Raw genomic sequence first — 55,960 nt, 5'->3', positions numbered from 1 at the left:
TAGCTTTCGTGCCATGAGCACGCCGCACATCGTTTCTCCTGCCGAGTACCTGCCTCGCGACACCGCGGATGTCGTTCGCACCGTGCGGAATTCCCGGGACTGCTCCAGGCCGCTCACCGTTCACGGGGGCGATCCCGCCACCGACGGCCTCACCCTGCCCGACCAGCAGACCGTGGTGTCGTTGCGCCGGATGAACGCGATCGTCGATCTGAATCTCGGCCGCCGCACGGTGCGGGTCCAGGCGGGGGCGCGCCTGTCCGATATCGACCGGCGGCTCGGCGCGCACGGTCTGGGGCTACCCGTGGTCGGCGATCACCGGGATATCACTGCGGGCGGGTTCGCCTCGGTGGGCGGGGTGAGCACCGCCTCGCACCGGCACGGCCTGTTCATCGATCAGATCGTCGACCTCGAGTACGTGGATACCGACGGCCGGATCGGCACCTGCGGGCGCACCCACCACACCGAACGGTTCCATCGCATCCTGGGAGCCGGCGGCCGGGCGGGCATCATCACCGCGCTCACCCTCGACACCGTGCAGGTCGACAAGGAAAACACCTGGCTGTCCACCGATTCGCACCGTTTCCTGGATTTCGACAGTTTCGTCGACTACGCCTACGCCGAGGTCGCCCGCCCCCGGGATGCCGTGCTGCAGGTGGGCCGCTGGGTGGATACGGCCCCGCTCAAGGTGTCCCGGCCGGTAATCGCGGGTCAGGTGCAGCTGGGCACCGTGCGGTTCGGCCAGTGGTCCAGCCTCTACCCCACCGCGCCCACCCGCTCCCTGCGGGCCCGTCGCGAGGTCGGCAGCCGGGCCCGGAAATCGCTGGGCGCCATCGCTTCGGCGACCCCCGGTAAGGCCGGTATGCCGGTCCGTAACGCCGCCGCCGGCGCGGTGATGTTCACTCCCAAGATCCTCACCCTGCGCGACGCCGAGTATCTCGCCGATACGGTGATCAGTTCCTCCGAGCGCGGCCCGGCCTACCGGGTGGGCGTATTCGCCCCGCTGTCCAACTACACATCGGTGTTCTACCGGCTGCACGATCTGTTCAACGGTCATCGGGAACGCACCGGCTGCTTCACCGTCATCTCGGCCATGACCTATGGGGTGCGCTCGCCGTATCTGCGGGCCGAATCCGCCGCCAACAACCTGCCCGCCGCCGACCACGGGCTGATCACCTTCACCTGCCGGCTCCGCCCACATGCCCTGCCGTCGGAGCAGCTGCGCGATATCGTCACCGGTATCGAGGAGATCTGCCGCTCGGAGAACAGCATCCGCTACGCGCGGGTCGGGGCCCTGTGACCCCGATTCTTCCCTCCTCCGCTCAGTCGCTGCGCTCCTTCGCTCCGTCGGTCCAGAATCGGGGGCGGGCCCCGACCGTGGAGGTGGACCATCCGGGAAAGGCAGAAGGTGCATGCCGTCGTGTACCTCGACCGGGCCGGGTAGGTTCACGACACTGTAAGTGCTCAATGGTCACCGATCCATGGACTGTCGACCGCACACGCTCCAGAAGCGCGGCGGGACGGGTCCTATAGGCCGCTGACCATCCGGAGTAGCGGAAGGTGTTGCGGTCGTGTGCCCGGCCGAGCACGGGCCGGGCGACGCCACCATCATGCTCACCGTTCGTCGCTCTACGAACGGCAGGCGCCCAGCCGCGGACCCCGCCCCTCCGGGTAACACCTGTGGGCGCGCCGACGTACGTCTTGGTCGACATGGGCAGGCTCGCTTCACTGTAAGTGCTCAATGGTCGCCGATCTATGGACGGCCGACCGCGCATCGCGGGAGACCGCCATCCACGGAAAAACCCCGCTGCCCGGAAGGCCAGCGGGGTTTTGCTCATGCGGTGACCGGCGCCGGAAGCGCCGCCACCGGCTCAGTGCTTCTCGGGACCCAGGTAGTACTCGAAGACCAGACCGCCGGCGGCGGTCAGGACCAGGATCACGCCGAACCCGAGCAGCCACGGCTCGAAGAAGGCGAAGCCCAGGGCCGTCACCGAGGCGGCACCCGCCAGCAGGATGGGCCAGAAGCTGCCGGGCGAGAAGAAGCCCAGGTCGCCGGCGCCGTCCACGATCTCGGCGTCCTCGTAATCCTCCGGGCGCAGGTCGAGCCGACGGGCGACGAAGCGGAAGTAGGTGCCGATGATCAGCGACAGACCGGCGGTCAGCACGATCGCCGTGGTGCCGGCCCATTCGATACCGGTCCGCGACTGGGCGGTGAAGAAGCCGTAGATGACGCCCACGAGAATGAAGAACACCGTGAGCAGTTCGAACAGCCGTGCTTCGATCCTCATCTCAGATCAGTCCTCACTTGCTTTCGGTGGTGTCGGTCTTGACCGTGCGATCGGTGTTGAACGGCTGGGTCGAGGTGGCCACCGGCGACTCACCGATGGATTCGAGCGCGGCGGCATTCGTCATACCCGATTCCCGCGCCTGGATGTAGCGCTGGAACTTGTCCGGCGAGACCGCGCGGACCTCGAAGTTCATCATCGAGTGGAACGTGCCGCACATTTCCGCGCAGCGGCCCACGAAGGCGCCTTCCCGGTCGATCTCGCTGATCTGGAAGACGTTGTCGGAGTTGTTTTCCTTCGGGTTCGGCATGACGTCCCGCTTGAAGAGGAACTCCGGAACCCAGAACGCGTGGATGACGTCCGCGGCGGCGAGCTGGAACTCGATCACCTTGCCGGTCGGGAGCACCAGGACGGGGACCTCGGTGCTGCTGCCGATCGTTTCGATCTTGTTGTAGTGCAGGTAGGACAGGATGTCGTTCTCGGGACGGCCGTGCACCGGGCCGGGCTGCGGATGGCCCTCTTCGTTGGTGCGGTCGGCGTACTCCTTCAGCTGCTGCTGGTTCGCGTCCTCACGTACCGTGTCGACACCGTTGTAGGTGAAGCCGTTCTTCAGGTCGACATCGCGGTAGCCGAACTTCCAGTTCCACTGGAACGCGGTCACGTCGACGACCACGTCCGGGTTGTCGACTTTCTCGTGCACGTAGTTCTGCACGACCACGGTGAAATAGAACAGCACCGCGATGATGACGAACGGGATCGCGGTGTAGGTCAGTTCGAGCGGCACGTTGTAGCCGGTCTGCCGGGGGAACTCCGGCGAATTCTTCTTCTTGCGGTGGAAGACCACGGTCCAGAAGGTCAGACCCCAGACCAGCACACCCATGATGAGGGCGGCCACCACCGACCAGGTCCACAGTTCCCGCATCCGGTGGGCCTGCGGGGTGACACCCGAGGGCCAGCCGAACCGCAACCACACATTGTCGATCGAGCAGCCGGATACGAGCATGGTGGTGATCGCCAACGACACGACCAGCCCGCCCCGCCGAAGGACTCGCCCCGACCCGCGCACGGCCGGAGCGGATGCGGAGGTACGCAATACCGCCAGGCCCGCCCGCCGCAGGACACGACCCCGCCGCCGGGCAGGCCGTGCCCCGATCTCGTCGCTCGCCTTGTGCGCCACGCTCAACGCCTTCCTGGTCGCCACACATTCCGACACCGCATCCCCGTGGCGGGACCCGCCGCCGGGGATACTGACAAACAGCTCGTCCGGGCTACCCGGGCGGCTCCGCGCACCGCGCGACACCACCCGGAACAGTCCGAGTACTACGCAGCGTAGACCAAACACGCGCCCGGTACGCCGTCGGGTCGGCTTCGACACTCCGTACAGTGGCGCACGGGGCGGACGGAGGTGTATCGCACGGGGAATCGATACGTGCGGCATACTCGGACACTAGATTTCGCCCGCCGCGCCGGCTCCCCCGGGCGCGGATCCCCGACCAGTGGAAACGAGGTTAGCGCCGCCGTGTGTGGACTGCTCGGATTTCTGACATCCGATACCGCAGCGCCGGAAACGGTGCAGCGGGTATACGACGCGCTGCACTGTGTGCGGCACCGCGGGCCGGACGAGCGCGGCACCTGGCACGACGACCAGCTGATCTTCGGTTTCAACCGGCTGTCGATCATCGATATCGAGCATTCGCACCAGCCGCTGCGCTGGGGTCCGGCCGATGACCGGCAGCGCTACGCGCTGACCTTCAACGGCGAGATCTACAACTATCTGGAACTGCGCGAAGAACTGGCCCGTGAGCACGCGGCCGAATTCGGTGACGAACCCATGTTCGCGACCGAGGGCGACGGCGAGGCCATCGTCGCGGCTTTCCACTATTGGGGCCCGGAGGCGGTCCGGCGGCTGCGCGGCATGTTCGCCTTCGCGATCTGGGACACCCGCACCCGGGAGCTGTTCGTCGCGCGCGACCCGTTCGGTATCAAGCCGCTGTTCCTGGCCACCGGCCCGGGCGGTACGGCGTTCGGCAGCGAGAAGAAGAGCCTGCTGGAACTGCTGCCCGATCTCGGGCTCGACGAATCCCTCGACCACCGGGCGCTCGAGCACTACACGGTGCTGCAGTACGTCCCGGAACCGGAGACGCTGCACGCCGGTATCCGCCGGCTGGAGTCGGGCAGCTACGCGGTGGTCCGGCCGGGGGCGCAGCCGGAGATCACCCGCTATTTCGTTCCCGGATTCGGCGTCCGCCCCTTCGCCGCCGGGTCCGAACAGGCCCGCTACCGGGAGATCGCCGCGGCGCTCGAGGATTCGGTCGCCAAACATATGCGGGCCGATGTCACCGTCGGCTCCTTCCTGTCCGGTGGTATCGACTCCACCGCCATCGCGGCGCTGGCCATGCGGCACAACCCGAAACTGATCACCTTCACCACCGGCTTCGAGCGGGAGGGCTATTCCGAGGTCGATGTGGCCGCGGAGAGCGCGGCCGCGATCGGGGCCCGGCATATCGTCAAGGTGGTCTCCCCGGCGGAGTTCGCCGCCGCCATTCCGGAGATCGTCTGGTACCTCGACGACCCGGTGGCCGATCCGGCGCTGGTGCCGCTGTACTTCGTCGCCAAAGAGGCACGTAAGCACGTCAAGGTGGTGCTGTCCGGCGAGGGCGCCGACGAACTGTTCGGCGGCTACACCATCTACCGGGAGCCGCTGTCGCTGGCACCGTTCGAGAAGCTGCCGCGCGGGTTGCGCCGGCTGGCCGGAAAGGTCTCCGACCTCATCCCGGACGGCACCCGGGGCAAGAGTCTGCTGCACCGGGGGTCTTTGCCCCTCGAGCAGCGGTACTACGGCAATGCGCGCAGTTTCAGCGACGCCCAGCTGCGGTCGGTGCTGCGGGAGTTCCGCCCGGAGTGGACCCATCAGGACGTCACCGCCGCGATCTACGACCGGTCGGCCGGGTGGGACCCGGTCGCGCGGATGCAGCATCTGGATCTGTTCACCTGGTTGCGCGGTGACATCCTGGTCAAGGCCGACAAGATGACCATGGCGAATTCGCTGGAACTGCGGGTGCCGTTCCTGGACTCCGAGGTCTTCCGGGTGGCCGAGCAGATCCCGCTGGAGCAGAAGATCACCAAGAACACCACCAAGTACGCGCTGCGGCAGGCGCTCGAGGGCATCGTCCCGGGGCATGTGCTGCACCGTGCGAAACTCGGGTTCCCGGTGCCGCTGCGGCACTGGCTGCGCGGGACCGAACTCTACGACTGGGCCCGGCAGCAGATCGCCGAATCGCAGACCGATCACCTGCTGGACAAGGCGGCGATCACCGCCATGCTCGACGCGCACCGAGCCGGGGATTCCGATCACAGCCGTCGCCTGTGGACACTGCTGGTGTTCATGATCTGGCACGGGATCTTCGTGGAGGAGCGAATCAAGCCGGAGATCTCCGAACCCACCTATCCGGTCCAGGTCTAGGCGTACCTCCGCCTTCGCTCCGGCCGTGCGCAGGCTGTCGACGGGCTGTGCCCGGCTGTGCCACTAGCCCTACCGACAGCGAGGGCCCCGCTCACCCGGGTGAGCGGGGCCCTCGTTCGTTGTTACCGGAGGTTCAGCGCAGCAGTGACTCGAGTTCGGCGGCCGCCTCCGCGCCGTAGGCCTCGCCGAGCCGTTTGAGCGCGGCATCGGCATCCAGCGTCCATTCCTGGGTGCCGACCGTCTCCAGTACGAGTACCGCGACCAGCGAGCCGAGCTGTGCCGCGCGTTCGAGGGTCAGGCCGGCGGCGTGGGCGGTGAGGAAGCCGGCCCGGAACGCGTCACCGACACCGGTCGGATCCACCTTGGCGTACTCCGGCACGGCCTCCACGCGTACCTGGCTGCCGTCGGTGTCGACCACGAGCACACCGTCCTTGCCGAGGGTGGTGACCCGCACACCCACCCGGGTGGCGATCTCGTCCTCGGTGAGGCCGGTCTTCTGCTTGAGCAGACCCCATTCGTACTCGTTGGTGAACAGGTAGGCGCTGCCCTCGATGAGCTGGACGGCCTGGTCGCCGTCCAACCGTGCCAGCTGCTGGGACGGATCGGCGGCGAAGGGAACGCCCAGTTCCCGGCATTCGGCGGTATGCCGCAACATCGCCTCGGGATCGTTCGCGCCGACCAGGACCAGGTCGAGTTGCCGTTCCTCGGCCAGTGCCGTGAGCGAGATATCGCCCGCTTCGCTCATCGCGCCGGGATAGAACGAGGCGATCTGGGCCATGTCCTCATCGGTGGTGCAGACGAACCGGGCGGTGTGCGCGGACTCGGACACCCGGACCACCGAGCAGTCGACACCGTGGGACTCCAGCCACTGCCGGTATTCGTCGAAATCGCGCCCCACCGAACCGATGAGCAGCGGGGACTGCTTCAGCAGGCCCATGGCGTAGGCGATGTTGCCGGCGACGCCGCCGCGGCGGATCACCAGGTCGTCGACGAGGAAACTCAGCGAGACATGCTCGAGCTGATCGGGCAGCAGCACATCGGCGAATCGGCCGGAGAAACGCATGAGGTGGTCGGTCGCGATGGATGCGGATACAGCTATGGACACGTAGGTCGGCCCCTTCGGAATCAGCGCGAACAAGAAAGTGAACGGGGCCTTGCCCCCAAGGTTCACCGTATCAATTCGCCGGGGCTACGACTACGTGTCGTAACCGGCCTCGTGACAAATAAATGGTCACGTAACCCGGGTGTATCCAGAATGCCGGGCCGGCGCTGTCACCGGCCCGGAAGCACTCAGTTGAAGGAGTCGCCGCAGGCGCAGGAGCCGGTGGCGTTGGGGTTGTCGATGGTGAAGCCCTGCTTCTCGATCGTGTCGACGAAGTCGATCGCGGCGCCCTGGACGTACGGTGCGCTCATCCGGTCGACGGTCAGGGTGACGCCGCCGAATTCGGCGGTCAGATCGCCGTCGAGGGTGCGATCGTCGAAGAAGAGCTGGTAACGCAGACCCGCGCAGCCGCCCGGCTGCACCGCGATCCGCAGCGCGAGGTCGTCCCGGCCCTCCTGATCGAGCAGCGCCTTGGCCTTACCCGCGGCAGCATCGGTCAGCTGCACACCGTGGGTGGTGGTGGCGGTGTCGTTCTGCACACTCATGAACTCTCCTATGGACAGCGTGGTCGGTCCGTGAACAGCGCACGGTTCCGGGTGTCACAACACCCTCGGACGGGCTGCTATTCCCCATCTTGCCATCTCCTGGGCCCGCGGCCACACCACCCGTGCCACAGAGGGCGGCGCAGCCGGGTGAGCCGGGCCACGTCGGCCCGGCGGGGTGATCGGCCGCACCCCGGCCACCGCCCCGTTCACGGGCGGGACGGGTGACCGATTAGCCTGGTTACCGTGAAGTTGTTCCGACGCGGTGAGCCCAGCGGTACCGACGTGCCCGCTGACGGCTCGCGGGCCGCGACCGCCACCGCGAGCGCCACCGAGGCCGAGGCGGCCCCGGCCAAGGCCGCGCCCACGGCAGGCAAGGGCCGGCCCACCCCGAGTCGGCGCGACGCCGAGGGCAGGCGCCGCGGCCCGGTCGCCCCGCCCCCCATGACATCGAAGGAAGCGCGCGCCCGGCGCAAGGAGACGCGCGGTTCCAAGGAGGACCGCAAGGCGGCCTCCGCCGAGCGTCGCGCCGCCGCCCAGGACCGTCGCGCCCGGATGCTGGCGGGTGAGGACAAGTACCTGCTGCCCCGTGATCAGGGCCCGGTGCGCGCCTTCGTCCGCGATATCGTCGACGGCCGCCGCAACCTGGTCGGCCTGTTCATGCCGATGGCGCTGCTGCTGATCCTGTCCATGTTCGCGGCTCCGGCGTGGCAGTCGATCGTCACGCTGGCCATGCTGGTCATGATGGTCTTCATGATGGCCGAGGGTTTCCTGCTCGGCCGGGTCGTGAACCGCCGGGTGCGGGAACGTTTCCCGAAGTCCACCGATACCGGGTTCCGGCTCGGCTGGTACGCGTTCGTACGTGCCTCTCAGATGCGCAAGATGCGCGCGCCGAAGCCGCGGGTCTCCCCCGGCGACGCGATCTGATCCACGGGTGCCCGAATCCGTCTCTGCCCCTGGGCAGCGCACCCTCGTGCTCGGTGGTGCGCGCTCGGGTAAATCCGCGTTCGCCGAATCCCTCGTCACCGGCGGCGCGGTGCGCTATCTGGCCACCGCGATCCCCGATCCCGCGGATACCGATTTCGCCGACCGGATCGCCGCGCACCGGGCCCGCCGTCCCGCGGAGTGGACGGTGATCGATGCCGCCGATCCGGCGGCCGAACTGCGCACCGCCCATCCCGGCGCCACCCTGGTCGACGATATGGGCACCTGGCTGACCGCCCGGCTCGATGCCCGCGCGGGCTGGGATGCCCCGCGCGGCACGATCGGCCCGGATACCGACGTTCTCGTCGACGCCGTCGCCGGCTATCGCGAGCGGCTGGTGCTCGTCACCCCGGAGGTCGGACTGGGTGTGATCCCCGCGACCCGGTCGGGCCGGTTGTTCCGCGACGAGATCGGCACCTTGAATCAGCGACTCGCCCAGGTCTGCGACGAGGCTTTTCTCGTGGTCGCCGGGCTGCCACTGCGCCTGAAATGAGCACCGGCCGGGCGGGCGGCACCCGCCCTCTCCCGGCTCTCCGGCCCGGGTGCCGCGGCCTGTCGGAGTGCGGTGCTTGAATCGTGCGGTGCAGACCATGCCGCGCGCCGATATCTGGGCGGCGATACATCACGAACGGGCCGCCCTGGCCGACGAGCTCGCCGACCTGACCCCACAGCAATGGTCGGCGCCCTCCCTGTGCGGCCGGTGGTCGGTACAGGAGGTCGTCGCCCATCTCACCGCGGCCGCGAGCACCGGGCGGCTGCGCTGGATCCGCAGTATGCTCGGCGCACGCTTCGACGCCGACCTGCACAATCAGCGCCGCATGCGGGAACATCTGGGCACCGGCCCGGCCGAGACCCTCGAGCGGTTCCGCGCGACGGTGACGAAAACCACGGCGCCGTCCGGGCACACTGCGGCGTGGCTCGGTGAGATCGTGGTGCACGGCAGCGATATCCGGTATCCGCTCGGACTGGCCGGTGCCCCCGCGCTGCCCGCGGTGACCGAGGTCGCCCGTTTCTTCGCCGCGCGCGATTTCACGGTCTCCGGCCGCACCGCCACCGCGGGACTGCACCTGCAGGCCACCGACGGGCCGTTCGACACCGGCACCGGACCATCGGTGCGGGGCGGCACGCTCGCGCTGGTCATGGCGATGGCCGGGCGCGCCGAGTACTGCGCCGAACTCAGCGGTCCGGGGGTGGCCACCCTGCGCGAACGGATCGGCGGATGACACCTGGCCGCGTACCCGGACCACCGGCCCCGGCCCCGGGCAGGTGATGGCCGGCCGGGTACCTCCCGACAGGCGCCGCGCACCGGGCAATATTGTCCGGGAGGTGGACACGCCCGCGAGACAGATCCCGGCGCGGTGCCGCCGCGACAGCACCCGATCGGAAGGCTCGAACAGTGACAGAGGGATTCGCACCCGTTGCCCCGCCGGATGCCGGTGCCCGCGCGGCCGCCGAGCAACGGCAGGCGTCGCTGACCAAACCGCCGGGGTCGCTGGGACGGCTGGAAGAGCTGGGCAACTGGGTGGCGGCCTGTCAGGGTGTCTGCCCGCCTAAACAGTTCGAGCAGGCGCGGGTCGTGGTGTTCGCCGGTGACCACGGGGTGGCGCGGCACGGCGTCTCGGCGTATCCCAGCGAGGTCACGGCGCAGATGGTCGCCAACTTCCGGGCAGGTGGAGCCGCGGTGAACGCCTTGGCCGGGATCGCCGGTGCCACCGTGCGGGTGGTGGATATCGCGGTGGACGCCGACACCGATCCCACGGTGAGCACCCACAAGGTGCGCCGGTCCAGCGGCGCGATCGACCGTGCGGACGCGCTCACCGCCGAGGAGGCCGCCGCCGCGCTCGCCGCCGGCGCGGCCATCGCCGACGAGGAGATCGACGCCGGGGCCGACCTGCTGATCGCCGGGGATATGGGCATCGGTAACACCACCCCCGCCACCGCGCTCATCGCCACCCTCACCGGGATCGAACCGGTGCGGGCGGTAGGCCGGGGCACGGGTGTCGACGACTACGGGTGGATGCGCAAGGTGGCCGCCGTCCGCGACGCCATGTGGCGGGCCCGGCCCGTCGCCCGGGACAGTGTCGAATTGCTGCGCGTGGCCGGTGGCGCCGATATCGCCGCCATGACCGGCTTCCTGGCCCGGGCCGCCGCCCGGCGGACCCCGGTGCTGCTCGACGGGCTCATCGTCACCGCGGCCGCGCTGATCGCCGAGGATCTGGCGGCGGGCGCGGCGCACTGGTGGGTGGCCGCCCACCGGTCCACCGAGCCCGCGCACGCCGAAGCGCTGAGCAAACTGAAACTCACCCCGGTACTGGATCTGGATATGCGGCTGGGTGAGGGGTCCGGCGCGCTCACCGCGCTCCCCGTCCTGCGGGCCGCTGTCGCCGTACTCGCGGAGATGGCGACCTTCGCCGACGCCGGAGTCAGTACCGCGGACGCCGAACCGGCCACCGTCGACCTGCAGAAATGACCGCCGCGACGAGCCGCGCCCGATGCTGACCCCGCTGCGTCTCACCTTCTCCTGGCTCACGGTGCTGCCGGTGCGCGGGCCGAGCGAGGTGGACCGCCGGGCGGCGGGCCGGGCCATCGCGCTGGCACCGCTCGCCGGGATCGGGCTCGGGCTGGTCGCGGCCGCGCTGCTGTGGGTGCTGGCGCCCGCGGGGATCGCCGCCGGATTCGTCGCGGTCGCGGCCCTGGCACTGCTGACCCGGGGTATGCATCTGGACGGGCTGGCCGACACGTTCGACGGTCTCGGGGTCTACGGATCGCCCGAACGCGCGCGGGAGGTGATGAAGAGTGGGGGCGCCGGGCCGTTCGGGGTGGCCGCGATCGTGCTGGCCGCCGGCGTCCAGGCGGGCGCGTTCACCACACTGGCGGCCACCGGTCATTGGGCGGCGGTCGTGGCGGCGGTGGGTCTGGGCCGCGTCGCGGTGGTCGCCGCTTGCCGTCGCGGGATCGACCCGGCGCCCGGCGCCTGGTTCGGCGCGATGGTCGCCGGAACCCAGTCCCGTTCCGCGGTTATCGGCTGGGCCGCCGCGGGCACGGCGGCGGCCGTCGTCGCGGTGCCCGAACTGCCATGGACCGGGCCGCTGGTCGCGCTGGTGGCACTCGCCGCCGCGACCCACCTGGTCGGCCACGCGGTCCGCCGGATCGGTGGGCTCTCGGGTGATCTCCTCGGCACGGCGGTGGAACTCACCACCGCGCTGGCGGCCCTGGGTTTCGCGCTGGCCGCGAACTCTGTCTGAGCCACCGGAACTCCGTCCGGTCCACAAAGCCCGGCCCCCTCCGATGTCGCCAGGCCTCAATAGTGCGAACGCAGCGTCTCACCGCTCCACCGCGCCCCATAAGGTGGGGGTATGTCAGCCGAGCGCTTCTACTTCCGTCAACTCCTGGCCGGCCGTGATTTCGCCGTCGGGGACCCGATCGCCACGCAGATGCGCAACTTCGCCTATCTGGTCGGTGACCGGGACACCGGTGACTGTGTCGTCGTCGATCCCGCCTACGCGGCGGGCGATCTGGCCGATATCGCCGAGAACGACGGACTGAAACTGTCCGGGGTACTGGTCACCCACCACCACCCGGACCATATCGGCGGCAGCATGATGGGGTTCACCCTGCGCGGGGTGCGGGAACTGCTCGAGCAGGCCACGGTACCGGTGCACGTGAACGATCAGGAGAAGACCTGGGTCGCCGATGTCACCGGTATCGCCCCCAGCGAACTCACCGGCCACGGACACGGCGACAAGCTGAGTGTCGGCGCCTTCGATATCGAGTTCTTACACACCCCGGGCCACACCCCCGGCAGCCAGTGCTTCCTGGTCGACGGCAAACTCATCGCCGGCGACACCCTGTTCATCGACGGTTGCGGGCGTACCGATTTCCCGGGCGGTGACTCCGACACCATGTTCCGCAGCCTGCGCTACCTGGCGGATATGCCGATCAATCCGGAGGTCTACCCGGGGCACTGGTACTCGCAGGACCCGCACGCCTCCCTGAACAGCATCCGCGACAACAACTACGTGCTGCGGCCACGGTCGCTCGGCGAATGGCACGCTCTCATGCCGGGCTGATCGACGGGTCCCCGGGCACCGGGCACCGCGCTCGGTACCCGGGTGAGCGGTGGCTCCGGCGTCCGGTCAGAGCACCCGCATCCACTGGTGCACATCGGCGAAGGTACCGCGCTGGATACCGGTGAGCGTGTCGCGTAGCGCCATGGTCACCTCACCCGGCTCGCCGCCGCCGATGGTGAATTCACCGTCGGGCCCGAACACGGAACCGACCGGGGTGATCACGGCCGCGGTCCCGCAGGCGAAAACCTCGGTGATCTCACCGGATTCCGCACCGGCCCGCCAGTCGTCGACGGAGATCTTGCGCTCGGTCACCGGATAGCCGGAATCCGCCGCCAGGGTCAGTAGTGAATCCCGGGTGATACCCGGCAGCAGCGACCCGGACAGTTCCGGAGTGACCAGCCGCGCGTCCGATCCGGAGCCGTAGACGAAGAACAGGTTGTTGGTGCCCATCTCCTCGACATAGCGGCGTTCGACCGCGTCCAGCCACACCACCTGATCGCAGCCCTTGGCGGTGGCCTCGGCCTGCGCCAGCAGCGAGGCCGCGTAGTTACCGGCCACCTTGGCCTCACCGGTACCGCCGGGCGCGGCCCGGACGTACTCGGTAGACAGCCACACGCGCACCGGTTTCACACCGCGCGGGAAGTAGGCGCCGGCCGGGGAACCGAGCAGCAGGTACTTGTAGGCGGAGGCGGGCTTCACACCCAGTCCGGCCTCGGTGGCGAACATGAACGGCCGCAGGTAGAGCGACTCCTCGCCGCCCGCGGCGGGCACCCACTCCGCGTCGACATCGAGTAGCTGGCGCACCGATTCGATGAACAGCTCTTCGGGGAGTTCGGCCATCGCCAACCGGCGCGCGGACCGGCGGAACCGGGCCGCGTTGGCGTCGATCCGGAAACAGGCCACCTGCCCGTCCGGCTGACGGTAGGCCTTGAGCCCTTCGAAGATCGCCTGGCCGTAGTGGAACACCATGGTGGCCGGATCCAGGGTCAGCGCGCCGTAGGGTTCCACGACCGCGTTGGTCCAGCCGTCGGCCTCGGTGTAATCGATGGTGACCATATGGTCGGTGAAAAAGCGGCCGAAACCGGGGGCCGACAGAATCTCCTGTACCCGCTGCGCCGGGGTGGGCGCAGGATGAGGGATACGGGCGAACTGTGCAGCAGCGGTCATGACCAGCAGTCTATGTCCTGGGTCCGCACCGAATCCGCGGTGGTCCGTCTCGCGCGCCGGACGGGTCCGGACCGGCCGCGCCACAGCCGGTCACGGCGCCCCGGCCCGACCGTCTCAGCTGGTGTGCGCTTCGACGAACGGCGGCCGTACCACCGTGCAGCGCAGCGACCGGCCGCGGACGTCCACCGCGACCTCGGTGCCGACCTGCACCGCCGGGTCCAGCAGCGCCAGTGCGATCCCGGCCTGCTTGGTCGGCGAGAAGGTGCCGGAGGTGGTCACCCCGACCTTCGCGCCGTCCAGCAGCACGTCCTGGTTCTCCCGCGGGATCCCGCGGTCGAGCGCTTCCAGGCCGAGCAGGGTACGGCGCGGGCCGGCCGCCCGTTCCGCTTCCAGCGCGGCCTTGCCCCAGAAATCCGCTTTGGCCCAGCCCACCGCCCACGACGCGCGCGCCTGCACCGGCGTGATCTCGGGGGACAGTTCGTGCCCGTGCAGCGGATAGCCCATCTCGGTACGCAGGGTGTCGCGGGCACCGAGCCCGGCGACCTGGCCGCCGGTCGCCCGCACCTGCTCCACCAGGGCCCGGAACAGTGCCTCGGCGCCGTCCCAGCGCGGCAGGAGTTCATAACCGTGTTCACCGGTGTAGCCGGTCCGGCACACGCGCACCGGCTGCCCGGACCAGTCCGCATCGGCGAACGCCATATAGGACAGGTCCACCGGGAGTCCCAGCGCGGTGAGCACCTCCGCCGACCGCGGCCCCTGGACGGCGAAGACACCGTAGGCGCGGTGCTCCCCCGTGACCGTGATCGCCGGCGGCGCGGCCGCCGCCAGTTTCTGCACCACCGCCGCGGTATTGGCCGCGTTCGGCACCAGGAAGATCTCGTCGTCGCGGACGAAATAGGCGATGAGATCGTCGACCACGCCACCGTCGGAGTTGCAGCACAGCGTGTACTGCGCCCGGCCCGGACCGATCCGGCCCAGATCGTTGGTCAACGCCGAGTTCACGAATTCGGCCGCCCCCGCGCCGCGCACGGTCGCCTTCCCGAGATGACTCACGTCGAACAGGCCCACCGACTCCCGCACCGCGGTGTGCTCGGCCACTGTGCCCGCGTACGAGACCGGCATCTCCCAGCCGCCGAACGGGGCGAATTTCGCTCCGAGTTCGACATGCACTCCGTGGACAGGGCCCTGTTGCAGCTCGGCGTCACTCACCGGGCGAGCTTAGCCCGGTCCCGGCCGGGACCGGGCTGCCACCGCGCCGGGTCCGGTCGGCGGCTGCCGCGCCGTGACCGGCGGGTCAGGCCTCGAACCACATGGGGATCAGCGTGGGCCCCTCCTCGGGCAGGGTGTGCGTTTCGCCGGTGCGGACGAAACCCTGCCGGGTGTAGAGCCGCGCCGAACGTTCGGTGCTGGCCTCCAGGTACGCCGGGAGCCCCGCGGCACTGAACTGCCGGGTCCGCTCGGTGAGGATGGCCGCGCCCGCGCCCCGCCCCCGGTACTCCGGCACCGTGATGATCAGCTCCAGATAGCTGTGCGGGAATCTGCGCGGATGCTCTTGGGCCAGCAATTCCATCACATAGGCCGAACGCTGCAGCGGACGCAGTTCCGGCGCCTGGTCCGCGTGCCCACGCGCCGCGGCGGCGTCGGCGATCAGCCGGTCGGCCGAGGTGAGCTTCTGCCAGAACGAGATCGCCCAGATCTCGCCGTCGCCACCGGCCACCCAGATCTCGTCGTCCCGCAGGCCCCGGTCGATGAGCTGCGGAACCCACTCGTCGAGGAACTGATCCCACGGATAGTCGCGCATGATCCACTCGGTGACCGCCTCGTCGACGGTCGCTTTCCGGAACGCCTTCGTCAGCGGTTCGAGATCACTCGTTCCGGCGCGCCGCACGGTCAATTCTGTTCCCATACCGCCTCCTGTGAATGGTGTTACCAACAGCGAACTTATGTATTCCATCTGCGGAAAGCCACTATTTCGTCACGCTATTTCGTGTGATGGAATAGCGCTGTGACAGCGTGCGCGATATGCAGTGGAGTCCTGCGGCAACCGGACCGCGGCCGCCGGCGCCGGTACTGTTCCCGCTCCTGCCAGGCCCGCGCCTACCGGGCCCGGCGCCGGACACCCGCCGCACCGCCGCGTCCGCGGCCCCAGCGGTTGTCCAAACTCGTGATCGCCCACGCGGCGGTCGCCCTGGCCGACCGCGCGGGCACCGACGGCCTGACCATGCGCCGCCTGGCCGGCGAGCTGGGGGTGGCCACCGCCGCGCTGTACCGCTACTTCGACGACCGGGCACAACTACTGGTCGCGATGACCGATCTCGTACTCGCCGAAACCCCACCCCCGCCGCCGCATCTGGTCGACCGGCGGGCCCGGATCAGGTACGAGGCGGAGCAGGAGTGGCAGATCTACCGGCGGCATCCGTGGATCCTCACGGTGCTGGCGCGGATCCGCCCACCGCTGGGCCTTTCCCTCTTCGACACCCTGGAACGGACGCTGAGCGCGCTCGACACACCGGACATGTCCAGGACACAGCTCATCTCGACGTATCTGAGTTACTCCGCGCTGGTACAGGGACTCGCCCTGGTGTGGACCGCGGAACGATCGGACCGGATCGGTGGCCCGGATGCGGCCGCCGAGGTACCGGCCGAGGTGGCCGCACTCGTCGACCCGGTCGCGCGCCCGGCCCTGTACAAGGCGTTCGGTCCCACCGGGCCCCCGCCCGACCTCGATTTCGACGGGCTGCTCACCGACGCGGTGGACATGCTGCTCGACGGCGTCGCGGTACGTCGTACCGGGTCCACCGAATAGCCTGGGGCCATGACCGCAGTCGCAGATCGTCCGCTCGGACCGGAATTGGCACGTACCCAGACCATCGAACCCGGCACCGACGTCCTCGTCGTCGGCCTGGCCACCACAGATGACGGTCCCGTCCTCGTCCCCGAGGACCTCTTCGGCGATGTGCTCGACACCGATGTACGCACCCGGCTGCTCGACCAGCTCACCGCGGTCGGCGCCACGGGCAAAGCCGAACAGCTGGTCCGGATTCCCGCCCCCACCGGCCTGGACGACGTCGCCAGTGTGCTGGCCGTCGGGCTCGGCGGCGCCGCGGATATCGACGCCGAGCAGATCCGCCGCAGCGCCGGGGTGGCCGCCCGCTCCCTGACCGGGGTCGCGCGCGCGGTCACCACCCTGTCCGGCCTGGATATCGGCGCCGCCGTGGAGGGTTTCTACCTCGGCGCCTACTCGTTCACCCCGTTCCGCTCCCCGAAATCCGCGCCGAAGCCGCAAGCCGCGCCGCCGGCCCGCGTCGAACTGCTCGTCCCGGAACCCGAATTCGGCGGCGACGCGCTGCTGCGCGCCCAGCTCACCTCCGAGGCCGTGGCCACCGCCCGCGATTTCGTCAACACCCCGCCGAGCCATCTGTACCCGGCCGAATTCGCCCGCCGTAGCGCTTTGCTGGCCGAGGGCGCCGGCCTCGAGGTCGAGGTACTCGATGAGAAAGCCTTGGAAGACGGCGGTTTCGGCGGAGTGCTCGGGGTGGGTAAGGGTTCGTCGCGTCCGCCGCGCCTGGTCCGGCTCACCTATCGGGGCGGCGACAAGAAAGTCGCGCTGGTCGGTAAGGGCATCACCTTCGACACCGGCGGTATCTCCATCAAACCGGCCGCGAACATGGAGAACATGACCTCGGATATGGCCGGCGCGGCCGCGGTCGTGGCGACGACCCTGCTCGCCGCGCGGCTGAGCCTGCCGGTCACCGTGATCGCGACCGTCCCGATGGCGGAGAACATGCCGTCGAGCACCGCCCAGCGCCCCGGCGACGTGCTCACCCAGTACGGCGGCACCACCATCGAGGTCACCAATACCGACGCCGAGGGCCGGCTCATCCTGGCCGACGCCATGGTCCGCGCCGGTGAGGACGACCCGGACTACCTCATCGATGTCGCCACTCTCACCGGCGCCCAGATGGTGGCGCTGGGCACCCGCACCCCGGGTGTGATGGGTACCGACGAATTCCGCGACCGGGTGGCCCGGATCTCGCAGGGTGTGGGTGAACACGGCTGGCCGATGCCGCTGCCCGAGGAGTTGCGTGCCGATCTGGACTCCAAGGTCGCCGATATGGTCAACGCGACATCGCATCGGTGGGGCGGCATGCTCGTCGCGGGCACGTATCTGAAGGAGTTCGTGCCCGAGGGCGTGGAATGGGCCCATATCGATATCGCGGGCCCGGCCTACAACACCGGTGGGCCCTTCGGCTACATCGGCAAGGGCGGCACCGGCGTCCCGGTCCGCACCCTCATCGCCGTGCTCGAGGATATCGCCGCCGAATAGCGGCCCGCGGTTTGCCGGGCGGCCGTCCGGTCGCCCCAGCAACCGGAACGGGGGCAGGGGTCGCGCTGCCGAATTGCGGCGGCGCGGCCCGGGTGTTTCCGCCGGCGGGCAGGCGGTGGCGACATCCGCGACCGCCTGCCCGCCAGGCGCCCGGGTGCCGGGCTCGCCGGCCTGTTCGCGCCGGTTACCGCCGATCCCGCCGGCAGCCGAACCGGCCGCGAGATCCGGCAGGACGCGCGTGCCCCGGACGGCTCCGGCCACGCGGGCCGGTGCGGTGGCACGCCCGCCGGGTTCCTGCCCGGCAGGCGTTCACAGCTCGCCGAGTTCGCGCTCGGCCGCACGTCGGCGCTCGATCCGCCTGCGCGCGTCGTAATCGCGCATACGCTGCGGATACCCGGTGCGCTCCACGTCGTACACCGGGATCGACAGATCCCGCGCGAGGCGGCGGGCGCCGCCTTCGCCGACGACCCGCCGGGTCCATTCACCATCTGCGGCAACCAGCACCACCGTGACATCCGTCACAGTGGTCTTCGGTTCGACGAAGCCCTCGACCCCGGTGTGTGCGCGCACCCACTCGCGCAGATAGCGGGTCTCCGCGCCTCGACCTCCGGAAACTCCGCTGCGCCCGGCCGTGACACGACGGAAACGGTCCAGCAAACCCATTGCCGCCGACCTCCTGTTGACCACCCGAATCCCGCCGCATCCGGCGGTGATTCCATGGTGCCAGCTACCAAAATTGGATGCCCTCCGGTAAACGCGTCGCGCGGCGAATGCAAGGATGGTGGACGGAACAACAACCACACGGATCTCCGGCGCCGCGCAGAATGAACGCCGGCTGGAACACCGCCGCGACCCGCGGCAGGATCCACCGGAACGAACTGTTGTAGACCCGTCGAGCAGTTAGAGGAGTCAACGGACATGGCCTTCTCCGTCCAGATGCCCGCTCTTGGTGAGAGCGTCACCGAGGGAACGGTGACACGGTGGCTGAAGCAGGAAGGAGACACGGTCGAGGTCGACGAGCCGCTGCTCGAGGTCTCCACCGACAAGGTCGACACCGAGATCCCGTCCCCCGCGGCGGGTGTGTTGACGAAGATCGTCGCCAATGAGGACGACGTCGTCGAGGTGGGTGGCGAACTGGGTGTCATCGGTGACGCCGGCGAGGCCGCCGAGCCCGCCCCGGCTCCCGAACCGGCCGCCGCCGAACCCGCATCCGCTCCCGCCGAGCAGACCCAGCAGGCCCCCACCGAACCGGAACCGGCACCCGCCCCGAGCCAGGCTCCCGCCGCCGACTCCGCGGCCTCCGGTACCTCGGTGAAGATGCCGGAACTCGGCGAATCGGTCACCGAGGGCACCGTGACCCGGTGGCTCAAGGCGATCGGCGACGAGGTCGCGGTCGACGAGCCGCTGCTCGAGGTTTCCACCGACAAGGTCGACACCGAGATCCCGTCCCCTGTCGCGGGCACCCTGCTGGAGATCACCGCGCAGGAAGACGACGTGGTCGAGGTCGGCGGTCAGCTCGGTGTGATCGGCTCCGGCGCTCCCGCGACCGGTTCGGCCCCCGCACCGGCACCTGCCCCGACCCCCGAGCCCGAACCGGCTCCCGCGCCCGCTCCGGCTCCGGCCCCCGCTCCGGCCCCTGAACCGGCACCGGCGCCTGTCCCCGCTCCGGCACCCGCTGCCGCTGCTCCGGCCCCCGCCGCCCAGGCGCCCGCGCCGGCTGCCTCCGCCAACGGCGCCACCCCGTACGTCACCCCGCTGGTCCGCAAACTGGCCGAGGAGAACGGCGTCGATTTGGCGTCGGTCACCGGTTCGGGTGTCGGCGGCCGGATCCGCAAGCAGGACGTGCTCGCCGCCGCCGAGTCCAAGAAGGCTCCGGCCGCCGCGGCTCCGGCGGCCGCCGCTCCCGCCGCGGCACCGGCCAAGGCGGCCACCGCCCCCAGCCCCGCGCTGGCGGCCCTGCGTGGAACCACCAAGAAGGCCAACCGGATCCGGCAGATCACCGCGACCAAGACCCTGGAGTCGCTGCAGACCACCGCGCAGCTCACCCAGGTACACGAGGCCGATGTCACCAAGATCGCCGCATTGCGCAAGCAGGCCAAGGCCGATTTCGCCAAGCGCGAGGGCGTGAACCTGACCTTCCTGCCGTTCTTCGCCAAGGCCGTGGTGGAAGCGCTCGGAGTGCACCCGAACGTCAATGCCAGCTACGACGCGAACAGCAAGGAGATCACCTACCACGCGTCGGTGCACCTGGGTATCGCGGTCGACACCGAACAGGGTCTGCTCTCCCCGGTGATCCACAACGCCAGCGACCTGTCGCTGGCCGGCCTGGCCCGCGCCATCGCCGATATCGCCAACCGGGCCCGCACCGGCGGCCTGAAGCCGGACGAACTGTCCGGTGGCACCTTCACCATCACCAATATCGGCAGCCAGGGCGCCCTGTTCGATACCCCGATCCTGGTCCCGCCGCAGGCGGCGATGCTGGGTACGGGTGCCATCGTGAAGCGCCCGACCGTGGTCACCGACGAGTCCGGTAGCGAGTTCATCGGCGTCCGCTCGATGTGCTACCTGCCGCTGACCTACGATCACCGCCTCGTCGACGGTGCGGATGCCGGCCGGTTCCTCACGACCATCCGGCACCGCCTGGAAGAGGCGGCGTTCGAGGCCGATCTCGGCCTGTAAGGGGCGACGACGATGTCGGTTGTGGTGGCCGGTTCGTCCGGACTGATCGGAACCGCGCTCGTCGCGGCGTTGCGCCGCGACGGGGAGCAGGTGATCCGGCTGGTCCGGCGACCGGCCGCCGCGCCCGACGAGCGTCGCTGGGATCCCGCCCAGGGGGAACTCGACCCGGGGATCCTGGACGGCGTCGACGCGGTGGTGAACCTGTGCGGGGCCGGTATCGGCGACAAACGCTGGACCGGCGCGTACAAACAACTGCTCCGCGACAGCCGGATCACCCCGACCGATGTCCTCGCGACGGCGGTGGCCCGGGCCGGTGTCCCGACGCTGGTCAATGCCAGCGGAGTCCACTACTACGGGGACACCGGTGTGCGCGCGGTGGACGAGAGCGGCCCCCCGGGAACCGGTTTCCTGCCCACGCTGTGTCACGACTGGGAAGCCGCGACCCACGCCGCCACCGAGGCCGGGGCCCGCACGGTCCTGCTGCGCAGCGGCGTCGTACTCACCGGCGCCGGTGGCATGCTGCCCCAACTGCGCACACTGTTCCTGCTGGGTCTGGGCGGCCGGCTGGGCAGCGGACGCCAGTATCAGCCGTGGATCTCGCTCGACGACGAGATCGGCGCGATCCGGCATGCGCTCACCAGCGAAGCGGTACGGGGTCCGCTCAATGTCGTGGGTCCCGCCCCGGTCACCAATGCCGCCTTCACCCGCGCGCTCGGTAAGGCCCTGAATCGGCCGACACCGCTGTTCGTCCCGGGTATCGCGCTGCGCCTGGTGATCGGCGAGTTCGCCGAGGAAGCGATCCTGCACAGTCCGCGGGCCCTGCCGCGGGTGCTCGAGGAAACCGGTTACGAGTTCCGCCACGCCACCGTCGGCGCGGCGCTGGCCGCCGCGGTGGGCCGGTGACCGCCGGCGTCACCTCGGTCCGGGAGGCGCGGACCGAGGATCTTCCCGCGATCCTGGAGATCCACAACCGCGCCATCGCCGAAACCACGGCCATCTGGGACGACGAACCCGTGGCACTCGACGAGCGCATCGCCTGGTTCCGCAACCGCACCGAGCACGGCCGTCCCGTACTGGTCGCCGAGGTCGGCGGCGAACTCGCCGGATACGCCAGTTACGGGCCGTGGCGGCCCAAATCCGGCTATCGCCACACCGTGGAGAATTCGGTCTATATCGCCGATCGGTTCCAGCGACGCGGTATCGGCGCCACCCTGCTGGCCGAGCTGATCGCCCGCGCCGAGCAGGCCGGTGATATCCACGCCATGGTCGCGGCCATCGAATCGAGCAATACCGGTTCGATCGCCCTGCACGAACGATTCGGTTTCCGTACGGTGGGCGTACTTCCGGAGGTGGGCCGCAAGTTCGGCCGCTGGATGGATCTGACGCTGATGCAGCTCACCCTGGAGATGAGCGTAACGTCATGAAGGTGAACAACACCCGCACCGCAACCCGGTCGGCTCGCTACGACAGCACCCCCGTCGACGTGCGTGAACTGGGTCTCATCGACTATCGGCAGGCGTGGGATCTGCAGCGTGAACTCGCCGCCCTCCGGGCGGACGGCGCCGGTACCGACACCTTGCTCCTGCTCGAACACCCCTCCGTCTACACCGCGGGCCGCCGTACCGAGGAGGCCGATCGGCCCACCGACGGCAGTCCCGTGATCGATGTGGACCGGGGCGGCAAGATCACCTGGCACGGTCCGGGACAGCTGGTCGGCTACCCCATCATCCGGCTCGCCGAACCGATCGATGTGGTCGACTACGTCCGGCGTCTCGAACAGGCTCTCATCCGGACCGTCACCGATCTCGGCATCGAATGCGGACGGGTCCCCGGACGCTCCGGTGTCTGGCTGCCCGCGTCCGGGTTGCTGCCCGAGCGCAAGATCGCCTCGATCGGGATCCGGGTGCAGCGCGGGGTCACCCTGCACGGCATCTCGCTGAACTGCAATGCCGATCTCGGCGCGTTCGGCGCCATCATCGCCTGCGGGATCCGCGATGTCGGCTCGACCAGCCTGAGCCAGGAACTCGGCCGCGAGGTCACCGTCGCCGACATCACACCGCGTATCGCCGAGATCATTCCGGCCGCACTCGACGGTGAGATCCCGGTCACCGAGCACGATATCCCGCGGGCCGCCACCCCGGCCGTCGCGGACCCCGCCGCCGCCACCGCGGCACGCGATCCGAAAGGTGCCACCGCATGACCTCCGCCCAAGCCCCCGCCGGCCGCAAACTGCTGCGCATCGAGGCCCGCAACGCCGAGACCCCGATCGAGCGCAAACCCGGCTGGATCCGCACCCGCGCCACCATGGGCCCGGAATACACCGAGCTCAAGGGACTGGTGAAACGCGAGGGCCTGCACACGGTCTGCGAGGAAGCGGGCTGCCCCAATATCTTCGAATGCTGGGAGGACCGCGAGGCCACCTTCCTCATCGGCGGCGAACAGTGCACCCGGCGTTGCGACTTCTGCCAGATCGACACCGGCAAGCCTTCGCCGCTGGACCGTGACGAACCCCGCCGGGTCGCCGAGAGTGTCCAGGCCATGGGCCTGCGCTACTCCACCATCACCGGCGTCGCCCGCGACGACCTCGAGGACGGCGGCGCCTGGCTCTACGCCGAAACCGTACGGGCCATCAAGAAACTCAACCCGGCCACCGGCGTCGAACTGCTCATCCCCGATTTCAACGCGAAACCGGATCAGCTCGCCGAGGTTTTCTCCTCCCGCCCCGAGGTCCTCGCGCACAACCTGGAGACCGTGCCCCGGGTGTTCAAGCGGATCCGCCCCGCCTTCCGCTACGAACGGTCCCTCGAGGTGCTCACCGCGGCCCGCGCCGACGGCCTGGTCACCAAGTCCAATCTGATCCTCGGTATGGGCGAAACCCCCGACGAGGTCACCCAGGCCATGCGCGACCTGCACGAGGCGGGCTGCGACATCCTCACCATCACCCAGTACCTGCGCCCCTCGCCGCGCCACCACCCGGTGGACCGCTGGGTGAAACCCGAGGAGTTCGTGGAGCATTCGAAGGTCGCCGAGGAGATCGGTTTCGCCGGAGTGATGGCCGGACCGCTGGTGCGCTCCTCCTACCGCGCGGGCCGGTTGTACGCCCAGGCCATGGCCCACCACGGCCGCCCCATCCCGGAAGCCATGGCACATCTCGCCGCCGAGGGCACCGCCACCCAGGAGGCCAGCGCCGTCCTGGAACGGTTCGGGTCCCGGGTCTGATCGCTTGCGTCCGGTGGCGGATGGGGTCCGCCACCGGATGCGCACTCGCACGCTGCTACGACGGCAACCCCCGGCCCCAGCCGTTCGTCCAGGGGCCGCTGAACCGGCAGATCCACAACCCCCATACCGGCAGATCCACAAGAATTGGTTCGGCAGATCCACAACCGCAGATGGCATCGGTTCATGCGCCAAGGAGTGGATTACCTGCCCCGGCGGGCTGCGGAACTGGTCGAGGAGGCTCTGCGCGACACGCGGGTAGTAATCGTCAACGGAGCCAGGCAGACCGGGAAGAGCACCCTGGCCGAGCATTGCGCCGCCGACTACCCCCAGGTCGTGAAACGGTATCTCGACGACCCCCGAACCCGAGCGTCGGCCCAGCAAGACCCGGTTGCGTTCCTGGACGCCCCAGGCCTCATGCTCATCGACGAGGTGCAGCGGGTCCCCGAACTCTGGCTCGCCATCAAACATCGGGTGGACCGTGATCCACGCCCGGGCCGTTTCTTGCTCACCGGCTCCGCTCGGCTAGAGCTTCAGGCGCTGCAGTAGCGCCGGGATCTTGGACGCCGACATGAGCGCCTTGAACTGCCAGCTGTCGTCGCGCGGGAGGATTCCGCCGCGCTGGGTGACATCGAAGGCGTCGTAGAGGGTTTCGCCCTCCTCCATCAGCCCTTCGGCGTTGAAGTGGTAGCGGTCGACCGCGGGACATTGGATGAAGCGGCCGTTGCCGTAGAGCACGGGCGCGCTGCTGTCGTAGGGGTAGAGGCGCAGAGGTCCGTCCCAGTGACCGCTGCCTATGTAGCGGATGACGACTCGCACCCGCCCCTCGGGGGTCACGTCGAGGTAGACCTGGCCGGGCAGCGGGTCATAACGCCAATCCGGGATGGCGTCGAAGAAGGCGAAATTGTATTTCACGAATTCGTCGATCCCGACGATGGTGCGGCCGAAGGTGGTGACGTCGGTGTAGCGGACGTCGGGCGCGTAGAGCTCGTGGTTGATGCTCATATCCCGCACCAGGAAACTCCACCAGTATTTCTTCGCCCACTCCATGAGCCAGGACAGGTCCTGGCCGAGTTTGCTGTAGAGCTCCAGTTTCCGGTCGAATTCGACGAACCACTCCTGGGTGGTGGCCTGCAGTTCCGGTTCCGGGGTCACCCGGATGGGTACCGCGCGGTTGGCGTCGAGGTATTCGGGGGCCGGCCGGGCGAGGCGGGGACGGCGCAGGGCTTGCTGGAACTGTTCGTCACTGAACACGGCACGAGCCTTTCGACGAGTGCGACCCGGGGTCGCGGTCGAGCTACAACTTGAATCGTATGATTCATGTTGAATCAGGTGATGTCAATCAATCCCGGTAGACCGATGCGAGGATGAGTCGGTGAACGCACCCAAGCTGTGGCGCGGCCGGACGCTGGACGCCAGATCCGCGGAACGTCGCGAACAACTCGTGGACGTCGGTTTCGAGTTGCTCGGTACCGACGGCTCGGCCGCGGTCACCATGCGGGCGGTGACCCGCCTGGCCAATCTGAGCCCCCGCTATTTCTACGAGAGTTTCGCCGACCGCCGGGCCCTGATCGTCGCCGTCTACGACCGCCTGGAAACCGAACTGCTCACCCGGTTGAGCACGGTCGACCCCGGCGGGGATCTGCACACCACGATCCGTGCGGCACTGCAGATCTGCGCCGCCTACTTCGAGGAGGACCCGCGCCGGGCCCGGGTCCTGCTGCGCGAACCACTCACCGACGACGCCCTGCGCGCCCACAGCGCCGACCGCCTCCCCGCCTTCCTGCGCACCATGGTGCCGGCGCTGGGCGAGGAGGTCGGGGCGCTGATACCCGACAGCGAGGAGACGCTCACAATCATCGGTACCGCGCTGGGCGGGGCCCTCGTCGCCCTCTACGTGGACTGGATCGACGGACGGCTTCCGGTACCGCGGGACCGCCTCGTCGACACCGCGACCGCCCTCGTGCTGTCACTGGCCCGCACCTCCACCTGACGCACGGACAACGCACGGACACCCCGCGACGCGCTCGTTCACCAGCCGTGTTCGCGCACCAGCTCCACTTTCGCCTGGCCGAGCAGCCCCGCCTGCAGCGATTCGCAATGCGCCCACCAGTCCGGGTGGGCCGCGGGGTCACGGACGGCGGCATGCAGTCCCTCGGCGTGAGCGACGATTTCGGCCCGCAACGCGTCCGAGCAGATGATCTCGACCCGTTTCTCGGCCAGCCAGACACTTTCGATCAGCCGCTTCAAATCCTCCGGCACACCGCCCCGCTCGCGCACATCGAGCTCCGATTGCAGCCGCTGCGCCGTCTCCAGATAGCCGAGAATCGCGGACTTCAGTTCTTCCCGGTGCGCGAGGCGGCTCTCGGCCAGTAATTCGAGCCTCGACTGCCGGGCCGAACTTCGTTGCACCAGCAGCGTTGCCGAGGCGCCGAGCGCGGCACCCAGCAGGGGCATCAGACTCGTCAGCAACGTCGAAACCACACCCGGCGACATGGCTTCATCCTCCACCATCGACAGCCCTGCTGCCGCCGGCCCGATACCGCTCACGGGCCGACCACGACGACGTCGTAGGCGGTAGCCGGGGTCGGCGGCGTGGTGAACCGGGCATTGGGCAGGTAGAGGCGCTCCTCGAAAGCCGCCACTGTCGTCGGGACATCGAAGCGCTGGTCGCGCAGGCGGCGCTCGACCGTGCCACGGGCGCCCGTATGGTCGAACCTCACCTCGGCGATCGCGCCGAGCCTGTTCTGCACCACGAGTAATCTGCCCTCGCGCCACAGCAGTCCATCACCGTAGGGCACCGACTCGGCACCGAGGTCGATCGTCTCCGCCGCACCCGTCGCCGGGTCGACGCGGTAGAGCCGCCCGGTCGCCGACTGCACCACGATCAGCCCGGCGCCGCCCGGCGCACCGACGATCCCGTTGGCATTGATCGTGTCCGGCGAGAACTCGATATCACCGGTCAGCCGTAGCGTCTCCGCCTTCCCGGGCAGCGCACCCGAGGGACCGAGGGGCAGGTGGTACAGCACGGGCGTATGCGAATCGGTGAACCACGCACCCGAAGAGGTGAGTGCCACGTCGTTGACGAACGGATCCGCCGATCCGAACCGGTAGCGCGCCAGTACTTCACCCGTCCCGGTATCGATCACACGGGCGTCTCCCCCGGTGCCACCGGCGACGAACAGCCGACCGTACGGGTCGAGCGCGAGCCCGAGCGCCGGCGTACCCGGTCCCGGACTCAGTACCTCGCCACGACCGGTCCGGAGATCGACTCGGTAGATGGTGCCGTCCACGCGTGATCCGAGGTAGGCGACCGGCGCCGAACCGATCGCGATACCTTCCGGCGCGAACCCCGCGGGTAGTTCTATCGTGGCCGGAAAGTTCCGCGGCTCTGCGCAGCCGGGCACGAGGAGCGCCGTGCCGAACACCACAAGGGTGATCACCCTGTCGAGAACCCGCCGCATCCCGATCTCCGGTTCAGTAGCCGACCGTGAAATGTTGCACTCCACCGGGCTGCTCGAGTTCGTCGACGATCGCGACGGCGAGATCCTCGGCCGAGATCCGGGAGTTTCCGGCAGCGTCGACCAGGAGCGTGGTGGTCCCGCGCCGGTATCTTCCCGTGCGCGATGCCGGCTCGAGGACGGCGGGCGGACTCAGATAGACCCAATCGGCCGGATGGGCGCGGCAGGCATCCAGTTGAGCGACGCTGGCGCCCGCGATCGTCCGGATCGGCTCGGGCACGTATTCGGGGCTGTCGATGACAAGCCGCTCGGGATGCGCCGGGTTCCGCAGGGGCGCGGCACCACCCACGACGAGGACGCGAACTCCGTGCGTGGCCGCCGCGTCGAGCAGCGCGCCGGTGCTCGCGGCCACCGTATGCTCCTGACCGGGAGCCGGCCGGGTAGCGACCACGAGAGCATCCGCACCGGCCGACAACTCGCTCATCCGTGAGCGGTCGTGCGCGTCGCACCGGACGGCGACCACCCCGGGCGGCAGTAGGATCGGCCGCGCGCTCCGGAAGACGGCCACCGGTTCGTGTCCGCGGTGGGCGGCTTCGGCGACGACTCGGGAACCGACCATCCCGGCGGCTCCGACGACAGCGATCTTCATCGCGATATCTCCTTCGTGACGAGGGTGACGGGGGTGCCGCGCCGCCGGGCCGGCGCGGGTAGCTGGCCCGCGACGATCGCCGCCAGCGAAAGCCCGAATCCCACGAGCTGGATCGGGCCGAGGACCTGGCCGAGCAGCACGGCCCCGAGAACGGCGGCGACCAGCGGCGAGAGCAATGTGAGGATCGCGACGGAGTTCACCGGGAGGGTGGTGACACCGCGGAACCACAGCACATAGGCGAGGAGCCCACCGAACAGGCCGAGCCAGAGATATCCGAGCGCAGCGGACAGGCCGATCTCCGGCGGCGGCCCTTCGACCAGGACCGTGAGCGGCGCCAGGAACAATCCACCCGCCGTGAGCTGCCAGCCGGCGAAAGCGGTCGGACCCACCCCGGCGGGCCGGCCCCAGCGTTTGGTGAGCGTCAGCCCCAAAGCCATCGAGGCCGCACCACCCAGACCGGCGGCGACCCCGACGGGGTCGAAGGCCGCGGCCGGCCCGAGCACCACCAGACCGACGCCCGCCAATCCGATCACACCCCAGGCCATCCGCCATCCGGAAGGACTTTCGTGCAGCACGGCCACCGCCAGCACCGCGACGACCAGCGGTTGCGCGGCCGCGAGGGTGGCGGCGACGCCACCGGGCAGCCGTTCGGCCGCAATGAACAACAGCGGGAACAGCAGGCCGATATTGAGGACCCCGAGTACCGCGGCCTTACCCCACCACGCGCCGCGCGGCAGCGTTCGGGTGAGGGCGAGCGCGATCAACCCGGCCGGTAGTGCGCGCAGCAGGCCCGCGAACAGCGGATGCCCCGGCGGGAGCAGTTCGGTCGTGACGATATAGGTCGTGCCCCAGGCGACCGGCGCGAACGCGGTGAGCGCGGCCCGGGGCAGATCACCCCGGCGGGATTCCCCGGCCCCCACGGGGACCTCCTGTGCAGCTGGACTTTTCACTCTCGAAGTCTCACCCCACGGCTATTGATGAGTCCAACACATGTTTGTCACTCGAACAATCTCGATACATGATTGATCCATGGAGCTGCAACAGCTGCGCTATGTGCTGGCCGTCGCCGAAACGAACAACTTCACCCGGGCGGCCCAGCGCTGCCTGGTCGTCCAATCCGCACTCAGCCACCAGATCGCCCGCCTGGAACGCGAACTCGGCGCGAAACTGTTCGAGCGCACCAGCCGCCGGGTCCGGCTGACCCCCGCGGGCGTTGCCTTCCTACCGGCCGCGCGCCAATGCCTGGACGCCGCCGAACGCGCCGCCGCCGCGGCCGCCGCCGCCGTGGGTGAAGTGCGCGGCCGGCTCGCCGTCGGCCTGATCCCCTCGGTCACCGCGGTCGATCTCCCCGCCGCGCTGCGCGTTTTCCGCGGCCGCTACCCCCGTGTCCGCATCAGTCTCCGGGTCGGCGCGAGCGACGAACTCACCGAACAGGTCCGCGAAGGCACCCTCGATATCGCCTTTCTCGGACTGCCGACCACGGCACGGCCGCGGGGAGTCACCGCCCATGAACTCGCCCGTGATCGCCTCGTCGCCGTGGTCGCCCCCGAGCATCCGCTCGCCCGCGAAGCCTCGGTCGACCTGCTGCGCCTATCCACCGAAACCTTCGTCGACCTCCCGGCCGGGACCGCCGGGCGCGCGCAATCCGATCAGGCCTTCGCCGCCGCGGGAATCGACCGTGAGGTCGCCTTCGAGGTCTCGTCCGCCGAATACATCGCCCGCCTCGTCGAACAGGACCTGGGCGTGGCCATGCTGCCTTCCGCCTACGCACCGCAGCTCACCGGGGTGGTCACCGTCGAGGTCTCCGACGCCCCCGCCCGGGTGGAGTACATCGTCTGGAACAGCTTCTCCCGCACCCCCGCGGCCTCGGCTTTTCTCGCCGTTCTCGATATTCCCGCCCCGTCGGACTCCGGGGTATAACCGTCAGACCAGATGCTTGCGCAGCACTTCCTGATGGGTCGGGCGGGCGTCTTCCAGCCGTGCGCGCCCCTCCGCGGTGAGGGCCAGGAAGTTGGCACGGCGATCGAAATCACAGGCCGCCCGCTCCACCAGCCCGGCTTTTTCCAGCCGGGTCACCGTTCGCGAGAGCGCGCTCTGACTCAGGTACATCTCGGCCTCGATGTCCTTCATCTTGACCTTGTCCGCCTGCTCCATACCGCAGCGCCCGCCCAGGACCTGCAGCAACTCGAATTCGCTGAGCCCGAGCCGATGCCGGGCCTGCAGCGCGTTCTCGAGTTCGCACGAGGTGACGTGGTAGCGACGTAGCGTTTCGGACCACTTCGCGCAGACATCATTGTCGGAGTCGTGGTACATGGCCCGAGATTAGCATGTCAAGTCATTTTATGCCCATGCATTACATGCCGAGGCATTACATGCGTTGACATTCAATGCTCGTGCATTTAAGTTCTCTCGGGTGACCCTCACCGCACCAACCCCGCAGAACCTCGCCGCCGCAACGGCTACCGCACCGGCCGCCGGCCGCTGGGGACCGAAGCTGTGGGCGATCCTGTTCGTCGCCGGACTGGCGATGTTCCTCGACGCGCTCGACGTCTCCATGGTCGGCGTGGCACTCCCCTCCATAGGCCACGACCTGGGCCTCGACACCTCCGCCCTACAGTGGATCGTCAACGGCTACATCCTCGGTTACGGCGGCCTGCTGCTCCTCGGCGGACGTGCCGCCGACCTGCTCGGCCGCCGCCAGGTCTTCCTGACCGCCCTGGTGGTCTTCGGTATCGCCTCGCTCGTCGGCGGGCTCGTCGACGCCGGCTGGCTGCTGATCGCCACCCGGATCGTCAAAGGTGTAGCCGCCGCCTTCACCGCCCCGGCCGCCCTCTCGATCATCACCACGACATTCAAAGAGGGCCCGGACCGCAACCGGGCACTGTCGATCTTCACCATCTTCGGCGCCACCGGATACGCCTCCGGCCTGATCGTCTCGGGCCTGCTCACCGGTATCGACTGGCGGCTCACCTTCTACATGCCCGTGGTGGTCGTCGCCGTGGTCCTCGTCGCCGCCTACATCGTGGTGCCGCGCACCATCGAAAAAGAGGAGGGACGTATCGATTTCACCGGCGCCGCCCTGCTGACCGGCGGAATGCTCGCCGCGGTCTACACCATCGTCACCGCCCCGGAGACCGGTTTCACCGCGACCGTCGTCGCGACCACCGTACTGGCGGTCGGACTGCTCAGCGCGTTCTTCGTGACGGAGAAGCGGGTGAGCCATCCGCTGGTGCGGCTGAGCATCTTCCGGGTGAAGTCGATCGTGCGGGCCAACCTCGCGGCGCTGGCCATCTTCGGCTCCTACCTCAGCTTCCAGACCATCGTCTCGCTGTACCTGCAGAACACCCTGCAGTGGGAGCCGTTGCAGATGGCACTCGCGATGGCCCCCACCGGCGTCATCGTCGCCATCCTGTCCCCGATGGCCGGTAAGCTCATCGACCGCTTCGGCACCGGCCCGATGATCCTGGCCGCGCTCACCTCGTTCGTCGGCGGCTACCTCTGGTTCCTCGCCCGCGGTGGCAGCCCCGACCCCGCCTACGCGGTCGATTACCTGCCCGCGTTCCTGCTGCTCGGCCTCGGTTTCGCGCTCGGCTTCTCCGCGGTCATGTCGCAGGCCACCGAAGGTATCGCCGACCATGAGCAGGGCCTGGCCTCCGGCCTGGTGCAGACCTCGTTCCAGATCGGCGGCGCGGTGGTCCTCGCCGTGGCCACAGGACTGATCAGCGGTGCGGCCACCGGCGGCATCGACGGTTACCGGCCGGGGCTCTACCTGGTCACCGCGGTCGCGGTGGTCGGCCTGCTGGCCTCGGCCACGGCGCTGCTGGCACGCAAACAGCCGGTCGCCGAACTCGCGTAGCGGTTTCCGGATCGAGAACGGGGTCGCCGGTTCGGCGGCCCCGTTCTCGGCACCGGGAAGTAGTGGTCTCGTCGGCCACACTACGACGGTTGATCATCCGGCCTGCCGAGCCGGTGAGGCCGTGTGGTCGGGCGTCACCGGGCGATCGCGGGTCCACTACCGGGTAGGAGTTCGATGAGAAAGCTCTGCGCCACGATCGCCGGTGTGGCGACGGCCGCCGCCATGGCGACACTTCCGGCAGCTGTTCCGGCCCGGGCGGAAACGTTCGCCGACCGGGCACTGGCCCTGCACAACCAGTACCGCGCCGATTACGGCGCCGCCCCACTGCAATGGGACACCGCACTCGCGGCAGAGGCACAGAAATGGGCCGAGGCCTGCGAATTCACCCATTCGCGGGCCGACGGCAGGTACGGGGAGAACCTCTACGCCGGCGGCGGGGAGAACGTCACCGTCGACCAGGCAATGCAGGCCTGGATGGCCGAAGCGGAACAGCACGACTACGGCAACCCGGTATTCTCCACCGCGACCGGTCACTTCACCCAGGTGGTGTGGAAGTCGACCACGAAGGTGGGGGTCGCCGTGGCCGACTGCCCGGCGGGGGCAATCTTCGATATGCCGTCGAAATTCGTGGTGGCGCGGTACGCGCCGCCCGGCAACGTCGAAGGCCGGTTCGAACAGAACGTAGGCAGACCCATCTAGGGCCGCGGGCAGCGCGTCACCCTCGCTGCCCGGCTAATGCCCCGCCCCTCCGATTTCGATGCCGTCCACCGACAGTTCCGTCAACGTCAGGACCTCGTGCAACGCATGCACTCCCGGGGACAGCCGCGGAGCCCGGGCAGTCGCCACCGCCGCGACCGCCGCGGTGGCCCGGGACTGATTGCTTCCCTGGGCCCAGCGGGTGATGCCGTCCGCCCCGCGGGCCAGCACGATCCACTCCTCCGAACCCGGGAGATGCACTCGCGGCGCATGCGCGGACCCGGGCAGCCATGTCAGGACAGCAAGTGCGGTGGTGGCGAACCGGGAATCCAGTCCGAAGTACGTGCGTACGGGGACGCCGAATTCACGGCGCAAGGTGTGCTGGTCGGAGAAGTCGAGGCGGTAGAGCAAACGCGGTTTGCCCTGCCCGGGCAGCAGGAATTTCGCCGGGCGACTGTAGTTGCGGATCCGTTCACCCCCGTCGTCGAAATGCCGCCCCAGCAGTCGGTACGACCATTCCGTCGCGGCCGCGCCGTGCCGCTCCCCTGCACCGAGTACCACCGCGAGATCGATCGGGCCCGGTGATTCTGCATGCACCGCGACAGCCAGTAGATCGGTCAATCCGGGAGCCAGACCGACATCCACCACGACAGGTCCCGCCGACGCCGACCGCCGCAACTCATCGATATAACCCGCGGTGGCAGTGACGTCGACGAACGCACATCCTGCCGCGCCCGCCCGGGCGGCCAACTCCGAATCCTCCGCGCCGGAGGCGTTCACGACGATATCGACCCCGGCCAGCGCCGCCGAATACTGCGTGAGCGCCGGATCCGCGAGATCGACCACCACATCGGCCCGCACGGGGTCGCGCCCGGCCGCCAGCACACTGTCACCCCGGCGTCGGAGCAAGGCGACCAGATGACTTCCGACCGCACCGTATCCACCGAGCACCAGGATCTTCACCGCGGCTCCCGGTCGATCATCGGCGAACCGCCCGGCCCGGAAGCCGACGCCGAGTGGCCGGAGCGAGTGGGCGGGCGCAACGGGCGGTTCTTCGCCCGGCGAGCAGAGTGGCGGGTCTCATGCTGTCCCGATACAACATCGTGCCGACCTTACGCGTTCGCGGGTGGCCCTGCCGCCATGTAGATCCCGGGGGATTCCGCACCAGCCCGGCGATATCACCGTGGTACCGGACGAAGGCCGAGCGGTGGCTTGATCCGTCACCGAAACCCACGCGTCCGGAGATCCCGCCTTCACTCGGTGAGTGGGGTCGGACTGCTCGAAGCGGGCACCGCGTAGCGACCGGTGCGGCGGAAGTGCGCAGGTGATCAGAAGGGCCGCTGGGTGCGGATGATTTCGGCCAGGTAGGCGTAGTCGTCGGCCCGGCCGCTGGACGCCCGGAAAACCAGTCCGAGAGTGCGGCCCGGCGCCGGATTCGCGAAACGTGCGGTATCGAGTGCGCCGCGGCCGGTCTCGGCGGCGACCGCCATTTCCGGAATGAGGGTGATCCCGAGTCCTCCGGCCACACACTGGACCACCGTGGACAGCGAAGCCGCACGGGTGTCCCCGGCCCCGCCCGGGTGGACGTCCGTGGAACGGCACAGTTCGAGGGTCTGGTCCCGCAGGCAGTGCCCCTCGTCGAGGAGCAGCATCGGTAGCGTGCCCAGCGCCGCGGGTTCGATATCGCTGCGACCGGCCAGCGCGTGACCGGCCGGGACCACCAGGACGAATTCCTCGGTATAGAGCGGTATTTCGACCAGTCCCGCGGCCTCGGCGGGCAGGGCGAGCACCGCGACGTCGAGCACTCCGGCGCGCAGCTCGTCGATCAGGCGAGCTGTTTTGTCCTCGATCACCTGCGGGGTCAGCGCGGGAAGTTTGCGATGCAGGGTGGGCAGCAGGGCCGGGAGGATGTAGGGGGCCGCGGTGGGGATGATCCCGATGCGGAGTACACCGGCCAGGATATCCCCGGTGGCCGAGGCCAGGAAACGGTCGGCGGCTTCGAGCGTGGCCGTGGCGGCGGGAAGCAGCCGGGCACCGGCCGCGGTCACCAGGACGCGCCGGGTGCTGCGCTCGATGAGCTGCAGTCCGAGCCCGCTTTCCAGTGCGGCCAATGCCTGCGACAACGTGGGCTGGCTCACCTCGAGCCGCGCCGCGGCGGTGCCGAAGTGCCGATATTCGGCGACCGCGACGAACGCACGCAGCTGTGACAGGGTGGGTTGATAAGACTGATCGGGCACGCCTATCAGTCTAGTGCGACTCATCACTTTTGCCTTTTGCCGGTGATTCGGCAAGATTACTTACGAGCTTTCGCCTGACCGGCTGGAAATCAACCAGGCCGGTACCACTGATACAAGAAGGAGTTTCGGGCATGCCCCTGCTGACCATCGGCGACCAGTTCCCCGCCTACGACCTCACCGCGGTGATCGGTGGTGACTTGTCCAAGGTCGACGCTCAGCAGCCGGACGACTATTTCACCCGGGTCACCAGCGCCGATCACGCGGGCAAGTGGCGGATCGTGTTCTTCTGGCCGAAGGACTTCACCTTCGTGTGCCCGACCGAGATCGCCGCGTTCGGCAAGCTGAACGAGGAGTTCGCCGACCGTGACGCCCAGGTCCTCGGCGCGTCCGTGGACAACGAGTTCGTGCACTTCCAGTGGCGGGCCCAGCACGAGGACCTGAAGACGCTGCCCTTCCCCATCCTGTCGGACCTCAAGCGCGAACTGGCTGCCGCCACCGGTGTTCTCAATGCCGACGGCGTCGCCGACCGCGCCACCTTCATCGTCGACCCGAACAACGAGATCCAGTTCGTGTCGGTGACCGCCGGTTCGGTCGGCCGCAATGTCGACGAGGTACTGCGCGTGCTGGACGCGCTGCAGTCCGACGAACTGTGCGCCTGCAACTGGAAGAAGGGCGACCCGACCATCGACGCGCGCGAACTGCTGGCCGCGAGCGTCTGAGAGCGGAAGGAGAACCGGTGAGTATCGACAATCTGAAGGGCTCGCTCCCCGAGTACGCCAAGGACCTCAAGCTCAACCTGTCGTCCATATCGCGGACGACGGTGCTCAACGAGCAGCAGCTGTGGGGCACCCTGCTGGCCGCGGCCGCCGCGACCCGCTCCACGGCGACCCTGCGGGAGATCGCCGAGGAAGCGGCCGACGTGCTGTCCGCCGAGGCCTACAACGCCGCGCTGGGCGCCGCCTCGATCATGGGTATGAACAATGTGTTCTACCGGGGCAAGGCGTTCCTGGACGGTAAGTACGACGATCTGCGGGCCGGTCTGCGCATGCAGATCATCGGCGCCCCCGGTGTCGACAAGGCCGATTTCGAACTCTGGTCGTTCGCGGTGTCCTCGATCAACGGCTGCCAGCACTGCCTGGAAGCCCATGAGCACACGCTGCGTGAGGCGGGTGTATCGCGCGAGGTGATCTTCGAGGCGCTGCGCGCCGCGGCGATCGTGGCCGGTGTCGGGCAGGCCGTGCAGGCCACCGAGGCGCTGGCGACCGCTTCGGTCTAGATTCACCGGTCCGCCCCGGCGGGGCGCATCGATCGACCCGATACCGGGGCGGCGCGGATTTCTCCGCGCCGCCCCGGTGCCGTAGGCGCCGCCGGACCGGACAGCTCACGCCGGGCTTTCGGCCGTGATCACGCTCGTGCCCGCAAATAGTCCGGCCGTGGACCAAACCACCTGCCCGACCCACACGAACCTTCTCTCGACGCCGTTCCCGGCGCCGAGGTCTCGGACCTCGGCCGATAACGAGTACACGAGAGGTTCACCACTGTGAGTGCACGCCGATGGACACGTATGAGCGCACTGCGCTGGGGACTGGCGGGTGTACTGGCCACCGCCGGGCTGGTGGGTACGGCCGGACCTGCCTCGACGGCACCGGACGCGGCGCACGTGGTCTCCGCGGCGAACGTGAACGATCGGCAGCAGACCGTGACGGTCTTCTCCCCCGCGATGAACCGGCCGATCCCGATCCAGGTCATCCGTGCCGCGGACAGTTCGACACCGCGGCCCACGCTGTATCTGCTCAACGGTTCGGGCGGCGGGCCGAACGAGAGCGGATGGGATGTGCAGACCGACGCCTTCGAGTTCCTGCGCGGCAAGGATGTCAATGTCGTCACCCCGTACGGCGGCAGCAACTCCTACTACACGGACTGGATTCGTGACGACGCAGTTCTGGGCCGCAACAAATGGCAGACCTTCCTCAACAAGGAACTACCGCCGGTGATCGAGAAGTTCCTCGGCGCCGACGGCAACCGTGCGCTCGCGGGTGTGTCCATGAGCGGCACCTCCGTGCTCAATCTCGCCATCGCCGAACCCGGCTACTGGAAGAGCGTGGCCTCCTACAGCGGCTGCGCCCAGACCTCCGACCCGGTCGGCCACGAATTCGTCCGGCTCACCGTGGAACTCTGGGGCGGCGGGCAGAGCGTCGAGAACATGTGGGGTCCGCAGGACGGACCGCTCTGGCGGGCCAACGATCCGCTGGTCAATGCGGACCGGCTGCGCGGCACCCAGGTCTACCTCAGCACCGGCAGCGGAGTACCGGCGGCCCCGCACGACACACCTTTCGATCGCCGCGTACAGGAGGGCCGGATCCCGCTTCCGGTGCAGCTCGCCTTCGGCGGCCCGATCGAGGCGGCGATCCGGTATTGCACGGTGAACCTGGCCAACCGGCTACGCGCACTGAATATCCCGGTAACGCTGGACGATCGCCCGGTCGGCACCCACTCGTGGGGCTACTGGGAAGACGACCTGCGTACCTCCTGGCCTTTTCTGGCACAGTCGATCGGCGCCCGGTAGACCGTTCGCGGCAGCGGTGGGCGGCGTTCCGGCCGATCCCACCGATCCGAGGCGAACCTACCGCTCGTGCGCGCCGGCGGCGGAGCGCAGGCCGGCTACGGCAGCGGCACGCACGAACTGCCGGTGTTCAGCCCGGGCCCTCGCACATCGACTTCGATGTACTTCGACGATGTGTACTGCCCCGGGGTGAACTGCTGGGCGATGATGTTCTGGCGACCGGCGTATTTCGGCGTCCATTCGAAGGTCGCCGTCCCGTTCTCCGGGTGATAAACGGCCTGACCCAGCCGCTCTCCGTTACCCGGAACCGAACCACCGCTGCTGATGATGGTGATCTCACCGGCCTCCGACGGCGGCGCATCGACTGTCGCCGTGACCGTATAGGCGCAACCGGAGCGCAGTCCCTCCGGGCCGGTGGTGACATTTACTCCCGTCACGGCCGCTCCCGCACCCGGTGCCGCGTATGCTGCCGCGACGCCCAGAGCACTCAGCAGGGCGGCGAAGCCGAAATGTCGGATATTGCTGTGCATATCGAACCTTTCGCGATCTTCGGAAGGATCCTCCGACCCTTCCACACCCGGGCGGTACCCGCCGACCGGGCGATCGACACGCAGTTCACGCGCCGAGATCGACGGTGGTGCGGAAATCGCTCGGCCGGATACCCCGATGTCGTTTGAACGCGGCACTGAAACCGAACGCGTCCGCATAACCCACGGCCTTCGCCACCTGCGCCACCGTCAGACTGCGATCGGTGAGCAGTTCCTCCGCCTCGTCCATCCGGCATTCGGTGAGATACGCCAACGGCGACTGCCCCATGACCTCGGAGAACCGCCGCGCGAACAGGGCCCGCGAAACACCCGCTTCCGCGGCCAGCGACGCGACCGTCCACCCGGCGGCGGGTTTTCCGTGCATGGCCTCCAACGCCGGCCCCACCACCGGATCGGCCGGCCCGCGGTACCAGCCCGGCGCGCCCGCGTCCTGCCCGTCGAACCAATCACGCAGCGTGCACACCAGACTCCAGTCGAGCAGCCGGTCCATCAACGCCTGCGCACCGGCCGGCCGTCGCACCGCATCCGTGGCCACCGACTCCATCCAGGCGCACACCTCCACATCGTCGGAGACCACCAGAACCGGCGGCACCGCGCGCAGCAGGCGTTCGTGGCGCCGGCCCGAGGCCCGGTAGGCGCCGACGACCAGCGCGGTCTCACCGGCCAGGTCGTCGCCCCAGCGGCCGTCGTCCAGCGCGGCATCGCATTTCACGTCCGGCGCGAAGCAGGCGATCTCGTACTGTTCGTGGGGCAGGTCGACCGTGCCCGCGTGGTCGGCGAAAAGGAACGGTTCCGGGCCGCGCACGACGGCCGTGTCCCCGGCCACGATCCGGCGCTCGATCCCACCGGGCAGCAGCAGGGTGCCCCCGCCACGCAGCACGGTGATCATGGTGAGCGGCGCGCGATCGGCGAACCGGATACTCCATGGTGCTTCCAGCACCGCGTTGGTGAGTACGGCGCCTTCGGCACGGATACCGCTCAGCAGTGTGCTCAATGGATCCACCCCATCGAGGGTAGACGAACTCCTATCAGATTTAGACCATTACCCATAGATCGTCCACCGTATGCGGTGTGGAATCAGATGAGACCGCACAACCGAGTATCCGGAGAGAGCCGGATCGAGATGGAGGATCCCGTGTCGCACACCACGAACGACGATGCCACGACCGCCCGCACCGCCCTCGTCGTCGTCGCCCACCCGCGCCGCGACTCGCTCACCGCCCATATCGCCGACCTCGCCGCCCAGCGGCTCACCGCGGCGGGCTACCGCATCGACCTGCTCGACCTGCACGCCGAGAACTTCGATCCCCGGATGGACGCCGCGGACCTGCCGGAATGGGGAAATCGGGAGAAGACGTACTCGCCGGAGGTCGAGAACCATATGCGGCGCGTCCTCGCCGCCGACGTCATCGTCGCGGTGTTCCCGGTGTACTGGGTGCAGGTCCCGGCGATCCTCAAAGGCTGGATCGACCGCGTATGGAACTACGGATTCGCCTACGGCCGCAGCAAACCCCGGCTCGCGGGCAAACGGATGCTGTGGCTCGGCCTGGCCGGCGCGGCGGACGACGACGGCGTCGTCGACATCATGCAGCAGTCACTCGGCATGCAACTCAACGACGGTATCGCGTACTACTGCGGCCTGGCCGAGTCTTCGGTGGGACTGCTGCCGGGCGCGGAGGAGAAACGGCAACGGGTGGACGCAGACGGCAATCTGCTGCTCGACGAGGCGCTCACCGGCTCTACTCGGGACGCCCACTACGCGGCGCTGGAAGACCGGGCGGGGCGCTTCGTCGACGATTTCCTCACCCGCGACCGAGTACCGGCCTGACCTGCCCGGAGCCGGCGGCCCGGCGCGCACCGGGTGGTTACAAAGAAATCTTTGCAAACCAAAGTTTGCAAAGGATATTCTGTAACCATGCCCGCTGAGATACCCCCCAGAGAGATCACCGATCCGGCCGCTCTCCGTGCGCTGGCGCACCCGCTGCGCCAGCGCATCCTGCGCGCCCTCGCCGAAAACGGTCCGGCCACCTCCACCGCGCTCGGCGCCCTGCTCGGCGAGAACACCGGAGCTACCAGCTACCACCTGCGACAGCTGGCCGAGAACGGATTCATCGAGGAGGCACCGGAGCTGGCCAAGGGGAAGGAACGGTGGTGGCGTTCGCCGCCCAAGGATCTGCGGTACCGGATGGACCGCGAACGATCACCAGAGGTGCGCGAACTACTGGAAGGACTGTTCGCGCAGCACCTCGCCGAGGACATCGAGATGTTCCAGCAGTTCGAGGCTCGACGCACCGAGCTGGGTGACTGGGCGGACATCATGCCTTTCTCGCGTGGAGCGGTCTATGCGACGCCCGCGGAAATCGAGGAATTCTTCGAGGATTACCTGGCACTGCTCAAGCGTTTCCAAGTGACCCACCGGCAGGGCCGGCCCGGCGCCCGCCGCGTACTGACTCGTTTCCTCGCCTTCCCGGCGCCCGGCGACACCTCGGCCCAGTAGCCCCACCATGTCTTCGATCGTTCGACGTATCGCTTTCTTCGCCGCCGCCGTGATCGCCGCTGTCTGCTACGGAATACCGCCCGCACACGCACAAGACGACACCACCACGGTGGATATCACGTTCACTCGCGGCGACGGCACCACGACGACCGGCACCGTCCACGCGCCGTCCGGCGCCGCCGGACGGCCGGGCGTCGTCCTCGTCCACGGGTCGGGCGACGGCCGCAGTGCCCACTACGACCTCACCGCCGACGCTTTCGCCCGCGCGGGCATCGTGGCGCTCGCCTACGACAAGCGGACCGAGGGGTACACACCGGCGCACCGCGACTATTCGCTACTGGCCGACGACGCGCTGGCAGGTCTTGCCGCATTGCGGAGCCGACCGGAGGTCGATCCCGCCCGAGTGGGTCTGTGGGGGTTGTCCGAGGGCGGGTGGGTGGCGCCGCTCGCCGCTTCGCGATCGGCCGACGCGGCCTTCCTGATCACGATCGGCGCGAACTCGGGGCCGCCGGCCGCGCAGCAGGCCTGGGCGAACGAGACCAGGTTCGGCGCGGCGGGCGTGCGCGGATCAATGGTCGATATCCTGGCGCGCAACGGGATCCGGCAGCTCGTCGGCGCCGGGCTGTTCGCGCAGGCCGACTATGACCCGATTCCGGTGCTGGAACAGATCACGCAGCCGGTCCTCGCCATCTGGGGCGACAAGGACCGGCTGACCCCGCCGGGTGACAGCCTGCGCGGTTTCCAGGCCGCGTTCGACCGCGCCGGGAAGAGGAACTACACCCTGGTCACGCTGCCCGGCACCCAGCACAGTGGGCAACCGACCACCGACGGCTTCGACAAGCTGCCCGGCCTCGCGCCGGGATACGGCGAACTCATGGGTGAGTGGGTCAACGGGCTGCCCGGCTCGGCTTCCCTCCCGCGCGCCGATCCACCTGCGGTGCAAGGACATCCGGTGCGCGACCTCGAAGCGGTGGCCCGGTGGGAATCGGCTCCCGCAAACCTGCTGCTGACGGTCGTGATCGCGCTCGCGTTCGGCGGCTACGCGCTGACCGGCACGGTCCGGGCCTGGCGGCTGCCGGACCGGCGCCCCGCGCGCATACTCATATCGACGGCCGTGATCGGCATCGTCGGCGCGGTCGTCCAGCTCGGCTATATCCTCACCAGCCGCGCGACCTCCTTCGGCCCTCTACTCTTCGGCCGCACCCTGCCGTGGCTGGCATTGCAGATCGTTGCCGTGTGCGCAGTGGTCGCGCTGGGCTACCTCGTTGTGCGAACGCCCCGCTCACCGGCCGGAATGTCGAAAGGGGCGTGGACCCGATGGGCGGTAGTGGTCGTCGGCGGAACAGGGTTCGTGTGCTGGGCGATCTACTGGGGCCTGCTACTTCCCTGACTTCACAGCCCTGCGCGCACCCCCGGTCCTACGGGATCGGCCTCCCGACGATCCACTCGTGACCGAACGGATCCCGCACCCGCCCTTGGCGCGCGCCGTACGGCTGATCCGCCACCTCGAACACGATCTCGCCGCCGGCCTCCGCCATCCGTTGGGCGAGGCGGTCCGGATCGGCCGACACCACAGAGAGAAGAAGTCCGCGCCCGCCGAGCCGCAGCGGGTCGTGATCGAACTCGTCGGCGTCCTTCACCTCGAATACGGCTCCGCACGAAAGTTCGAGCGCGGCGAACACCACCCTGCCGTCCGCCTCGTGCCGCTGCTGAAGAGCGGCATCGAATACGCCGGTGTAGTAGCGGATCGCCGCGTCGGCGCCCTCGACGATCAGTTTCGGGGTGATCTGCTCGATGCTCATGAATGGAGTATGTGCGGAGCCGCCACTCACCGACTTGGAGATTTGTCTCCTACCGGCGCGGGTGTCGGCGAGACTGTCGAAAGTCCCATGGTGAGCCCCGGGGTTTCGGCGGTGAACCGCGCCCCACGTGACATCGTGCAAGGCGCGGTTCCCGTGCCCACCTCCGGTGTTCTCGGCTACTTCTGATGAAGTGCGCTCAGAACGGCTGGCCCTGCAGTAGCGCGAACGCGCCCGCGATGAAGAACAGGGGAATGAAGAGGGCGGTGGCGACAGGATCGCCGTTGAGGTAGCCCTGACGAATATTTTCCATAGCTGCTGCGGAACCCGAATTCATATCGACTGACCCTTTCGCTGTGTCGTGCTCGACACAGCCGACAGTACCGACACACCCCGGGCCGCCATTACCACCGGCGACCGGACCTGCGCCGTACCGAGCGCCGAACCCGGTGAATGTCGGCCCACTACACTCATTCAAACGTTTCCGAATTCGTCGGTGCGGCGCTGCCACGCGTCGTCGGCTGCAGGCCGGACGTTGTTGCGGCCGTCACGGCGTGAGACCTCCCCTGCTCTGGACTGACATCATGGGTGTTGTGAATGAGCGGAAAGAACCGGTCCTGTACGCCATCGTCACCGGCTCACCGCCCGCCCGCCACGTCACCCGGCTCGTCGACCTGGCGCAGGCCGACGGTTGGGACGTATGCGTCATCGCCTCACCGGACGGCCGAGGGTTCATCGATATCGACCTGCTCGAAGAGCGGACCGGTCACCCGGTACGCAGCCACTACAAAAAGCCCGGCACACCCGACGTCCTTCCGCCGGCCGACGCCATGATCGCGGCACCCCTCACCTGTAATTCCATGGCGAAATGGGCTACCGGGATCTCCGATACGCTGCCGCTCGGACTACTGGTCGAAGCGGTGGGCAAGGGGCTGCCGGTGGTGGCGGTACCGTTCTCCAACCGAGCGCAGATGAGTTTTCCGGCAGTGCAGGTGGCGAGGCGAAACCTGTCCGATTGGGGGGTTACGGTGCTGGCCGGTGACGAGCAGCACGAACCCGGGACGGGCGAGAGCTACCTGGATCTGTTTCCATGGGAAGCCGCCTGGCGCGCGGTTCTCGACCATCCACGTCGCACTGCCGGCCGCAGCTGATCGCAGCCCGTCCGCCACGGATTGCCCCGCCGGTCGGAATGGGGGCCCGGCGACCGACTCCTCACCCATTCGACTCCTACCACCGGCGATCGGACCTCGGAACTCCGCGGCCGGACGTGACCCCCGGGCGTCGGCTCGCCCCTCGGGCCGTATACGAACCGACGGCCGTGGTTCGCTGCGCCGAAGATTGTGGCCACGCCTCCATCGCGCGCGATCGCTTCGAGCCGAAACTCCTTTATTCTCCGAAACGAACGACTAGTGTCTCGCGAAACACTCGACGGTAGTTCCGAATTCGTACCCGAAGGAGTTCCGAATGAAGCGAATGATGACGAGAGCAGCCGGCGTGCTGGCAGCCGCTGGACTGGCGCCCCTACTCCTGACCGCGACTGCCCACGCCGAAGCGGACACCGTTCACTTCACCGCCGGAACCTTCAGCTGCGCCATCTACGGAGACGGAACGGTCGGCTGCGATATCGCGCAACCCGCCCGCCTCCAATACCGCTTCCTACCGATCCCGTTGCAGACGAACGAGATCGTCATCGACCAGTCGTGGCTGCCCGCGCACCCGACCTTCGACGGTGGCACGCCGTACACGCTCCCCGGCGGGAACCCGCAGATCAGCGACGTCAAAACCGGAGTGGGCACGTGGGGGCCCTACGTCGAGCACGCCGGCGCGCGCTGCGATGTAGGGTTCCACGGCAGCTTCGGATGCCAATCCAAGGGGCAAGGTTTCACCGTCTACAGCGGCACGATCTCGGCCTGACCCGCCGCGGTACGGTCCGGGACCACGTCTCGCGACTACGCCGCGCCGGTCACCGGAATCGACCGGCCGTCGGCAGAGCCGCAGCCCGGTCCGACAGAGGGTGGTCGAATACCGCGTCAGCCGGCCGGGCTGGTGCCGAGCGCTTCCACAGCGGCCCGGGCGGCGGCGGCCACCAGAGCATTGTCCGGTTCGGCATCCTGCTCGGATTTGGTGGTGAGCACCGCGATGACCAGCGGGGCCCGTCCCGGCGGCCAGGCCACGGCCACGTCGAGGGCGGAACCGTAGGCCGGGGACCCGGTCTTGTTGCCGACCTTCCAGCCGGCGGGCAGCCCCGCTCGGATGCGATTGCCACCGGTCGCGCTGGCGACGAGCCACGCGGACAGTTGCGCGCGTTCGGGTTCCGCGAGGCTGTCGCCGACTACCAGTGCGCGATAGTCGGCGACCAGTGCGGCGGGAGTGGTGGTGTCGCGTTCGTCGCCGGGGATCGCGGTATTCAGCTCGGTTTCCCAGCGGTCCAGTCGCGAGGTGGTGTCACCGAGGGCGCGGAGGAACGCGGTGAAGCCCGCCGGGCCGTCGAGCAGTTTCAGGATCTGATTGCCGGCCGTGTTGTCCGACACCGTGATGGCCGCCTCGCACAGGGCGGCCACCGTCATCCCGGTATCGACATGCTGCTCGGTGACCGGCGAGTTCTCGACGAGATCGGTGCGCGGATACTGGATCACCCGATCGAAGAACCCCGAGGACAGCGGATGCTTGTGCAGCAAGGCACCGCAGGCGAGGCCTTTGAACGTGGAGGCCATCGGAAACCGCTCACCGTCACGGTAGGCCACGCTGCGGCCGTCGGCGGTGTCGAGCGCGAACACCCCCAGTCGCGCGCCGTGGGCCGCTTCCAGGTCGGCGAACTGCTGTGTCGTCACAACCTGGCCGGTAGTGCCCGCGGGTGCGGAAGCGACCGTGGTACCGGGGCCGGCGTCACATGCGGTGGCCACCGAGAGCGCGGACACCGCCAGCGCGGCGGCCGCGAGTCGCCGGCGATCGAGCGAGACGAACTGAACGAATGCGGAGAGTTTCACCCCCGCAGCACACCACCACACCCTGGAGCGAGACCAATACGCAACTCCCCCGCCGACGGGTCGGACTTGATATCGCCGCAGTTCACCCGAGCCGAACGCATCGTGACAGGCACCGCCGACCACGCTCGGCTGTCGGCAGTGCGGCAGCGGTGCGCCGCTCCAAGCCGGCTACGTTCACATCGGGACCGACACAAAGCCGAATTCCCGCAACATCCGGCCTTCTCTCGCATCCGCCCACGCGGTGGCCACGAAATCGAGGGCGTCCCCGGGTAGGTCATCGGGGTCGGCCCAGACGAGTTCGCTGCACTTGTGTGGTTCGCGGATCTCCGGTGTGCCCTGCCACGACTCCGCGGCGAAGAAGATATCGACCCGGGGTTCACCGGCCCAGCGGAACATTGTGCCGCTCGGGCGTAGGTCGGCGGGGGCAACGGCGATTCCGAGTTCCACGGCGACCTCACGGACCACCGACACGGTAAGAGCCTGCCCGCGGTCCACGTGGGCGGCCGGCAGCCCGAGTCGCCCGTCGGCGTAGCCGCGACCGGCCCGGCGCAACAACAGGATTCGGCCGCGCTCGACGAGAAAGACGTGGGCCGCCACCGGATAGCGGTCGTGCTTGGTATCGAAAACATATCCCGACATGGGCTTCCTCGTTCCGAATTTTCCGCAGCGGGCGGCTGGGATCGCGTGACAGGTCGGCGTACACGGTAGCGCCCCCGCGACCCGGTTCGGACGCGGTGAGGAAGGTGTTTCGGCCGGCCATCGACCATGGACCGATCCTCGCGACTTCTGTCATTTGCATCCGGGAGGGGAGGCGCGAAAAACTGACGGCTCGACCGTGGGCGTAGAGACGTAGGGGGAAATCGCTGAGCGTCAGTACTTTCCGCAATCGACACGGAATTGGCGCTGCCCGCCCCGGCCGGCGTGCCCTGCCCTTCGAAGACCATGTCGTCCGGCCCTTCGCACGAAGGAATCCACCGAGCGTTCGGTGACGCATAGTGCCACAGAGAGGAATTCGATGACCCTGTCGACAGAGGACCGATTGAAACAGCACGGGCTGGAAGTGGACTCCCTCCCTGAAATCGAGGAGATCTTCCCCATCCGGCTTCGTGATCCCGGTGAGTTGGCCAGGCGTACACTCGCCCTCCACGCACTGCTCGGCATCCTCTTCCATCCGGATCCGAGGGAAGTCGCGGAATGGATGCGAGCGGAAGATTTTCTGCAGGAATTGACCGAACGAGAAAAATGGGCTTTCTCGCTGACCGACCTGCCCGAAGAGGAGATGCTGTGGCAGCAGTCGGCGATGCAGTCGAACTCACTGACCTGGCGAGCCGAGTCCCTGTATGTCCTGCTCTGGGCCTCGGGGAGAGTTCCGGGTCTGGTCGATCCCGGCGAAAGGATGGACGGCGCGCTGGTCGCCGACCATCTACCGGCGCTGGGCCAACCCTTGCAGCCGTTCATCCGGGACGCCGGCCTGCGCCCCGGCCGGGAGATACTCACGGAACTGCACTACTACTTCTTCCTGAATCACTTCATGGAGGATGTATACGAGCAAACCGGAGAAATAATCGGCGATCTGGATCCTATGCTCACGGCGGAACGATTCCATGCGTTGCATTGGATTACCTGCGCCGGCCAGTCCGAATGGGATGCCGACGAGGAGTAGGGCCGCACTGTGCCCCGGTCGACGGCGGAGCCTGCTGCCCGGCGCCGAAACAAACGCCGGCGCGAAGATACCGACGGCAGTCCGCTGCTCGACGAATCCCTGACCGGCGGCGCGCGACGTTCCACTACACGGCGCCGGAGGGCGGGCGATTCGCTCCGGCGCCGATTTCCTCGCCGCCTACCGGGCCCCGCCCCGACTCTCATGACCGGGCCGGTCGGCGCAGGAGGTGATCTGGTCCACGAGTTCACGCAGCGGAGCCAGGAGATCGGTCAGTTCGGCACCATTGAGCGTGTAGAACCGAAGGGTGCCACGCCGTTCCACCGTGAGCAGTCGCGCCGCACGCAGAATCTTCAGGTGATGCGAGACAGCCGGCTGGGAGAGCCCGAGCTGCGCGGCGATCTCTCCCACGCTTGCCTCCCCACCGGCTTTCAGCAGCAGGGCGATGATCGCCTGCCGCCGGTCGTCTCCGAGCGCGGTGAACAGTGGCTGACATTCGGTGAAGGTGCCCAGCACGCTTTCCGCGGTGGGGGTCACGCCGTTTCCCGGGCGGAAAGACGATTCCGCAGCTCGCGCAGACGGGTCACCGGCAGCGCCCGGGTTTCGCCTTCGGCGATCCAACCATCGAGCATCAGCCTGGTCTGATCGGCCACCTTGGTGAAATGGGCTGCCAAGTAGCGGCCCAGGGCGAACGGGGGCAGCACCCACAACAGCCGCAGTACCGACCGGGCCACCCACTTCGGCGTACGGACCCGGCGGCCCCCGGCTTGCGCGGCGACAACCGCCGAGGCTTCCCCGCCGGCCTCGACCGCCGGTCCGATGTCCGAGAGCAGCGCGGGCAGCGACCAGCCCACCGCCTCCAGCGCAGCGATATAGGGCACCATCAGCGCGGCGACGTGTTCGCCGGTACCCGCCCGGGTGGACCGGCGGGCACGCAGGCCACCGGCGCGCAACGCGCTCGCCACCGCCTCCGCTCGAGCCGGTTCACCGAGCACCTTCAATGCCGAACCGGGTGGCACCCAGTACGCGATCCCCGGCGCCGGCACCTCACCGGTCAACGGCGCGGAGTAGGCGAACAGGGACGGCACCACCTGCACGATCCGCTCGGCCGGCCACACCCGCTCCAGCACCTCCCGATCGTGCAGATCCTGCCCGATGGTGACCACGGTCGCGTCGCCGACCGCGTCTCGCAAGCCGGGCAGCCACGACCCGCGCAGCGCGGTCGAGGACACGCACAACCAGACCATGTCCCAAGGCCCGTCCGGGGTCTCGGCGTGTACGCCCTCGGGCCGCAGTCGCTCGGCGACCGGACCGCCGAACCGGCGCAGCCGATACAGCGTGCGCCCGGTGCCACCCCAACCGGCCCGTCCGGGCTTGACCTGATAGCTCACGGCCGCCCCACCGAGCCCGAGCCGCAGCCCGAAAACCTGCCCGAGCGCACCATCGCCCACCACTAGGATCCGCATCCGTTCCTCCATCCAAATATTTAAATGGAAGAATATACGATTCCGTCTCCTCATGCCCCAGCACAGGCAGTGAGTCCTTCCGACGGTCCCGAGACCGGGCGTGAACGCGTGCCCGCGCTCGCAGGAACGACACAAGGTCGGTGATCTTCGACAAGGCGATGCCCAGGATTCCACGCCGCGGTGGCCTGAGGGGATGGCCGACCTCGCCGGCGGGCTTCGTGCCCGGCGGCGAGATCGACGCCGAGCTATCCGCCGAGTGCGGACCCGGCCGGCCCGCGGTCCAGGAACACCGTTTCACCATTGGCGTCGTCCAGGCCGTCGTTATCGGTGACCACGTACAGGTGTCCGTTACCCCCGACGGTGACACCCTCGAACTTCTCCTGGACGAACTTCGTAAATACGACCGTTACCACTCACTCCCCCGCGTCCTTCCGAGCAGCGGGGTGTCGGGGCTTGCGACTACCAGCGGAGCGGGATCGCGCCGGCCACCTCTTCCGTACCCCCTCGATTGCGGACCGCCTACCGCACCGCACGAAGTGCCGCGGCGATCCGGGCGATATCCAGATCGACCACGACATCGTCACCGTTCCACACCCCGCGCTCGTCGATCGCCAGCCCGATCAGGGCCAGCTCCGCCGCGTCCTCACGCAACGCGCCCTGTTCCCGGCTCTCCTCGCCCATGTCATCCGACTCGTCTCGATTCCACGCGGCCATCGCGGATTCAGCCATTGCCCGGGGGATCCGCACTTCCACCCGGCCGACCTCGCTACCGAGATGGGCGCCGATCGCCCGGAGCACCTGCCGATCCGCCGCGTACCGCGCGTACTGATCCTGATCGTCCACGCTCCGAGCGTAGGCAGTCCGGCTGATCACCCGAACCCGGCCGCCTCGTTATGCCCACCGGACACACTTTGCCCTCATGACGCCGGCGGCCTATTCGACAGGGGCACTTGCCATACCAACTCTGATAGCTTCGTCCTCATGGCTGATCCCGGGGGGACTCCGAACCCAACCCGTAATCGCACTGCTGACGCGCTGGATCGATCAGTGCGGTGTTGTTCCGGATGCGCTACGCCAGGTGATCGACCGGAACGTATTCGAGCCGGCTCGCACTGCCACAGACATCGTCACACTGTCCGGACTCGACTCCTCGGCTGTCAATGACTACGGGTTCATCTACACCGAGTTCCACGAGATCGTCACGATCGACACGACAGGAGGGTCTCTCCGACTCATAGTTGCCGCCGACGATTAGCCCGCCCACACTGGTTTCGTCCATCGGTTGATCGCAGCGATCTGGATGGCCAGTAGTGCATGGCAAGCTTGTGGAACCTTCGTGGTCGTGACCGAAAGTAGGGATGTGAAGCCAGCAGAGGCTCTGTCGTTGCGTGCGGACGCGGTGCGCCGTGTCGAACAGCTGCGCGCCCGGATCGTCGGCAACGCCCGGTTCCAGGAGGGCGAGGAGCCCGCCGAGGACGCGGCGGCGCTACTCGGCGAAGCCGGCGAAGTGCTCGAAGAGTACGAAACGCTGATCCGGCGGATCAATCGCACCAACGCCGCCACGAACATCGGCCCGGACGGCACCCTGACCGATGCGCTCGCTCGCCGGGACGCGCTGCGGTTGCGGCATTCGGTGATCACCGACGCGGCGGACGCGGCCGCGGGCAAGAACCGGGGTGGTTACGCGCGACAGCTCCGGTCGGAGTTGAAGATCCTGTCCGCGCTGCCGGTCGCCGAACTCCGCGCGCAGGCCGATGGGCTGGCCGCGCAGCTGCGTGAACTGGATGTGCGGATCCAGCGCGCCAACTGGGAGGTCGACCTACTGGATTGACCACAGCAGTGGAGCAGGTAGCCGGTACGGAGGCGCGCACCGACCCGCTGGACCGACGGGCAATCGGTCACCTCCTGGCGCACGGAGGGCAGTGCGAGGGGTTCGACTCCCCGTTCTCACATCGCAGCCCAGCAACGCGCACAGGTGAGCGCGCACAGCGCACAACACACAACCGGGTGCGGATCCGTCACGGTGAGGGCGGGTACGGGGTACTCCACTGCTGTTTCGGCGCTGCCGGCGGCATCGCGGGGTTGGGCACGGCGCGGCCGAACGGCTCGAAAGCCGGAGCCGGCTATTGCCTCATGCCCGAAGAGCTGAACAGCCCGGCCATCGCGGATTTCCCGGCAGAATTCGCGGATCGCGTGCGGCCGGGACCGGTGAACAGACGAAGAGAGCCGCGGGACGACATATGACGACCACCGAGAGTGCCGGGATCACCTTGACGGCGGAGTTCGCCGGAGCGCTCGACCGCTTGGCGCGCGGTGACAGCCTCTTCCTGACCGGCAAGGCCGGCACCGGTAAATCCACGCTGATCCGCGAATTTCTCCGCACGACCGAACGCAAGGTGCTCGTGGCCGCGCCGACCGGTATAGCGGCGTTGAACGTAGGCGGCCACACCATTCACAATCTGTTCTCGTTCCGGCCCGAGACCACCCTCGACGAAGTCCGCAGCGGCCGGTACTTCCCCGCGCGATTCGCCCCCACCCTGCGTGAGCTCGACACGCTCGTCATCGACGAAGCATCGATGATCCGGGCGGATCTGCTGGATATGCTCGCGGCCGCACTGCAACGGTACGGTCCCCGGCGTGGTGCAGCTTTCGGCGGAGTGCAGCTCGTGCTGGTCGGCGATCTGTTCCAGCTGCCGCCCGTCGTGCTGGACAGCGAATCGGAGTTCTTCACCACACGGTACGAGTCGCCCTACTTCTTCTCCGCCGATTGCTACACGCCGGAACGATTCCCGACCATCGAGCTGACCCGGGTGTTCCGTCAGGTCGGCGACGCGCGCCTGCTGGAGATCCTTGGCGCGATCCGCGCGGGCACGATCGATCCGCGGCTCCTGGGGGAACTGAACGCCCGAACCGAAGCGGATTTCCGGCCACCGGTCCACGAGTTCTGGCTGACCCTGACCACCACCAACAAGAGTGCGGACCGGCGGAACCGGGATCAACTCCGCCGGCTGGATCAACCCGAAATCACCTCTCACGCGACGGAAACCGGGCAGTTGGACGGCTTCGACAGGCCGACCGAACGCCAACTCACCTACAAGGTCGGTGCGCAGATCATGCTCCTGACCAACGACGGTATGGGCAGATGGGCGAACGGCACGATCGGCCGAGTCGTCGCATTCCGGATCGAGGACGGCACACCCGTCGTCACGGTGAAACTTCCCGCCGGTATCCGCGTGGACGTCCGTCCGCATACCTGGGAGATCACCCGGCCGGTCGTCGAGGCCGGAACCCTCCGCAACGAGGTTGCCGGCACCTTCACCCAGCTGCCGTTCCGGCTGGCCTGGGCCATCACGATCCACAAAGGGCAGGGCCAGACACTGGACCGTCTCGTAGTCGACCTCACCGGTGGGACCTTCGCCGATGGACAACTGTATGTCGCGCTCAGCCGCTGCACGTCGATGGCGGGCCTGGTCTTGCGGCGTCCCGTCGCGGTCAAAGACCTGAAGACCGATCTGCGGGTCCGACGGTTCCTTGCCGCGGGCGAGCGCGCCCCGGCCTCGCTCGGTCCGGTGTACCTGGGCATCTGCACAGTCGGCGAATACGGCCGCTACGATCACCCGCGGCCGGTGGAATTCGCCCTGATCACCGACGACGGCACCGAGATCACTACCCTGATCAACCCGGAACGCGATCTAGGAGCCGCCCGCGCGGACTACGGCATCGCGGCCGCCGACGTCCTCCTCGCACCGACCCTGCCCCTGGCCTGGGCCGCGCTCGCCCCGTATCTGGTGGGGCGGACCCCGATCGGCGCCGATATCGACCGCCACCTCCGCTACATCGACGCCGAACTCAAACGCAACGGTTCCGCCGTCGCCATGCCCATCGGCAGCGACCTGACCCCGGCCGAACTCACGCCGGCGGACCGGGAGCGCCTCGACGCACCGCGCGCGATCGACCGCGCCCGCACCGTCCGCGATATCGTCACACGCCGGCCGGTACCGCCGCCGAGTGCCGGTGTTTTCCTGCCTGCCGCTCCCGCCTCCGGATATCTGCTGTGCCGGGGCGGCGGACCGGACTGTTTCCGGGCCGACGGCGTACTCCCCGCCGACAAGTCCCGCGAAGAAGTCCTCGCCGAACAGCTGCGCGCCTCGGCCGCGAAGACCAGGCCCGACGACGACACCCGAACTCTGCTCCGCGACCTGGAACGGAAGCTCGGGTATCCGCTCCTCGCCCCCGCTTCCGCCCTGCCCTCGGCCGATCTCGCCGCGATTCTGATATCCGGCGCGCGTGTCTGCTTCACCGGAAGCTTCACAGACGACGCCGGAAAACCCTGGGACCGAACCGAACTGGAGCGCCTATCCGAAAAGTGCGGACTCGTGCCCGTCGCCACCGTCACCAAGACGAAATGCGAGGCACTGGTCGCCGCCGAGGCCGGCACACAGTCGGGGAAGGCCAAACAGGCGATCAAGTTCGCGAAACCGGTCTTCACCGCCCAGCAGTTCCTCGCCTGGGCAGAGACTCGGTAACCGCATTCCGGCCCCACCCTGACCTCGAGCACTGCTTCGAACAGAGACTCGGGCCGACGATATGGCTGTCTTCGACGTCGGCAGGTTGCCATCGCGTGGTTCCGGGGGCGACACGTTCTGGGATTGCGGAGGCTCGCACCCCCGGAGAGAATTCCGGGTAGTCGCCGGTCCGCACTTCCCAAGCTTTCGATACCGCATACGTCCGGTCCAGGCGGTAGGGAGAAGGGTCGAACTCCCATGGGGTGGCCGGACCGGTCGGGTTCGCGGTCCGGACGCCCGGCGGCGACGATGATTTCGTGGACAAACTGCTGGTGCTGGTGAACGGACTACCCGGCTCGGGCAAATCGACTCTCGGGGCGACCCTCGCCTCGGTATTGCGGGCGGAGTTCCTGTCGAAGGACGCTGTCAAGGAGGCCCTTGCCGGATGCCTCACCGAGATCGACGCCGTACCCGATCTCGGTGGTATCGCAATGGATACCGTCTGGGCCTCGGCCCGTGCGGCGCCGCGCGATGTGGTCGTCGACTCCTGGTGGTTCCGCCCGCGCGATCTCCGGTTCGCGCAGACGGGGGTCGAGTTGGTGGCGCCCGGCCGGTTCGTCGAAATCTGGTGTGATGCAACAACCGAGGTGGCCCGGGCTCGCTATGCGGCCCGTCAGCGCCCCGCACTGTATCGGGACGAACAGCGCCTTGCCGCGGACTGGGATATCTGGGCGGCGCGGGCAACGCCGCTGGGGTTCGGGCCGGTGCTGCCGGTCGACACCACGCGACCGGTCGACCACGCGGAGCTCGCGGCCGAAATCGCCCGGGTGGCAGCGAGGCCCGCCTTCGATACCGGCCCGCCACACTGCGGGTAGGGGCGCCGGGAACCTCGGATCAGTGAAGCGGGAGGTGGCCGAGGACGGCGAACATGGTGACCGACAGGTGATAGTCACCGACCGCGACGCCCGCTTCGATGGCGGCGACGAGATCGTCGTGTTCCTGTTCGGTGATCACCTCCCGAGCCAGCGCGGCACCGCCCACCTCGTCGAACATGGGACGGGCGGCGGCCGGATCCCAGATCACCGCTTCTGAACCCATATCGTCGATCTCGAACCCGGCCGCCGCCAGCCGGCCGCGCAGGGACCGGCCGGATCTGGAGTTGGGGGTGGCCTCGAGCATGGCGGCGATCATCCGCGCGACCACTTCGGTGTCGCCGGGGTGCAGAATGGCGGTCTGCCAGTCGCTGTCCACCAGTACCGCCCGGCCGCCCGGCCGCAGGACCCGGGCGATCTCCGCGGTGGCGGCGGCCGGATCGTCGAGATGCTGGTAGACGCGTTCGCTGCGTACCGCGTCGAAGGAGTCGTCGTCGAACGGCAGCCGGTAGGCGTCGGCTTCGACGAACCGGCACCGCGCCCCCGCCGCAGCGGCCCGTTCACGTGCCACGGCGAGCATCGCCGGGTTCGGTTCGATCCCGACAGCCTGCCCCTCCGGTCCCACCCGGCGGGCGAACTCCAGCACCTCCGAGCCGGTCCCCGAGCCGATATCGAGAGCTCGCTCCCCGGCGCCGACGGCCAGCGCCGCGTGGGCCCAGTCGCGCATACGCCTGATCCCCGGGAGGGCTGCCTGCAGATCGAGGGCAGCGACGAGCAGGGCCATCGGGTCGACGCCGGACGTCCCCTCTTCGGTGCGCGCGGTCGCGATGTCATCGAGATGGAACGAAGGCGGCCGTACGGGCTGCTCGGGTTCGCTCGGCACGGATTCCGACATTAGTGAGGCCGGGCGGTGTCCCGGCACCCGCTCGGCATCGATTCGGTGGCGGTTCGGGCGCGAATGAGACGCGGTTGTCGCCGGTACGACTACGACTACGACCACGAGGACACCTGGCCTTACATGCCATCCCGGCGCGGCGGAACGAGACGAGAGAACAGTTCTCCCCGCGTTCTGTGGTGTCGACGAACACCTGGAAAAGCGGCCCGGTTAATCGCCCACGACCGCATCCCGCCAGACATCGGCGCCGACCTGCACAGCAAACCGACCGAACTCACCAAGCGCGCTCGGGGGATTCTCTCGCCCGTATCTCGAGCGGCGGTGGTCGCGAGGCGGCCCGGTGGAGTCCTGCATCTGGGTTCGTTGGCCGCGACAGCGGGCGCGGTGTCAGTGGGTGTTCAGGTGGATACCGAGGGGGCAACGGAGGCCGACCCCGAAACGAAGTGCATCAGCGAGCAAGTGAGGCATCGACGCTTCTAATTGTGTGAGAGAAAACATATCTCGCCGTAACACTCTCGCAGCGGCTCGACATATGACAGCGTAATCATCCTTCGTCCCAGCACGGGATACCAACGAAAGGAACACTGTGAGATCCAGATTCAGCACCTTCGCCGCGGCCGTCTCGATCGCCGCCGCCGGCGTGGGCGTCGCTGCCGGTGCCGCGTCCGCCGCACCGCTGCCGCTGACCGATGTGGCTCCGGTCAACGAGACCGACCCGGGCACCGGAGCTGCGACCGGGTCCGCGGACCTGCTCCCGACACTGCTGCCGCTGCTGACCGGCTCCGCGGACGCCACGCCGGGGCAGACCCCCGCCTAGTAGCAAGAGGCACCAATACATCTCTGTCGACGAATGCGGCCCCTGTTCGCCGGGCGTGGCCGCTCCGATGAGGGATGTAAGCACTACCCCAAACTGCGTAGGTCTCGGATGTTTCATCCGTGACCGGCGGCCCCGGAAAGCTGTCGAAGCTTTTTCGGGGCCGTTCTTTTCCCTTGCCGGAACAGCCCCACCTAGGCTCTGCACGCGAAAACCTTGGCCCGCACTGCCGCCGCCCATCGTCCGCGCCGGTGCCGCCCGTACAGGCCCCCACTTCGGGCTGCCACCTGGGTCGAATACCCGGGCCAATCGCCAGGAATGTCGATGTCGGTCATCGATGCGCGCGTGACCGCGTAAACGACTGCCCGTCATCAGGTTCGCGGCTCGTCGACACCGAGTTTTGTCCCCGCTACTCCACTACGTAACCGGTGAATCCGCGCCACTGACCGCGGGGCCGGGGCCCGGTCGGGAACCGGGCACGGCGTAGTCCGGTCCGGAACACAGCCTGTGCCGTTTCCTGGGCACGGAGTTTTCGGCCGACCGATTCGACCGTCCGGGACCCGCGCGCCGATTCAGTCGGCGGCACGTGGACCCGGCACCAGAACAAGCGCTTCGGGTGCGGC

General features: G+C 68.5%; 60 protein-coding genes (1 of these 60 only partly in view). 33 read left to right on the top strand and 27 right to left on the bottom strand.

Features of this window, described 5'->3' with window-relative positions:
- The first annotated feature begins 13 nt into the window (after positions 1–13).
- Positions 14–1,297 carry an FAD-binding oxidoreductase gene (locus IG75_RS0125500; RefSeq protein ID WP_030525996.1) on the top strand — a complete coding sequence of 428 codons (1,284 nt, stop codon included), beginning with the start codon at positions 14–16 and terminating at the stop codon, positions 1,295–1,297.
- A 571-nt stretch (positions 1,298–1,868) separates the two neighbouring features.
- On the opposite strand, the gene IG75_RS0125495 is transcribed toward IG75_RS0125500, so the two are convergent.
- Together IG75_RS0125495 and ctaC are read right to left on the bottom strand one after the other, a co-directional pair.
- Positions 1,869–2,285: a cytochrome c oxidase subunit 4 gene (locus tag IG75_RS0125495; protein WP_030523894.1), complete on the bottom strand. Its 417-nt coding sequence runs from the start codon at positions 2,283–2,285 to the stop codon at positions 1,869–1,871.
- 13 nt (positions 2,286–2,298) lie between these two features.
- Entirely contained in the window at positions 2,299–3,285 is a 987-nt protein-coding gene (ctaC, locus tag IG75_RS0125490) for an aa3-type cytochrome oxidase subunit II (RefSeq protein WP_081877156.1), read from the bottom strand.
- Positions 3,286–3,801: 516 nt separating this feature from the next.
- On the opposite strand from ctaC, the gene asnB reads away from it, so the two are divergent.
- Positions 3,802–5,745: an asparagine synthase (glutamine-hydrolyzing) gene (asnB, locus tag IG75_RS0125485; RefSeq protein ID WP_030523896.1), complete on the top strand. Its 1,944-nt coding sequence runs from the start codon at positions 3,802–3,804 to the stop codon at positions 5,743–5,745.
- Positions 5,746–5,878: 133 nt separating this feature from the next.
- On the opposite strand, the gene IG75_RS0125480 is transcribed toward asnB, so the two are convergent.
- Positions 5,879–6,850: a carbohydrate kinase family protein gene (locus IG75_RS0125480; protein ID WP_030523897.1), complete on the bottom strand. Its 972-nt coding sequence runs from the start codon at positions 6,848–6,850 to the stop codon at positions 5,879–5,881.
- Positions 6,851–7,035: 185 nt separating this feature from the next.
- Positions 7,036–7,392, bottom strand: a complete 357-nt coding sequence (locus tag IG75_RS0125475) for a HesB/IscA family protein (protein WP_030523898.1) — start codon at positions 7,390–7,392, stop codon at positions 7,036–7,038.
- Positions 7,393–7,635: 243 nt separating this feature from the next.
- Between IG75_RS0125475 and IG75_RS0125470 the strand changes: the two genes are divergently transcribed.
- From IG75_RS0125470 to IG75_RS0125445, 6 genes are all read left to right on the top strand, one after another.
- On the top strand, positions 7,636–8,316 hold the full coding sequence (locus tag IG75_RS0125470) for a DUF3043 domain-containing protein (RefSeq protein WP_030523899.1): 681 nt from the start codon (positions 7,636–7,638) through the stop codon (positions 8,314–8,316).
- Positions 8,317–8,323: 7 nt separating this feature from the next.
- Positions 8,324–8,866, top strand: coding sequence for a bifunctional adenosylcobinamide kinase/adenosylcobinamide-phosphate guanylyltransferase (locus IG75_RS0125465; RefSeq protein ID WP_030523900.1), 543 nt, complete (start codon positions 8,324–8,326; stop codon positions 8,864–8,866).
- A 97-nt stretch (positions 8,867–8,963) separates the two neighbouring features.
- Positions 8,964–9,596 (top strand): maleylpyruvate isomerase family mycothiol-dependent enzyme, encoded by a 633-nt coding sequence (locus IG75_RS0125460; RefSeq protein WP_030523901.1) that lies wholly within the window; start codon positions 8,964–8,966, stop codon positions 9,594–9,596.
- Positions 9,597–9,769: 173 nt separating this feature from the next.
- Entirely contained in the window at positions 9,770–10,843 is a 1,074-nt protein-coding gene (gene cobT, locus IG75_RS0125455; protein ID WP_030523902.1) for a nicotinate-nucleotide--dimethylbenzimidazole phosphoribosyltransferase, read from the top strand.
- A 22-nt stretch (positions 10,844–10,865) separates the two neighbouring features.
- Positions 10,866–11,618 carry an adenosylcobinamide-GDP ribazoletransferase gene (locus IG75_RS0125450; protein ID WP_030523903.1) on the top strand — a complete coding sequence of 251 codons (753 nt, stop codon included), beginning with the start codon at positions 10,866–10,868 and terminating at the stop codon, positions 11,616–11,618.
- Between the two features lie 111 nt (positions 11,619–11,729).
- The gene (locus IG75_RS0125445) at positions 11,730–12,443 is read left to right on the top strand and encodes an MBL fold metallo-hydrolase (protein ID WP_030523904.1); all 714 of its coding nucleotides are present in this window, start codon (positions 11,730–11,732) and stop codon (positions 12,441–12,443) included.
- Positions 12,444–12,509: 66 nt separating this feature from the next.
- Here IG75_RS0125445 and IG75_RS0125440 read toward each other — a convergent pair whose 3' ends face one another.
- From IG75_RS0125440 to IG75_RS0125430, 3 genes are all read right to left on the bottom strand, one after another.
- The gene (locus tag IG75_RS0125440; protein WP_030523905.1) at positions 12,510–13,610 is read right to left on the bottom strand and encodes a branched-chain amino acid aminotransferase; all 1,101 of its coding nucleotides are present in this window, start codon (positions 13,608–13,610) and stop codon (positions 12,510–12,512) included.
- Positions 13,611–13,724: 114 nt separating this feature from the next.
- Positions 13,725–14,819 (bottom strand): glycine cleavage system aminomethyltransferase GcvT, encoded by a 1,095-nt coding sequence (gene gcvT, locus IG75_RS0125435; RefSeq protein WP_030523906.1) that lies wholly within the window; start codon positions 14,817–14,819, stop codon positions 13,725–13,727.
- An 85-nt stretch (positions 14,820–14,904) separates the two neighbouring features.
- Positions 14,905–15,516, bottom strand: a complete 612-nt coding sequence (locus IG75_RS0125430) for a GNAT family N-acetyltransferase (RefSeq protein ID WP_030523907.1) — start codon at positions 15,514–15,516, stop codon at positions 14,905–14,907.
- A 99-nt stretch (positions 15,517–15,615) separates the two neighbouring features.
- On the opposite strand from IG75_RS0125430, the gene IG75_RS0125425 reads away from it, so the two are divergent.
- A complete protein-coding gene (locus tag IG75_RS0125425) occupies positions 15,616–16,416 on the top strand; it encodes a TetR/AcrR family transcriptional regulator (RefSeq protein ID WP_051714912.1) in 801 nt (266 codons plus the stop codon).
- 9 nt (positions 16,417–16,425) lie between these two features.
- On the top strand, positions 16,426–17,937 hold the full coding sequence (locus tag IG75_RS0125420; RefSeq protein ID WP_030523909.1) for a leucyl aminopeptidase: 1,512 nt from the start codon (positions 16,426–16,428) through the stop codon (positions 17,935–17,937).
- A gap of 309 nt (positions 17,938–18,246) precedes the next feature.
- Here the strand turns inward: IG75_RS0125420 and IG75_RS0125415 are convergent, their stop codons facing one another.
- The gene (locus IG75_RS0125415) at positions 18,247–18,600 is read right to left on the bottom strand and encodes a hypothetical protein (protein ID WP_030523910.1); all 354 of its coding nucleotides are present in this window, start codon (positions 18,598–18,600) and stop codon (positions 18,247–18,249) included.
- 255 nt (positions 18,601–18,855) lie between these two features.
- Here IG75_RS0125415 and sucB point away from each other — a divergent pair, with 255 nt between their 5' ends.
- From sucB to IG75_RS0125385, 6 genes are all read left to right on the top strand, one after another.
- Complete coding sequence (sucB, locus tag IG75_RS0125410) at positions 18,856–20,616, top strand: 2-oxoglutarate dehydrogenase, E2 component, dihydrolipoamide succinyltransferase (RefSeq protein ID WP_030523911.1); 1,761 nt, start codon at positions 18,856–18,858, stop codon at positions 20,614–20,616.
- A gap of 12 nt (positions 20,617–20,628) precedes the next feature.
- Positions 20,629–21,519: a TIGR01777 family oxidoreductase gene (locus IG75_RS0125405; protein WP_030523912.1), complete on the top strand. Its 891-nt coding sequence runs from the start codon at positions 20,629–20,631 to the stop codon at positions 21,517–21,519.
- The gene (locus tag IG75_RS0125400) at positions 21,516–22,040 is read left to right on the top strand and encodes a GNAT family N-acetyltransferase (protein ID WP_030523913.1); all 525 of its coding nucleotides are present in this window, start codon (positions 21,516–21,518) and stop codon (positions 22,038–22,040) included. Before IG75_RS0125405 ends, IG75_RS0125400 begins: the two co-directional genes overlap by 4 nt.
- Positions 22,037–22,816 carry a lipoyl(octanoyl) transferase LipB gene (gene lipB / locus IG75_RS0125395; RefSeq protein ID WP_030525995.1) on the top strand — a complete coding sequence of 260 codons (780 nt, stop codon included), beginning with the start codon at positions 22,037–22,039 and terminating at the stop codon, positions 22,814–22,816. Before IG75_RS0125400 ends, lipB begins: the two co-directional genes overlap by 4 nt.
- A complete protein-coding gene (gene lipA, locus IG75_RS0125390) occupies positions 22,813–23,835 on the top strand; it encodes a lipoyl synthase (protein ID WP_030523915.1) in 1,023 nt (340 codons plus the stop codon). Before lipB ends, lipA begins: the two co-directional genes overlap by 4 nt.
- A gap of 183 nt (positions 23,836–24,018) precedes the next feature.
- Complete coding sequence (locus IG75_RS0125385; protein WP_081877131.1) at positions 24,019–24,381, top strand: AAA family ATPase; 363 nt, start codon at positions 24,019–24,021, stop codon at positions 24,379–24,381.
- Here IG75_RS0125385 and IG75_RS0125380 read toward each other — a convergent pair.
- The gene (locus IG75_RS0125380) at positions 24,358–25,086 is read right to left on the bottom strand and encodes a nuclear transport factor 2 family protein (protein WP_030523917.1); all 729 of its coding nucleotides are present in this window, start codon (positions 25,084–25,086) and stop codon (positions 24,358–24,360) included. The genes IG75_RS0125385 and IG75_RS0125380 overlap by 24 nt on opposite strands.
- 121 nt (positions 25,087–25,207) lie before the next feature.
- Between IG75_RS0125380 and IG75_RS0125375 the strand changes: the two genes are divergently transcribed.
- Entirely contained in the window at positions 25,208–25,825 is a 618-nt protein-coding gene (locus tag IG75_RS0125375) for a TetR/AcrR family transcriptional regulator (protein ID WP_030523918.1), read from the top strand.
- 38 nt (positions 25,826–25,863) lie between these two features.
- On the opposite strand, the gene IG75_RS0125370 is transcribed toward IG75_RS0125375, so the two are convergent.
- From IG75_RS0125370 to IG75_RS0125355, 4 genes are read right to left on the bottom strand one after another with little or no spacing between them, the layout of a single operon-like run.
- Entirely contained in the window at positions 25,864–26,346 is a 483-nt protein-coding gene (locus tag IG75_RS0125370; protein WP_030523919.1) for a hypothetical protein, read from the bottom strand.
- A gap of 32 nt (positions 26,347–26,378) precedes the next feature.
- On the bottom strand, positions 26,379–27,296 hold the full coding sequence (locus tag IG75_RS0125365; RefSeq protein ID WP_030523920.1) for an SMP-30/gluconolactonase/LRE family protein: 918 nt from the start codon (positions 27,294–27,296) through the stop codon (positions 26,379–26,381).
- Between the two features lie 13 nt (positions 27,297–27,309).
- Positions 27,310–27,942, bottom strand: coding sequence for an NAD(P)-dependent oxidoreductase (locus IG75_RS0125360; RefSeq protein ID WP_030523921.1), 633 nt, complete (start codon positions 27,940–27,942; stop codon positions 27,310–27,312).
- Positions 27,939–28,892: an EamA family transporter gene (locus IG75_RS0125355; protein WP_245713212.1), complete on the bottom strand. Its 954-nt coding sequence runs from the start codon at positions 28,890–28,892 to the stop codon at positions 27,939–27,941. The genes IG75_RS0125360 and IG75_RS0125355 overlap by 4 nt, the downstream gene beginning before the upstream one ends.
- Positions 28,893–28,971: 79 nt before the next feature.
- On the opposite strand from IG75_RS0125355, the gene IG75_RS0125350 reads away from it, so the two are divergent.
- Positions 28,972–29,862, top strand: a complete 891-nt coding sequence (locus IG75_RS0125350; RefSeq protein WP_030523923.1) for a LysR family transcriptional regulator — start codon at positions 28,972–28,974, stop codon at positions 29,860–29,862.
- Positions 29,863–29,865: 3 nt separating this feature from the next.
- Here IG75_RS0125350 and IG75_RS0125345 read toward each other — a convergent pair whose 3' ends face one another.
- Complete coding sequence (locus tag IG75_RS0125345) at positions 29,866–30,255, bottom strand: MarR family winged helix-turn-helix transcriptional regulator (protein WP_030523924.1); 390 nt, start codon at positions 30,253–30,255, stop codon at positions 29,866–29,868.
- A 100-nt stretch (positions 30,256–30,355) separates the two neighbouring features.
- On the opposite strand from IG75_RS0125345, the gene IG75_RS0125340 reads away from it, so the two are divergent.
- Both IG75_RS0125340 and IG75_RS37535 read left to right on the top strand, forming a co-directional pair.
- The gene (locus IG75_RS0125340; protein ID WP_030523925.1) at positions 30,356–31,798 is read left to right on the top strand and encodes an MFS transporter; all 1,443 of its coding nucleotides are present in this window, start codon (positions 30,356–30,358) and stop codon (positions 31,796–31,798) included.
- A 174-nt stretch (positions 31,799–31,972) separates the two neighbouring features.
- A complete protein-coding gene (locus IG75_RS37535) occupies positions 31,973–32,497 on the top strand; it encodes a CAP family protein (protein WP_051714910.1) in 525 nt (174 codons plus the stop codon).
- A 33-nt stretch (positions 32,498–32,530) separates the two neighbouring features.
- Here the strand turns inward: IG75_RS37535 and IG75_RS0125330 are convergent, their stop codons facing one another.
- On the bottom strand, positions 32,531–33,457 hold the full coding sequence (locus IG75_RS0125330; protein WP_030523927.1) for an NAD-dependent epimerase/dehydratase family protein: 927 nt from the start codon (positions 33,455–33,457) through the stop codon (positions 32,531–32,533).
- Between the two features lie 365 nt (positions 33,458–33,822).
- Positions 33,823–34,731 (bottom strand): hydrogen peroxide-inducible genes activator, encoded by a 909-nt coding sequence (locus IG75_RS0125325; protein ID WP_030523928.1) that lies wholly within the window; start codon positions 34,729–34,731, stop codon positions 33,823–33,825.
- A gap of 131 nt (positions 34,732–34,862) precedes the next feature.
- Between IG75_RS0125325 and IG75_RS0125320 the strand changes: the two genes are divergently transcribed.
- The 3 genes from IG75_RS0125320 to IG75_RS0125305 all read left to right on the top strand — a co-directional run bounded on the left by IG75_RS0125320 (position 34,863) and on the right by IG75_RS0125305 (position 37,297).
- On the top strand, positions 34,863–35,450 hold the full coding sequence (locus IG75_RS0125320; RefSeq protein ID WP_030523929.1) for a peroxiredoxin: 588 nt from the start codon (positions 34,863–34,865) through the stop codon (positions 35,448–35,450).
- A gap of 17 nt (positions 35,451–35,467) precedes the next feature.
- Positions 35,468–36,007: an alkylhydroperoxidase, AhpD family gene (gene ahpD, locus IG75_RS0125315; protein WP_030523930.1), complete on the top strand. Its 540-nt coding sequence runs from the start codon at positions 35,468–35,470 to the stop codon at positions 36,005–36,007.
- 288 nt (positions 36,008–36,295) lie between these two features.
- Positions 36,296–37,297 carry an alpha/beta hydrolase gene (locus IG75_RS0125305; protein ID WP_030523931.1) on the top strand — a complete coding sequence of 334 codons (1,002 nt, stop codon included), beginning with the start codon at positions 36,296–36,298 and terminating at the stop codon, positions 37,295–37,297.
- 95 nt (positions 37,298–37,392) lie between these two features.
- Here IG75_RS0125305 and IG75_RS0125300 read toward each other — a convergent pair whose 3' ends face one another.
- Both IG75_RS0125300 and IG75_RS0125295 read right to left on the bottom strand, forming a co-directional pair.
- Positions 37,393–37,824, bottom strand: coding sequence for a hypothetical protein (locus IG75_RS0125300; protein WP_156059150.1), 432 nt, complete (start codon positions 37,822–37,824; stop codon positions 37,393–37,395).
- 85 nt (positions 37,825–37,909) lie between these two features.
- Positions 37,910–38,845, bottom strand: coding sequence for an AraC family transcriptional regulator (locus IG75_RS0125295; RefSeq protein ID WP_030523933.1), 936 nt, complete (start codon positions 38,843–38,845; stop codon positions 37,910–37,912).
- 132 nt (positions 38,846–38,977) lie between these two features.
- Between IG75_RS0125295 and IG75_RS0125290 the strand changes: the two genes are divergently transcribed.
- The 3 genes from IG75_RS0125290 to IG75_RS0125280 all read left to right on the top strand — a co-directional run bounded on the left by IG75_RS0125290 (position 38,978) and on the right by IG75_RS0125280 (position 41,729).
- A complete protein-coding gene (locus IG75_RS0125290; RefSeq protein ID WP_245713213.1) occupies positions 38,978–39,670 on the top strand; it encodes an NAD(P)H oxidoreductase in 693 nt (230 codons plus the stop codon).
- A gap of 87 nt (positions 39,671–39,757) precedes the next feature.
- Positions 39,758–40,339: an ArsR/SmtB family transcription factor gene (locus tag IG75_RS0125285; protein ID WP_030523935.1), complete on the top strand. Its 582-nt coding sequence runs from the start codon at positions 39,758–39,760 to the stop codon at positions 40,337–40,339.
- Positions 40,340–40,346: 7 nt separating this feature from the next.
- Positions 40,347–41,729, top strand: a complete 1,383-nt coding sequence (locus IG75_RS0125280; protein ID WP_051714909.1) for an alpha/beta hydrolase family protein — start codon at positions 40,347–40,349, stop codon at positions 41,727–41,729.
- A gap of 28 nt (positions 41,730–41,757) precedes the next feature.
- On the opposite strand, the gene IG75_RS0125275 is transcribed toward IG75_RS0125280, so the two are convergent.
- Positions 41,758–42,141 carry a VOC family protein gene (locus IG75_RS0125275; protein WP_030523937.1) on the bottom strand — a complete coding sequence of 128 codons (384 nt, stop codon included), beginning with the start codon at positions 42,139–42,141 and terminating at the stop codon, positions 41,758–41,760.
- Positions 42,142–42,731: 590 nt separating this feature from the next.
- On the opposite strand from IG75_RS0125275, the gene IG75_RS0125265 reads away from it, so the two are divergent.
- Both IG75_RS0125265 and IG75_RS0125260 read left to right on the top strand, forming a co-directional pair.
- The gene (locus IG75_RS0125265; protein ID WP_210436847.1) at positions 42,732–43,289 is read left to right on the top strand and encodes a flavoprotein; all 558 of its coding nucleotides are present in this window, start codon (positions 42,732–42,734) and stop codon (positions 43,287–43,289) included.
- Positions 43,290–43,602: 313 nt separating this feature from the next.
- A complete protein-coding gene (locus IG75_RS0125260) occupies positions 43,603–44,052 on the top strand; it encodes a hypothetical protein (RefSeq protein WP_156059152.1) in 450 nt (149 codons plus the stop codon).
- 116 nt (positions 44,053–44,168) lie between these two features.
- Here IG75_RS0125260 and bla read toward each other — a convergent pair whose 3' ends face one another.
- Both bla and IG75_RS0125250 read right to left on the bottom strand, forming a co-directional pair.
- Entirely contained in the window at positions 44,169–45,125 is a 957-nt protein-coding gene (gene bla / locus IG75_RS0125255; RefSeq protein WP_030523940.1) for a class A beta-lactamase, read from the bottom strand.
- A 174-nt stretch (positions 45,126–45,299) separates the two neighbouring features.
- Positions 45,300–45,764: an NUDIX domain-containing protein gene (locus IG75_RS0125250; RefSeq protein WP_030525992.1), complete on the bottom strand. Its 465-nt coding sequence runs from the start codon at positions 45,762–45,764 to the stop codon at positions 45,300–45,302.
- Between the two features lie 376 nt (positions 45,765–46,140).
- Between IG75_RS0125250 and IG75_RS0125245 the strand changes: the two genes are divergently transcribed.
- A complete protein-coding gene (locus tag IG75_RS0125245) occupies positions 46,141–46,788 on the top strand; it encodes a DUF4272 domain-containing protein (RefSeq protein ID WP_030523942.1) in 648 nt (215 codons plus the stop codon).
- 177 nt (positions 46,789–46,965) lie between these two features.
- Here the strand turns inward: IG75_RS0125245 and IG75_RS36600 are convergent, their stop codons facing one another.
- From IG75_RS36600 to IG75_RS0125225, 4 genes are all read right to left on the bottom strand, one after another.
- Complete coding sequence (locus IG75_RS36600; RefSeq protein WP_030523943.1) at positions 46,966–47,322, bottom strand: ArsR/SmtB family transcription factor; 357 nt, start codon at positions 47,320–47,322, stop codon at positions 46,966–46,968.
- Positions 47,319–48,251: a hypothetical protein gene (locus IG75_RS39315; protein ID WP_156059154.1), complete on the bottom strand. Its 933-nt coding sequence runs from the start codon at positions 48,249–48,251 to the stop codon at positions 47,319–47,321. Before IG75_RS39315 ends, IG75_RS36600 begins: the two co-directional genes overlap by 4 nt.
- A gap of 245 nt (positions 48,252–48,496) precedes the next feature.
- A complete protein-coding gene (locus IG75_RS39310; protein WP_156059156.1) occupies positions 48,497–48,664 on the bottom strand; it encodes a hypothetical protein in 168 nt (55 codons plus the stop codon).
- 106 nt (positions 48,665–48,770) lie between these two features.
- Complete coding sequence (locus IG75_RS0125225; protein ID WP_030523945.1) at positions 48,771–49,094, bottom strand: hypothetical protein; 324 nt, start codon at positions 49,092–49,094, stop codon at positions 48,771–48,773.
- Between the two features lie 517 nt (positions 49,095–49,611).
- On the opposite strand from IG75_RS0125225, the gene IG75_RS0125215 reads away from it, so the two are divergent.
- From IG75_RS0125215 to IG75_RS0125205, 3 genes are all read left to right on the top strand, one after another.
- Entirely contained in the window at positions 49,612–50,082 is a 471-nt protein-coding gene (locus IG75_RS0125215) for a DIP1984 family protein (RefSeq protein WP_030523947.1), read from the top strand.
- 409 nt (positions 50,083–50,491) lie between these two features.
- Positions 50,492–52,777, top strand: coding sequence for an AAA family ATPase (locus tag IG75_RS0125210; protein WP_030523948.1), 2,286 nt, complete (start codon positions 50,492–50,494; stop codon positions 52,775–52,777).
- Positions 52,778–53,019: 242 nt separating this feature from the next.
- A complete protein-coding gene (locus tag IG75_RS0125205; RefSeq protein ID WP_051714907.1) occupies positions 53,020–53,631 on the top strand; it encodes a P-loop nucleotide/nucleoside kinase family protein in 612 nt (203 codons plus the stop codon).
- A gap of 19 nt (positions 53,632–53,650) precedes the next feature.
- Here IG75_RS0125205 and IG75_RS0125200 read toward each other — a convergent pair whose 3' ends face one another.
- Complete coding sequence (locus IG75_RS0125200; RefSeq protein ID WP_245713214.1) at positions 53,651–54,511, bottom strand: methyltransferase domain-containing protein; 861 nt, start codon at positions 54,509–54,511, stop codon at positions 53,651–53,653.
- Between the two features lie 598 nt (positions 54,512–55,109).
- On the opposite strand from IG75_RS0125200, the gene IG75_RS0125195 reads away from it, so the two are divergent.
- Positions 55,110–55,340, top strand: coding sequence for a hypothetical protein (locus tag IG75_RS0125195; protein ID WP_030523951.1), 231 nt, complete (start codon positions 55,110–55,112; stop codon positions 55,338–55,340).
- Positions 55,341–55,909: 569 nt separating this feature from the next.
- Here IG75_RS0125195 and IG75_RS0125185 read toward each other — a convergent pair.
- Positions 55,910–55,960, bottom strand: partial view of a TetR/AcrR family transcriptional regulator gene (locus tag IG75_RS0125185; RefSeq protein ID WP_030523952.1) — the 3' portion only. The gene runs 600 nt beyond the window's last position; only the last 51 of its 651 coding nucleotides appear in the window; its start codon lies off the right edge, out of view — the gene reads right to left on this strand; its stop codon occupies positions 55,910–55,912.

The sequence above is a fragment of the Nocardia rhamnosiphila NBRC 108938 genome (genome assembly GCF_000720425.1).
GTDB classification, from domain to species: domain Bacteria; phylum Actinomycetota; class Actinomycetes; order Mycobacteriales; family Mycobacteriaceae; genus Nocardia; species Nocardia rhamnosiphila.
This window is presented reverse-complemented; position numbering and strand designations above follow the sequence as displayed.

Coding starts and splice junctions, on each gene's coding strand:
- IG75_RS0125500 (WP_030525996.1), top strand. CDS start 14: ATGAGCACGCCGCACATCGTTTCTCCTGCCGAGTACCTGCCTCGCGAC.
- IG75_RS0125495 (WP_030523894.1), bottom strand. CDS start 2,285: ATGAGGATCGAAGCACGGCTGTTCGAACTGCTCACGGTGTTCTTCATT.
- ctaC (WP_081877156.1), bottom strand. CDS start 3,285: ATGCTCGTATCCGGCTGCTCGATCGACAATGTGTGGTTGCGGTTCGGC.
- IG75_RS0125475 (WP_030523898.1), bottom strand. CDS start 7,392: ATGAGTGTGCAGAACGACACCGCCACCACCACCCACGGTGTGCAGCTG.
- IG75_RS0125460 (WP_030523901.1), top strand. CDS start 8,964: ATGCCGCGCGCCGATATCTGGGCGGCGATACATCACGAACGGGCCGCC.
- IG75_RS0125450 (WP_030523903.1), top strand. CDS start 10,866: ATGCTGACCCCGCTGCGTCTCACCTTCTCCTGGCTCACGGTGCTGCCG.
- IG75_RS0125445 (WP_030523904.1), top strand. CDS start 11,730: ATGTCAGCCGAGCGCTTCTACTTCCGTCAACTCCTGGCCGGCCGTGAT.
- IG75_RS0125440 (WP_030523905.1), bottom strand. CDS start 13,610: ATGACCGCTGCTGCACAGTTCGCCCGTATCCCTCATCCTGCGCCCACC.
- IG75_RS0125430 (WP_030523907.1), bottom strand. CDS start 15,516: ATGGGAACAGAATTGACCGTGCGGCGCGCCGGAACGAGTGATCTCGAA.
- IG75_RS0125420 (WP_030523909.1), top strand. CDS start 16,426: ATGACCGCAGTCGCAGATCGTCCGCTCGGACCGGAATTGGCACGTACC.
- IG75_RS0125415 (WP_030523910.1), bottom strand. CDS start 18,600: ATGGGTTTGCTGGACCGTTTCCGTCGTGTCACGGCCGGGCGCAGCGGA.
- sucB (WP_030523911.1), top strand. CDS start 18,856: ATGGCCTTCTCCGTCCAGATGCCCGCTCTTGGTGAGAGCGTCACCGAG.
- IG75_RS0125405 (WP_030523912.1), top strand. CDS start 20,629: ATGTCGGTTGTGGTGGCCGGTTCGTCCGGACTGATCGGAACCGCGCTC.
- lipB (WP_030525995.1), top strand. CDS start 22,037: ATGAAGGTGAACAACACCCGCACCGCAACCCGGTCGGCTCGCTACGAC.
- lipA (WP_030523915.1), top strand. CDS start 22,813: ATGACCTCCGCCCAAGCCCCCGCCGGCCGCAAACTGCTGCGCATCGAG.
- IG75_RS0125385 (WP_081877131.1), top strand. CDS start 24,019: ATGCGCCAAGGAGTGGATTACCTGCCCCGGCGGGCTGCGGAACTGGTC.
- IG75_RS0125370 (WP_030523919.1), bottom strand. CDS start 26,346: ATGGTGGAGGATGAAGCCATGTCGCCGGGTGTGGTTTCGACGTTGCTG.
- IG75_RS0125365 (WP_030523920.1), bottom strand. CDS start 27,296: ATGCGGCGGGTTCTCGACAGGGTGATCACCCTTGTGGTGTTCGGCACG.
- IG75_RS0125360 (WP_030523921.1), bottom strand. CDS start 27,942: ATGAAGATCGCTGTCGTCGGAGCCGCCGGGATGGTCGGTTCCCGAGTC.
- IG75_RS0125350 (WP_030523923.1), top strand. CDS start 28,972: ATGGAGCTGCAACAGCTGCGCTATGTGCTGGCCGTCGCCGAAACGAAC.
- IG75_RS0125345 (WP_030523924.1), bottom strand. CDS start 30,255: ATGTACCACGACTCCGACAATGATGTCTGCGCGAAGTGGTCCGAAACG.
- IG75_RS37535 (WP_051714910.1), top strand. CDS start 31,973: ATGAGAAAGCTCTGCGCCACGATCGCCGGTGTGGCGACGGCCGCCGCC.
- IG75_RS0125320 (WP_030523929.1), top strand. CDS start 34,863: ATGCCCCTGCTGACCATCGGCGACCAGTTCCCCGCCTACGACCTCACC.
- IG75_RS0125305 (WP_030523931.1), top strand. CDS start 36,296: ATGAGCGCACTGCGCTGGGGACTGGCGGGTGTACTGGCCACCGCCGGG.
- IG75_RS0125300 (WP_156059150.1), bottom strand. CDS start 37,824: ATGCACAGCAATATCCGACATTTCGGCTTCGCCGCCCTGCTGAGTGCT.
- IG75_RS0125285 (WP_030523935.1), top strand. CDS start 39,758: ATGCCCGCTGAGATACCCCCCAGAGAGATCACCGATCCGGCCGCTCTC.
- IG75_RS0125280 (WP_051714909.1), top strand. CDS start 40,347: ATGTCTTCGATCGTTCGACGTATCGCTTTCTTCGCCGCCGCCGTGATC.
- IG75_RS0125275 (WP_030523937.1), bottom strand. CDS start 42,141: ATGAGCATCGAGCAGATCACCCCGAAACTGATCGTCGAGGGCGCCGAC.
- IG75_RS0125260 (WP_156059152.1), top strand. CDS start 43,603: ATGAAGCGAATGATGACGAGAGCAGCCGGCGTGCTGGCAGCCGCTGGA.
- IG75_RS0125250 (WP_030525992.1), bottom strand. CDS start 45,764: ATGTCGGGATATGTTTTCGATACCAAGCACGACCGCTATCCGGTGGCG.
- IG75_RS0125245 (WP_030523942.1), top strand. CDS start 46,141: ATGACCCTGTCGACAGAGGACCGATTGAAACAGCACGGGCTGGAAGTG.
- IG75_RS39315 (WP_156059154.1), bottom strand. CDS start 48,251: ATGCGGATCCTAGTGGTGGGCGATGGTGCGCTCGGGCAGGTTTTCGGG.
- IG75_RS0125210 (WP_030523948.1), top strand. CDS start 50,492: ATGACGACCACCGAGAGTGCCGGGATCACCTTGACGGCGGAGTTCGCC.